The 57,671-nt window shown below is 36.4% G+C and carries 51 protein-coding genes (1 of these 51 running past the window's edge); 24 read left to right on the top strand and 27 right to left on the bottom strand.

The features are described 5' to 3' along the window. Positions 1–167, top strand: the end of a protein-coding gene (locus RWM19_RS01645) for a tyrosine-protein phosphatase (RefSeq protein ID WP_313982965.1). 604 nt of this gene lie to the left of the window's left edge; only the last 167 of its 771 coding nucleotides appear in the window; its start codon lies beyond the left edge, outside the window; its stop codon occupies positions 165–167. A 32-nt stretch (positions 168–199) separates the two neighbouring features. Here RWM19_RS01645 and phnE (RWM19_RS01640) read toward each other — a convergent pair whose 3' ends face one another. From phnE (RWM19_RS01640) to RWM19_RS01625, 4 genes are all read right to left on the bottom strand, one after another. After that, positions 200–1,015 carry a phosphonate ABC transporter, permease protein PhnE gene (gene phnE / locus RWM19_RS01640; RefSeq protein ID WP_294020870.1) on the bottom strand — a complete coding sequence of 272 codons (816 nt, stop codon included), beginning with the start codon at positions 1,013–1,015 and terminating at the stop codon, positions 200–202. Between the two features lie 12 nt (positions 1,016–1,027). After that, positions 1,028–1,873 (bottom strand): phosphonate ABC transporter, permease protein PhnE, encoded by an 846-nt coding sequence (gene phnE, locus RWM19_RS01635; protein WP_313982962.1) that lies wholly within the window; start codon positions 1,871–1,873, stop codon positions 1,028–1,030. A 2-nt stretch (positions 1,874–1,875) separates the two neighbouring features. Continuing rightward, complete coding sequence (gene phnC / locus RWM19_RS01630; RefSeq protein WP_399553436.1) at positions 1,876–2,664, bottom strand: phosphonate ABC transporter ATP-binding protein; 789 nt, start codon at positions 2,662–2,664, stop codon at positions 1,876–1,878. 102 nt (positions 2,665–2,766) lie between these two features. Further along, complete coding sequence (locus RWM19_RS01625; protein ID WP_294020865.1) at positions 2,767–3,843, bottom strand: phosphate/phosphite/phosphonate ABC transporter substrate-binding protein; 1,077 nt, start codon at positions 3,841–3,843, stop codon at positions 2,767–2,769. Positions 3,844–4,179: 336 nt separating this feature from the next. Here RWM19_RS01625 and RWM19_RS01620 point away from each other — a divergent pair, with 336 nt between their 5' ends. The 7 genes from RWM19_RS01620 to RWM19_RS01590 all read left to right on the top strand — a co-directional run bounded on the left by RWM19_RS01620 (position 4,180) and on the right by RWM19_RS01590 (position 9,204). Continuing rightward, entirely contained in the window at positions 4,180–4,716 is a 537-nt protein-coding gene (locus RWM19_RS01620; protein WP_313982959.1) for an NUDIX hydrolase, read from the top strand. Positions 4,717–4,742: 26 nt separating this feature from the next. Then, a complete protein-coding gene (locus RWM19_RS01615; protein ID WP_313982957.1) occupies positions 4,743–5,840 on the top strand; it encodes a 5-methyltetrahydropteroyltriglutamate--homocysteine S-methyltransferase in 1,098 nt (365 codons plus the stop codon). A gap of 180 nt (positions 5,841–6,020) precedes the next feature. Beyond that, positions 6,021–6,527, top strand: a complete 507-nt coding sequence (locus RWM19_RS01610) for a QueT transporter family protein (protein WP_294020861.1) — start codon at positions 6,021–6,023, stop codon at positions 6,525–6,527. A 94-nt stretch (positions 6,528–6,621) separates the two neighbouring features. After that, positions 6,622–7,194, top strand: coding sequence for an abortive phage infection protein (locus tag RWM19_RS01605; protein WP_313982954.1), 573 nt, complete (start codon positions 6,622–6,624; stop codon positions 7,192–7,194). A 2-nt stretch (positions 7,195–7,196) separates the two neighbouring features. Beyond that, positions 7,197–8,036: a nucleotidyl transferase AbiEii/AbiGii toxin family protein gene (locus RWM19_RS01600; RefSeq protein WP_313982952.1), complete on the top strand. Its 840-nt coding sequence runs from the start codon at positions 7,197–7,199 to the stop codon at positions 8,034–8,036. Positions 8,037–8,185: 149 nt separating this feature from the next. Further along, positions 8,186–8,881, top strand: coding sequence for an AzlC family ABC transporter permease (locus tag RWM19_RS01595; RefSeq protein ID WP_313982950.1), 696 nt, complete (start codon positions 8,186–8,188; stop codon positions 8,879–8,881). Further along, positions 8,878–9,204 (top strand): branched-chain amino acid transporter permease, encoded by a 327-nt coding sequence (locus tag RWM19_RS01590; RefSeq protein WP_294025348.1) that lies wholly within the window; start codon positions 8,878–8,880, stop codon positions 9,202–9,204. Before RWM19_RS01595 ends, RWM19_RS01590 begins: the two co-directional genes overlap by 4 nt. Before the next feature lie 56 nt (positions 9,205–9,260). Here RWM19_RS01590 and RWM19_RS01585 read toward each other — a convergent pair whose 3' ends face one another. Further along, on the bottom strand, positions 9,261–10,049 hold the full coding sequence (locus tag RWM19_RS01585) for a M15 family metallopeptidase (protein WP_313982948.1): 789 nt from the start codon (positions 10,047–10,049) through the stop codon (positions 9,261–9,263). 105 nt (positions 10,050–10,154) lie between these two features. After that, the gene (locus RWM19_RS01580) at positions 10,155–10,976 is read right to left on the bottom strand and encodes a hypothetical protein (protein ID WP_313982946.1); all 822 of its coding nucleotides are present in this window, start codon (positions 10,974–10,976) and stop codon (positions 10,155–10,157) included. A gap of 183 nt (positions 10,977–11,159) precedes the next feature. On the opposite strand from RWM19_RS01580, the gene RWM19_RS01575 reads away from it, so the two are divergent. Together RWM19_RS01575 and RWM19_RS01570 are read left to right on the top strand one after the other, a co-directional pair. Further along, positions 11,160–13,844, top strand: coding sequence for a PD-(D/E)XK nuclease family protein (locus RWM19_RS01575; RefSeq protein WP_313982944.1), 2,685 nt, complete (start codon positions 11,160–11,162; stop codon positions 13,842–13,844). Next, positions 13,831–17,157 (top strand): UvrD-helicase domain-containing protein, encoded by a 3,327-nt coding sequence (locus RWM19_RS01570; RefSeq protein WP_313982941.1) that lies wholly within the window; start codon positions 13,831–13,833, stop codon positions 17,155–17,157. Before RWM19_RS01575 ends, RWM19_RS01570 begins: the two co-directional genes overlap by 14 nt. Positions 17,158–17,190: 33 nt before the next feature. Here the strand turns inward: RWM19_RS01570 and RWM19_RS01565 are convergent, their stop codons facing one another. The 3 genes from RWM19_RS01565 to RWM19_RS01555 form a co-directional block, all read right to left on the bottom strand. Continuing rightward, entirely contained in the window at positions 17,191–19,170 is a 1,980-nt protein-coding gene (locus RWM19_RS01565) for a HAMP domain-containing sensor histidine kinase (RefSeq protein ID WP_313982939.1), read from the bottom strand. Continuing rightward, the gene (locus RWM19_RS01560; protein WP_313982937.1) at positions 19,154–19,867 is read right to left on the bottom strand and encodes a response regulator transcription factor; all 714 of its coding nucleotides are present in this window, start codon (positions 19,865–19,867) and stop codon (positions 19,154–19,156) included. Before RWM19_RS01560 ends, RWM19_RS01565 begins: the two co-directional genes overlap by 17 nt. Positions 19,868–19,942: 75 nt before the next feature. Beyond that, positions 19,943–20,821, bottom strand: coding sequence for a YitT family protein (locus RWM19_RS01555; RefSeq protein WP_313982935.1), 879 nt, complete (start codon positions 20,819–20,821; stop codon positions 19,943–19,945). 767 nt (positions 20,822–21,588) lie between these two features. Here RWM19_RS01555 and RWM19_RS01550 point away from each other — a divergent pair. Next, positions 21,589–23,442, top strand: coding sequence for a hypothetical protein (locus RWM19_RS01550; protein ID WP_313982933.1), 1,854 nt, complete (start codon positions 21,589–21,591; stop codon positions 23,440–23,442). A 136-nt stretch (positions 23,443–23,578) separates the two neighbouring features. Here the strand turns inward: RWM19_RS01550 and rbr are convergent, their stop codons facing one another. The 11 genes from rbr to RWM19_RS01495 all read right to left on the bottom strand — a co-directional run bounded on the left by rbr (position 23,579) and on the right by RWM19_RS01495 (position 35,192). Then, positions 23,579–24,118 (bottom strand): rubrerythrin, encoded by a 540-nt coding sequence (gene rbr / locus RWM19_RS01545; protein ID WP_294020843.1) that lies wholly within the window; start codon positions 24,116–24,118, stop codon positions 23,579–23,581. After that, complete coding sequence (locus tag RWM19_RS01540) at positions 24,093–24,512, bottom strand: Fur family transcriptional regulator (protein ID WP_294025374.1); 420 nt, start codon at positions 24,510–24,512, stop codon at positions 24,093–24,095. The genes rbr and RWM19_RS01540 overlap by 26 nt, the downstream gene beginning before the upstream one ends. A 175-nt stretch (positions 24,513–24,687) precedes the next feature. After that, positions 24,688–27,585, bottom strand: a complete 2,898-nt coding sequence (locus RWM19_RS01535) for an insulinase family protein (RefSeq protein ID WP_313982930.1) — start codon at positions 27,583–27,585, stop codon at positions 24,688–24,690. A 438-nt stretch (positions 27,586–28,023) separates the two neighbouring features. Further along, entirely contained in the window at positions 28,024–28,740 is a 717-nt protein-coding gene (locus tag RWM19_RS01530; protein WP_313982928.1) for an FHA domain-containing protein, read from the bottom strand. Between the two features lie 47 nt (positions 28,741–28,787). Beyond that, positions 28,788–29,621, bottom strand: coding sequence for a PrsW family glutamic-type intramembrane protease (locus RWM19_RS01525; RefSeq protein WP_313982926.1), 834 nt, complete (start codon positions 29,619–29,621; stop codon positions 28,788–28,790). Between the two features lie 3 nt (positions 29,622–29,624). Beyond that, on the bottom strand, positions 29,625–30,494 hold the full coding sequence (rsmI, locus tag RWM19_RS01520) for a 16S rRNA (cytidine(1402)-2'-O)-methyltransferase (protein ID WP_294025381.1): 870 nt from the start codon (positions 30,492–30,494) through the stop codon (positions 29,625–29,627). Then, positions 30,491–31,675, bottom strand: a complete 1,185-nt coding sequence (gene ricT / locus RWM19_RS01515; protein WP_313982924.1) for a regulatory iron-sulfur-containing complex subunit RicT — start codon at positions 31,673–31,675, stop codon at positions 30,491–30,493. Before ricT ends, rsmI begins: the two co-directional genes overlap by 4 nt. Further along, positions 31,659–32,666, bottom strand: a complete 1,008-nt coding sequence (locus RWM19_RS01510; protein ID WP_313982922.1) for a DNA polymerase III subunit delta — start codon at positions 32,664–32,666, stop codon at positions 31,659–31,661. Before RWM19_RS01510 ends, ricT begins: the two co-directional genes overlap by 17 nt. Further along, positions 32,653–33,288, bottom strand: coding sequence for a dTMP kinase (gene tmk, locus RWM19_RS01505; protein WP_294021809.1), 636 nt, complete (start codon positions 33,286–33,288; stop codon positions 32,653–32,655). The genes RWM19_RS01510 and tmk overlap by 14 nt, the downstream gene beginning before the upstream one ends. 88 nt (positions 33,289–33,376) lie before the next feature. After that, the gene (locus RWM19_RS01500; protein WP_313982919.1) at positions 33,377–34,519 is read right to left on the bottom strand and encodes a HAMP domain-containing sensor histidine kinase; all 1,143 of its coding nucleotides are present in this window, start codon (positions 34,517–34,519) and stop codon (positions 33,377–33,379) included. Next, positions 34,512–35,192, bottom strand: coding sequence for a response regulator transcription factor (locus RWM19_RS01495; RefSeq protein WP_294021807.1), 681 nt, complete (start codon positions 35,190–35,192; stop codon positions 34,512–34,514). The genes RWM19_RS01500 and RWM19_RS01495 overlap by 8 nt, the downstream gene beginning before the upstream one ends. Before the next feature lie 266 nt (positions 35,193–35,458). Between RWM19_RS01495 and RWM19_RS01490 the strand changes: the two genes are divergently transcribed. From RWM19_RS01490 to RWM19_RS01475, 4 genes are all read left to right on the top strand, one after another. Beyond that, entirely contained in the window at positions 35,459–35,623 is a 165-nt protein-coding gene (locus tag RWM19_RS01490) for a CD1871A family CXXC motif-containing protein (RefSeq protein WP_294021806.1), read from the top strand. A gap of 2 nt (positions 35,624–35,625) precedes the next feature. Continuing rightward, on the top strand, positions 35,626–36,543 hold the full coding sequence (locus RWM19_RS01485; RefSeq protein WP_294021805.1) for a 4Fe-4S binding protein: 918 nt from the start codon (positions 35,626–35,628) through the stop codon (positions 36,541–36,543). A 21-nt stretch (positions 36,544–36,564) separates the two neighbouring features. Next, positions 36,565–37,452 (top strand): TlpA disulfide reductase family protein, encoded by an 888-nt coding sequence (locus RWM19_RS01480; RefSeq protein WP_313982916.1) that lies wholly within the window; start codon positions 36,565–36,567, stop codon positions 37,450–37,452. 151 nt (positions 37,453–37,603) lie between these two features. Continuing rightward, the gene (locus RWM19_RS01475) at positions 37,604–38,275 is read left to right on the top strand and encodes a hypothetical protein (RefSeq protein WP_294026035.1); all 672 of its coding nucleotides are present in this window, start codon (positions 37,604–37,606) and stop codon (positions 38,273–38,275) included. Between the two features lie 213 nt (positions 38,276–38,488). On the opposite strand, the gene RWM19_RS01470 is transcribed toward RWM19_RS01475, so the two are convergent. From RWM19_RS01470 to RWM19_RS01440, 7 genes are all read right to left on the bottom strand, one after another. After that, entirely contained in the window at positions 38,489–39,106 is a 618-nt protein-coding gene (locus RWM19_RS01470) for an SAP domain-containing protein (protein WP_294026036.1), read from the bottom strand. Positions 39,107–39,222: 116 nt separating this feature from the next. Next, positions 39,223–39,792 (bottom strand): chromate transporter, encoded by a 570-nt coding sequence (locus RWM19_RS01465; RefSeq protein WP_294026033.1) that lies wholly within the window; start codon positions 39,790–39,792, stop codon positions 39,223–39,225. A 50-nt stretch (positions 39,793–39,842) separates the two neighbouring features. Beyond that, a complete protein-coding gene (locus RWM19_RS01460; RefSeq protein ID WP_294026031.1) occupies positions 39,843–40,235 on the bottom strand; it encodes a YbaN family protein in 393 nt (130 codons plus the stop codon). Beyond that, positions 40,232–40,573 (bottom strand): nitrous oxide-stimulated promoter family protein, encoded by a 342-nt coding sequence (locus RWM19_RS01455; protein WP_294026029.1) that lies wholly within the window; start codon positions 40,571–40,573, stop codon positions 40,232–40,234. The genes RWM19_RS01460 and RWM19_RS01455 overlap by 4 nt, the downstream gene beginning before the upstream one ends. After that, on the bottom strand, positions 40,560–42,248 hold the full coding sequence (locus tag RWM19_RS01450; protein WP_313982912.1) for an ABC transporter ATP-binding protein: 1,689 nt from the start codon (positions 42,246–42,248) through the stop codon (positions 40,560–40,562). The genes RWM19_RS01455 and RWM19_RS01450 overlap by 14 nt, the downstream gene beginning before the upstream one ends. Further along, entirely contained in the window at positions 42,245–43,915 is a 1,671-nt protein-coding gene (locus RWM19_RS01445; protein WP_313982910.1) for an ABC transporter ATP-binding protein/permease, read from the bottom strand. Before RWM19_RS01445 ends, RWM19_RS01450 begins: the two co-directional genes overlap by 4 nt. Before the next feature lie 176 nt (positions 43,916–44,091). Continuing rightward, positions 44,092–44,640, bottom strand: coding sequence for a chromate transporter (locus RWM19_RS01440; protein ID WP_313982908.1), 549 nt, complete (start codon positions 44,638–44,640; stop codon positions 44,092–44,094). Positions 44,641–44,775: 135 nt separating this feature from the next. Between RWM19_RS01440 and RWM19_RS01435 the strand changes: the two genes are divergently transcribed. From RWM19_RS01435 to RWM19_RS01395, 9 genes are all read left to right on the top strand, one after another. Then, entirely contained in the window at positions 44,776–45,741 is a 966-nt protein-coding gene (locus RWM19_RS01435; RefSeq protein ID WP_313982906.1) for a hypothetical protein, read from the top strand. Next, positions 45,741–47,885, top strand: coding sequence for an AAA family ATPase (locus RWM19_RS01430; protein ID WP_313982904.1), 2,145 nt, complete (start codon positions 45,741–45,743; stop codon positions 47,883–47,885). The genes RWM19_RS01435 and RWM19_RS01430 overlap by 1 nt, the downstream gene beginning before the upstream one ends. 241 nt (positions 47,886–48,126) lie before the next feature. After that, entirely contained in the window at positions 48,127–49,176 is a 1,050-nt protein-coding gene (locus RWM19_RS01425) for a phage tail tip lysozyme (protein WP_313982902.1), read from the top strand. 280 nt (positions 49,177–49,456) lie between these two features. Then, positions 49,457–50,722, top strand: a complete 1,266-nt coding sequence (locus tag RWM19_RS01420; protein ID WP_294021047.1) for a YeeE/YedE family protein — start codon at positions 49,457–49,459, stop codon at positions 50,720–50,722. Beyond that, positions 50,715–52,040, top strand: coding sequence for an APC family permease (locus RWM19_RS01415; protein ID WP_313982900.1), 1,326 nt, complete (start codon positions 50,715–50,717; stop codon positions 52,038–52,040). The genes RWM19_RS01420 and RWM19_RS01415 overlap by 8 nt, the downstream gene beginning before the upstream one ends. Positions 52,041–52,055: 15 nt before the next feature. After that, a complete protein-coding gene (locus RWM19_RS01410; RefSeq protein ID WP_294022912.1) occupies positions 52,056–53,747 on the top strand; it encodes an FAD-dependent oxidoreductase in 1,692 nt (563 codons plus the stop codon). Positions 53,748–53,844: 97 nt separating this feature from the next. Next, positions 53,845–55,761 carry a bifunctional UDP-sugar hydrolase/5'-nucleotidase gene (locus tag RWM19_RS01405; RefSeq protein ID WP_313982897.1) on the top strand — a complete coding sequence of 639 codons (1,917 nt, stop codon included), beginning with the start codon at positions 53,845–53,847 and terminating at the stop codon, positions 55,759–55,761. Between the two features lie 47 nt (positions 55,762–55,808). Beyond that, positions 55,809–57,044 carry a toxic anion resistance protein gene (locus RWM19_RS01400; protein WP_294021042.1) on the top strand — a complete coding sequence of 412 codons (1,236 nt, stop codon included), beginning with the start codon at positions 55,809–55,811 and terminating at the stop codon, positions 57,042–57,044. Positions 57,045–57,297: 253 nt separating this feature from the next. After that, a partial coding sequence (locus tag RWM19_RS01395) for a class I SAM-dependent methyltransferase (protein ID WP_313982895.1) occupies positions 57,298–57,671 on the top strand: 374 nt, incomplete at its 3' end.

Genomic DNA, 57,671 nt, shown 5'->3' with positions numbered 1-57,671 from the left:
AACGTGAAGAGTTAGACCGTATGACATTTGGTGTAACAGAAGAGATTGGAAAGATTGTATTAGACGCAATCTTTAATGAATATGGAAGTGTTGAAACATATTTCGAGAAAGAATTTAATATCAATCGAAATGAATTACAACGTTTAAGAAGCTTATATACTGAATAAAGAAAGCACCTGCATGCAGGTGCTTTTACTAACTATTTTCTTCCGTGTGCTAAACGAGCACGAACCTTTGTCGAACAATACTCAATCAAGATAACCAATAAGATGAGTGTTAATAGGAACGCACCAACATTAGACCACTTACCAGATGAAATTGCGTTATTGAGTGGAGAACCAATACCACCTGCACCAACGATACCAAGGATGGTCGCATCCTTTAGGTTGATATCGAAACGATAAATTGCGGTGGAAATAAAGGAAGCACTAAGCTGTGGTAAGATACCACAACGAATCTTTTGGAATGTTGTACAACCAGCCGCATCTAGTGATTCAAGAATACCTGTATTTAAATCTTCGATAGCTGTGATATACATTTTGGAAATCATACCAATAGAACATACCGACTGTGTTACAACACCACAGAATGGTCCAGGTCCAGTAACACGAATCCATACAAGGGCCCAAATAAGTGCAGGAATTGTACGGATTAATAAGATTAGAGCGCGGAATAACATCGCGATTGGTTTAGGAACAATATTTGTGGATGCTAGGAAACTAACAGGAATCGCAAGAATCGCACCGATGATAGTACCAAGTACCGCAATCGCAATTGTCTGTAAGAGTAAGAATGGGATACCGCTATCACTCATATCAAAGATAAGAGAGACATTCGGATGTAATAGACCATTCACAAGACCCTTTGCGACATTCAATCCAGAATCTGTAAATCCAGTGAAGTGTAGAGATTGAGAACCCCAAGTCATTAAACTTACAACAATCGCAACTGTTATAAGTCTAATCCAAATGGTTTTAGGTTCTTCGTTTAGTTTGGCAATAATATTTTCTGACATATGACCTCCTGTTTAAGATAACTTTGAACGCAGGTAATCATTGATCATATCAATGAGCCAAACGACAACAAACAATGTAATCAGAATCATACCGAGGTCGGAGTAAGCACGTAATCCAGTACGTTCACGAATTAGGATACCAAGACCACCAGCACCTACATAACCAAGAATGGAAGATGCACGTACATTGATTTCAAAGCAGTACAAACAATCCGCTAAATATGTAGGTAGAATTTGTGGCATACACGCAGCCCAGAAAGACTGTAATGTAGATGCGCCAAATGATTGCATGGCCTCATATGGACCCATATCAATGGTTTCAATACTTTCATATAACATCTTCGCAACGATACCAATCGTAAATACAGCGATTGCGACTGTACCTGCAAGTGAACCTAAACTAAAGATCAAGGCAAAGATATATGCATAAATCAAAGTAGGAATCGAACGTAATACAGATAAGATGAAACGACATACAAGAAGTGTTGGTTTATTCTTATTGATATTACTCGATGCGAGAATTGCAAGTGGTAAACCAATTAAAGAACCAATGATTGTACCAACAATCGACATTTGAATAGTTTCAATCAGTGGTGAGATTACTTTAGAGAAGTATTTGAAATTTGGGTGGAAAATCTTCGATAGAATCACAGTTAACTCTTTTATACGTGTAATGATGGTTGATAAGTTAAAACCAGTTGCACGTATAGAGATAATCACAACAATCGTAAATAGCAGAAGAATCCAAGGTGTTCTACTGCGGGGTCTTTCAACGGTATGCCCATTTGGCAGTGTAATGAGTTCGGGTTTAAAGATTCTGTCAAACAGTGGCGTTTTTAACATTTTTTGTTTCGCCATGTTTACTTGCCTTCAACTTCCTTCGCATCATCCTTTGAAGTAGGGATTACCTTACCGTTATAAACTTCATCGAGGATCTCTTTTGTGATTTTATCAGTTGGACCATCATAAACAATATGACCAGAGCGAACACCAATAACACGAGTAGCGTATTTTAAAGCTAAGTCGACATGGTGAATATTTAATAGGATAGAGATATTCATTTCTTTATTGATTCTTGCAAAGTCACTCATAACAACATCAGCCATGATAGGGTCTAATGATGCGACTGGCTCATCCGCAAGAATAATCGAAGGATTCTGGTTTAGTGTACGTGCTAATGCGACACGCTGTTGTTGTCCCCCAGATAATTCATCACAACGGTTATAGGCTTTATCTAAAATACCAACTTTATCCAAAGCTTCTAATGCATGTGTTTTCTGTTCTTTGGAATAAATTCCAAGAAGAACCTTATACCAAGGCATATCCGGAACGTTACTTGTTAGAACATTACGAATTACAGTTGAACGACTCACTAAGTTAAAGGATTGGAAGATCATACCAATCTTTCTTCTAAAGCGACGTAGTGATTTTCCTTTGAGTTCACTTACGTTTGTGTCATCCACAACAAGTTCACCTTCTGTAATATCAATCATACGGTTGATTGTACGAATCAGTGTAGATTTACCTGCACCAGATAAACCGATAATTGCGATAAATTCTCCCTGTTCAATCTTTAGATTTACATTCTGTAGACCTTTAGTGCCATTTGGGTAGGTCTTAGAAACATTTTTAAATTCAATCATGTCTATTCTCCATCACTATATGTATTCATTATTTACGCAATAATCATACATTAAAAATCAAATAAAATGGGTGATATTTTGAATATCGCCCACATAAATTTATGTATCTTATTTCTCAATTACAGATAAAGCCTGACGAGCTCCATCGTAATCTGAATCTTCAGCCTTAGCATATCCTGTGTGCTTGTAGATACCGAAGATCTTCTTGCCTGCATCTGTATTTGCGATTTCGATGAGGGAATCCTGCATAGCTTCGATGAATTCCTTATTATAAATGTCTTCCTTAGCCATTGTTACAGATACTGTATCGTTATAGATATTCTGTGTAACACCAATAACATTTAATTCATTCCAAATAGAATCCTTGCGACCCCATTCTTCTTGCCATTGTTTTGCATAGTCTTGACGACCATCAGCGTAACATACGATAACGTCAATCTGTCCAGCAGCAGCCTGCATGAATTCAGCGGCGTAGTCTAATGTTGTAACGTTAGCTAAATCACTAATGGTCTTACCATCGTAGTTGTCCATTAACCACATTGTAGGATAGATATAACCAGCAGAACTTGTAACATCTCTTACAGCCCACTTAGCCTTGTTTAAGTCTTCCCAAGTTAAAGCTTCACCAGAATTTACTTTCTTTGCAAGCTGTTGTCCATATTCGGATGGTCCTGCATAGATTAAGCCTTTGTAATATGTAACTGGAGTATCCTTGTTAACTGTCTTGTGTGCATCACCATTCCATTCAGCAGGTTTTTCAGAGTCATTTGATAAACCAGCACGTGTAGCTGTTAAGATAACATCTGATTCATTTGAATATAATGCATAAGTACCACCTGGTAACCAAGCAACATCTACTGAACCAGCGGATAAAGCTTCACCAGCAGCTTCATAAGAATCACTGACAGAAATTTCAAGATTCTTAATGTTGTATCCTCTCTTCTTCATTGCTTCGATAACTAATTTATCGAGGCCTTCTGTTGTTGCCTTAATTTCATCAACAGGTCTTGATGGAACAAATTGGAACTTTAATGTGTCGATATCCTTAGAGCCTGTTTCTGCAGGTTGCTTACGACCATTATCATTTGTTGATGCTGTAGTGTTTGAAGCTGTTGAGTTACCGCCTGTACAACCTGCTAATAAAGCAAGTGTCAAAACTGAAGCCAATGCTTTCTTGATGTTCATAGTTTTCCTCCCATATAGAACATATTAATTATAAAACAAAATGGAAAACATGAACCCAAGAATCAGATGAAATATTTACATTTTTCTATCCTGTTAGAGATGATAGAAACAATATACTGAAAATGATGTAATAAACTATCATTTCTAACAGAAAATAATTTTCATTCTGAGATTATATAATGCATGATAAATGAATAAACTAACATATGCATGCATGTGATTTAATATGAAATACAAATATCGATAACAATGAATGATTATTTGTATTTCATTAATTCTTCACGATATTTCAAATATATCTGTTGTATGATATCCGCATGGAGAAGGTATAACAATATGAATAGACTACTCACAAGAGAAGAAATATTTGAAGGAAATATCTTACATGTATATAAAGATACTGTTGAAATAGAAGATAACCTAACGGTTGAAAGAGAAGTTGTACAGCACATTGGTGGTGTTGGAATCGCTCTTGAGGATACAGATGGTAAATTCTTCTTTGTTAAACAGTGGAGATATGCACAACAAGAAGAAACGTTGGAATTTCCGGCTGGTAAAAAAGAAGAAGGCGAAGATGCCCTTACAACAGCGAAAAGAGAGATTCAAGAAGAAACAGGCTATACAGGAAAAGATTGGATATACATGGGTAAAATCTATCCAACACCTGCTTATGATACAGAAGTTATCGACTTGTATTATGCAAAGGTAGATCAGTATATTGGTCAACACTTAGATGAAGATGAAAAGATTCAAATCTATAAGTATAGTTTAAAGGAACTGATAGAACTCATTATGGAAGGGAAAATTCCTGATGCGAAGACAGTTTCAATGGCGATGTTTCTTCAAGAGATGAAAAACAGGGAAAAAATCTAAAGAAAGGGAATTAAGAGGTGAACATAATGATACAGAAACATGTACCATTTCGCTATGACTACGTAGGTAGTTTTCTACGACCTGAGGAACTCAAGGTCGCAAGAGAAAAGTTCCAAAATAACGAAATTACAAAAGAAGAGTTAAAGAAAGTAGAAGATTACTACATTCTCGATCTCATTGCGAAACAAAAGAAAGCAGGATACCATGCAATTACAGATGGTGAATTCCGTCGTGGTTGGTGGCACTTAGATTTCTTCTGGGGATTAAATGGAATCTCTTATCATAAGTCTAGCCAGGGACTACGTTTCCACGATGAAGAAACAAAGGCTGAAACAGCTGTCGTGGTAGGGAAGATTTCTGGTGAGAATCATCCTTTTGTAGAACATTTTAAGTTTGTAAAAGCACAGGAAGATGAAAATACAATTGCGAAACAAACGATTCCATCACCAGCACAGTTATTAATTCAATTACGCTTACCTGAATTTATTGGAGAGACAAGAAAGTTCTATCCAACAGATGAAGAATTAAAGGCTGATATTGTAAAAGCATATCAAACAGTCATTCAGGAACTATATCAAGCAGGTTGTCGTAACCTGCAGTTAGATGATTGTACATGGACACTCTACGCAGACCGTGCATTCTGGAAGATTTTTAACATTACAGAAGAAAGCTTACGACTTATTGCGGAAGAAGAGATTGCGATTAACAATGCGGCGATCGCAAATCATCCAGAAGATATGGTTATTACAACACATGTATGTCGTGGTAACTTCCATAGTACTTATGCAAGCGAAGGTGCCTATGATCCAATCGCACCATACCTCTTCGCAAAAGAAAATGTAGATGCTTTCTATTTAGAATATGATGATGCTCGTTCGGGTGGATTTGAACCACTGAAATATATTCCAGAAGGAAAGAAAGTAGTGCTAGGCCTTATCACAACAAAGTCTGCAGAACTTGAGGATAAGAATCGTATCATCAGACGTATTCATGATGCGGCTAGATATGTACCATTAGAGAACTTATATCTTTCTCCACAGTGTGGATTTGCGTCAACAGAAGATGAACAATGGGCAAAATTAGTTCTTGTTAAAGAGATTGCCGAAAGCGTTTGGAGTAACTAAAGAATTCATGCACGCATGTTAAGATACTATCGAAAAGATAGTATTTTTTTACGAAACATAATATTTGATAAAGAGATTTGTGTTGACGAAAAAAATGAATAGCGTAAAATAAATAACCGGACATAATCCCGTCAGTAGCGGCTACCTGACGTTAAATGAAAATAAGGAGATGATATTTTTATGAACATGAAGACCTTAACTAGGGTTGGGATGATTGCGGCAATCTATACTGTCGTATCATTAGTACTAGCACCATTTACATATGGTAATGTACAAGTAAGAATCGCAGAAGCTTTAACACTACTTCCATTAATTTACAAACCATCTATTTGGGGTGTAACACTAGGTTGTTTCCTAACAAACTTAATTGGAGCGATGTTAGGAATTAATCCAACTGGATTCTTAGATGCGATCATCGGAACAATCGCAACATTCGGTGCAGCTTACTGCACATGGGTATTAAAAGATAAGAAAGTAAATGGTATCCCAGTACTTGCTTGCTTAATGCCTGTAATCTTTAACTTCTTCTTCGTAGGTGCAGAGCTTGCATACCTATTTATGCCAAATGAAATTGTATTAGGAACATTAATCAATGGTTCATTCGTCGCAATCGGAGAACTAATCTCAGTCATCATTGGGTACTTCTTAATCAAAGCATTAGATAAAACAAAGTTATTCGTAGAATAAACAATAAAAATCCCATTGCCGTACGGGATTTTTTTCTGTTATATATTTTCTTTTGTGCTAATATAAAAACTGTAATTAGTACAAAAGAAAATATATGAATCCAAAAATTGAAAAATTAAAAATTATACATATCAAATCTCTACAAAAACAAGGTATTACAAAATACGAACTGTATAGATTTATTGAGCAGAATCAGTACGAAAAAGTTGACCATGGTATTTATGTACTTCCGAATATTTGGATAGATGAAAGAGTTATTCTAAGTATAAAATATCCACAAGCTGTTTTTTCTCATGATGAAGCACTGTATTTTCATGGACTAATTGATAGAGAACCAAATCGTCATACCATCACAATCTATTCAGGATACGGTGTATCGAAATTAAATCAATCTGGTGTAAAAGTATTTACAGTAAGTAAAGAATTACTTGAAGTTGGAAGAGAATATATAAAAACAGATACTGAAATGCAAATACCTATCTATAATCTAGAACGTACAATCTGCGATTTAATACGCTCACGAAAAAAAATTGAAATACAGGATTTTAAAACTGCTCTTAAGACGTATATTCAAAGAAATGATAAAGATTTAAATCGACTTATGGAGTATGCGAAATTATTCCATGTAGATCAGTTGGTGAGAGGGTATTTGGAGGTGATGTTGTAATTGTGTTTACTGCTGCACAGTTAAAAGGAAAAATAAAATATTTTGCGAAACAAAAGAATCTAGATGCACGAATATTATTAAGAATTTATATGATGGAGCGCTTTTTAGAGAGAATTACAAATTCTAATTATGTAGATAAAATTGTAATTAAGGGAGGTGTATTAATTACCTCAATGATAGGGATTTCTTTACGGTCGACAATGGATATAGATACTTCAATTCAAGAATTTAAGTTATCCAAACGAAATGTACAGGCCATGATTCAAGAAATAATCAATATTGATATTTCAGATGGAGTAATATTTCAAATAAGAGAATTCTCTGAAATTATGGATAATATGGAGTATCCTGGTTTACGTGTCTCGATTGATGCAATAATTGATGAAATGAAGGTACCTTTTAAAGTGGATTTATCAACTGGTGATGCAATTACACCAAGTGCAATAGAATATAAATACAGGTTAATGTTTGAGGATAGAACAATTCTGCTGAAATCCTATAATATTGAAACAATTCTTGCGGAAAAGTTACAAACTATTTTATCCAGAGGAATCTTAAACACACGGATGAGAGATTTTTATGATATACATGTATTAATGTCTATATATAAAGATGATATTGATAAAGATATTATGAAAAAATCTTTTTTCAGAACTTGTAGTAATAGAAAAACATTCTATGTGATGGAAAGCGGTAATCTTATCATAGATAAAATTGTTAGAGAAAAATATTTAAAAAATTTATGGGTTTTATATCAAAAAAAATATAAATATGCACAGCCTATTGATTATGAAACGGTGATGTATAGTATATTGGTGTTATTTAAGATAGTGGAATTATAATAATTTATAAACCTGCTGTTATAAGCTGAGGCTATATGCCTCTTTTTATATCTCAGTAAAAAATTTTGTGAATGAAATATTTATAAATATGGATTAATTAATTGGGTTATAATAGGGCGCATTCAATTTTAAATAAGGGGGTGACTTCCATGAAACTGAAAGCATTCAAAGCCGCATTTCCATACACATTACCGATTCTTACAGGCTTTCTATTTTTGGGCTTTGCATATGGAATCTATATGAATGCGAATGGATTTTCCTTTGTATATCCGATGTTAACAAGTCTTTTGGTGTATGGGGGTTCTTTGGAGTTTGTGACAGTAGAAATGTTACTGAGTCCGTTTGCGCCAATGCAAGTACTAATCATGACACTTTTAATTCAGGCAAGACATATCTTTTATGGTATTTCTATGTTGGAACGTTATAAGGGTATGGGTTGGAAGAAATACTATTTGATTTTTGGGATGTGTGATGAATCTTTTTCCATCAACTATACAGCGAATATCCCTGAGGATGTTGATAAAGGATGGTTTATGTTTTTTGTTACATTGCTAAATCAGTTCTATTGGTGTATCAGTGCGACTCTTGGTTGTCTTCTTGGATCAGTTCTAAATTTTAATACGAAGGGAGTTAGTTTTGTGATGACTGCGATGTTTGTTGTAATCTTCTTAGAACAATGGTTAAAAGAAGAACATCATATCGCTTCCTTAATTGGTATTGTAGCGTCAGTGATCTGCCTCATTATATTTGGCTTAAATTCCTTTATGATACCTACGATAGCAGTCATCGCTATCACGCTAACGCTATCAAAAAGAAGAATGGAATCATTGGAGGTGCAGAAATGACAATCGCACAGCAGATTATAACAATTGCTCTATGTATATTTGGCACAATGTTAACGAGGTTTTTGCCATTTATTATTTTTAGTGAAAAGAGAAAAACACCTGATTTTGTGAATTATGTTGGTAGATATCTTCCGCCCGCTGTATTTGGAATGTTGGTTATATACTGTCTAAAAGATGTTCAGTTCTTGCGGGGAAATTATGGAGTTCCGGAAATAATTTCTATTTTAGTTACTACTATCCTGCATGTATGGAAACGTAATATGTTAATTTCAATTGCAGGTGGAACAATTTGTTATATGGTATTGATTCAACTTATATTTTAATGAAAAAGGTAAGTGTATTTGTTGTTACACTTACCTTTCAAATTGATTTCTATAAATTAAGAACTAGTCTTTTCGTAGTCGCCACCTGTTAGGCCAAAGAATTCTTCGAATGTTGTATCATCTCCAGCATCATGAATCTGTTCTGCTATATCTTTTCCAACATAACGATAATGCCATGGCATAAAGGTATAACCAGTAATGGATTCTTTGTTTTCTGGGTAGCGTAAGATGAAGCCGTATTTATAGGCGTTCTCTTGGAGCCACTTATATTCATCTGATTTCGCAAAACTGTTATTAAAATCAGTAGTTGTATCTGCGCCAAGTATCGCAGCCGCTAGACCAGTTTGTAGTTCAGAATATCCAGCTTTCGCGGTTGTTTTATTTGTGCTAGTCTCACCAATACGATCAACACTTGCTTGGTATAACTGCCCTTGGTAGGAACCAGAACGGAAGCCATTTCCTAAGCGTAGTTTAATACCATCTTCTTTAGCGGCGTTGAATAATTCTTCAATAGCTTTCGCAGCCTCTTTGCGTAGAGTCCACTCGGTGCCATTTGTACTAACGTTTGCTGTTGTTAGGTCAGATGGAACATAGGTTTCTTCTAACTTATGCTTTTTGTTTACAAGAAGTAGGATACTGTTTGTATCGCTGAAGCGTGTATCTGTTTCTAGATCAACTTCAGGTTTAGGAGTTTCCTTCTTCTCTTCTTCTTTTTTATCTTCTGTTGTAGTAACGACTGGCTCTTTTTCTGGATTCAAGAAATCATTTTTGATTAACGTACTACCGATTAAGGTAGCGATAATCAGAAACATGAGCAGTGATACTACAGCTAGTTTCTTTGTCATATAACACCTCTTACTTTAAAATGTTACCATATATCGCGTAATTAGGCATTAATTTCACTGTTTGGGGAAAAGAAAAACCTCGATTATGAAGTCGAGGCTATGTATTTATGCAAGAGGTTCTTGTTTTGGTAATCTCCACATTTCACTGAAACTGAGAATATCAATCTCTTCAGAATTTAGCTTTGCTTGATTTCTCTGTTTCTTAATATTGTTTTCATGAATACTAGATAAGATATTCTTATTTACCATATATTGTACATAGAGAACCTTCTTTAAAAGGAACCAGTTCGTTACATAATGATAGATAGCATTTGTACGATCTTCTAATTCAGGGAGTTTTTCCATCGCTTCGAGTTTAAGAGCGTTGGCAGCTTCTTTAGATGCGGTCTTTAACTCTTCATAATTATGGAAAAGTTCATGGTCAATGCTACGTTGAATAGAACCTGCTTTTACAGTGAATAATTGATTGAGAACTTTTAAGATTGTTTCCTGGTTAGAAGATATCGCAACGATTTCATTCTTACAGTCAATAAATTCGCCAGCTGGCTCTGTCATGCAGTAGTAAAGGCCCTTCGCATAGATATATCCGTATTGCTTGCAATCACAGATGATGATAGCTCTATCTTCATCATCATGTTGAAAATACAAGATATAAGGAATTACGAGTGCTTTCCCATTGAGCTTGCAGATGTCTTTATAGCGGATGATTTGGTTGCTAATTGCTTCAATGTTGACGGCGCAGTGCAAATCTACACAAATCTTTGTGTCAGGTTCCACTTCTAATACTTTTTCGAATGATTCTTTTAAATCATCATCAATCTCATTTTCCCTAAGACTGAGATAGTCTTCTAAATAACCGTTAAATAGACAGTCATCTCCGTCTTTCCTACTGTCTACTTTCTGGCCTAGAATAGCACAGATTGCCATGATAAATACTTCCCTCCAAGTAATTGTATTTAATTTTTTATTGTTAGTTGATGATTATGTAGTGTTTGTCAATGTAATTATAGGCACGCGGATTTTGAAAAATCCAGTAACATTACACAATTTTTTTGTATAAAACAGGATATTTTACCAAATATGCAGGATTGCCTATGATAAAATCTAAATATGAAAACAATTTTATGTGCAAATTATCAAAAAGAATATATTTATGAAGATCTCGCAAAGCATAATCATGGCGTTGTTAAAGATGTACTAGCAGTTCCACTTTCTGTTGCGTTAGGAGAGAAACATACAGATAAACATGCAGCACTACTAAAGATCTCTCATACATTAAAAAAGAGAAGTGATGCGTTTCCAATTTATCAAAAGATGTTTGACTATCCTGCATTCATTCAGGAGATTTTTCAATTTGTATTAGAGTGTATTCAAGGCAATATTCAAGTTGATTCTTTACCCAAGACAAACGAACAGGAAAAGGAGTTAAAGGAAATCATACGCATTCTATTAGAAATTCCATTTGTGGAAAAAGAGAATGTAGAGAATAAAAAGGCCGCAATCCAGAAATTGCAGCAGGATGATGTTGAAGTATATCCTTTCTTTGAGGCAGATCCATACTACGTAGAAATTTTAGAACAACTCAAAGATAAAACAAAACCAACAGACACAACAACAGGTCAAAAACATTTACGCTATGCACTAAGTACACGTCGTGAAATTGAAGCGATTGCACAGGATATCGCAACCTATCGTAGACCATGTAATATAGTGCTTACTTCATGGAAGACACAGTATCCAGTTGTACAACAAGTATTCGCAAGATATGAGATACCGTTTTCAACTGTTCATCATGATGTGTCTGCTAGACTCATTCAACGTTATGTTTCATTAGTGAATCTTGCGTATCAAAAGAATAAAGAAGCTTTAATGAAAGCTTTGTATATCGATGCCTTTGGTGTAGATGACCAAAAGAAGAGTAGTTCATTATTTACGGTACTCAAATATCTAGACCAAGTGTTGGTAGATGTAGAATGTCCGACACATTTATCACAGTCCTTGAAGGAATCAGAAGTATTTAAAAAGGAAGCTACACGTTATGCATACTTTGAAGAACGTGCAGATGAGTTATTCAATCATATCAAACAGGACTTAGATAGTTTAATACAAGCATCAACATTCGAAGAAATGTTAATGAACGCGTTTGAAATCATTCGTAACCAAAAGATTTTACAGAATAAACATGAACTCAAAGAAGGAAGACAATTACGTAATGTTTTGCAGTCCATTTTAACAAGCGAAAAACAGACTGTGGAAAGTATTCCTTTCGTCATGCATATGTTACAGGGGATTCATTCAGATAGTGCTGTGTTTACAGACGCAATCTGCACTGTGACAGATTTAACACATCCAGTAAAAAAACAAGAAGTTACTTACGTCATTGGATGTAGTGGAAAGAATTATCCTGGCTTTCCAGTTCACAATGGTTTATTTGATGAAGATTACCTTGCAAAGATACCATCTTATCCAAGTATGAATCAGCGTTATGGTTATTACATGAATGCACTTAGTTGGATTGATTCCTCGGCAGAAGAAATCTATTATTCATATTCTACAAATGATTATCAAGGTAAAGAAATGCAACTAGCTTACGAAGTGCAATCAAAAGTGGACATGAAGGAAGAAAATACCCCATGGCCAATTTTGATTGTAGACAATCATATGGATATAAAACATGAATTAACACCAGAAACAGCACAACAATTATTCTTAGATGGAAAAGGATTATTAAATGGTTCTGTTAGTACGGTAGAGTCATACTACCGCAATCCATATGGATACTTTATCCAAAAAGGACTAGGAATTATGGACCAAGAATTCTCAGGACTTGATCCAATTACGATTGGAAATATTCAACATCATTTCATGTATACACTACTAACATCTTATAAAGATAGTTCAAAGCGTAAACAGTATGCACTACAAGAAGATGGAAAAAATATTCTAACATCGAATGAAATTAAAGAGTTACTAAGACCGTATTTTGACATACTTAAATTAACACATCCAAATGAACAATATCTCTACGATATCTCTTTGGAAAGATTAGCAGATTCATTATCTAAATTTATGACATTCATGCATGATTTAGAAAATGATTCAAGTTTTATTCCGGAATACTTTGAATATCGTTTACCAGAAACAATGATTGGTAATGTAAATATCCGTGGTATTATTGACCGTATTGATTTATATCAAGATTTAATTCGTATCATTGACTACAAATCATCCGTTTTATCCATTAGCGAAGATGAAGTAAAACAAGGACTACGTCTGCAGATGTTAACATATATGATGATTGTCGCAAATAACCTGCAAGGAAAGAAATACAATCCGACTGCTGTACAGTATATCTCTATGAAGGATGAAACGATTGATTTAAATCGTGTTTACAATAAATGTGGAGATATGCCAAAACATGCATTACTAAATAGTTTAGGGGAAGATTTTATTAAGAGTAGGAAATGTGCTGTATGGATTTTTAATGAACATCGTGATGATGTTGATATAGACGCAAGACATATCAAGAGTCCAAAGAATATCTATGACTTTAATAAGATCCAAGCATATATTGAAGGTATCTATGCAAATTTCCACAAGCAAGTTCTGAAAGGAAATATCGAACTATCTCCAATTGAAAATACAACATTACCATATATGGCAATGTATCACTTCGATGGAGAGTATCGAATTCCAACCGCAGTGGAAGTGGAAGGGATTCCAACAGATATTCCATTTAAATTAGATAAAGAAGAAATTGCGGCAAAGGGGGCAAAAGAAGATGAGAATCTCTGAGAAAAATCAATTATCTGCAGAACAGTCCGTTGCCTGTAATTCTTCTGGAATGGGTATTGTCGTTTCCGCATCTGCTGGTGCAGGAAAGACGAAAGTACTTGTATCACGGTTGGTAAAAAGATGTATTGAGGATAATCCACGTGTACCTTTATCACGTATCCTCGCTTTAACATTTACTGAAGCAGCCGCAAGTGAAATGAAGAAGCGTGTTGCCCAAGAATTAAATGAAATCAAACAGTTAGCAGAAAAAGAAGTAACTGTTGATAATGAACTCATTCAATATATTGATAATCAGATTATCGCGCTAGCAAGTGCGAACATCACAACTATTGACTCTTTCTGCTTGTCTATTATCAAAAAATACTACAATATCATTGGCTTAGACCCAGCTACGACAGAGAATATTCTTTCGGGTGGGCAAAATGAAAATATTCAGCGTGATGCGTTTATGAGAGCGTTAGAGTATGCTTATCAAACAAGTCCACAAGAAACAGTTGCGCTCGCTTCTTACTTCTCTAGTCGAGCTGACGACTATGATGGACTATATGATGCGGTCGTGAAAATCAATCGTCATGCGGAATCATCTGTTGACCCAGATGAATGGTACCAACATGCATTAAAGATGTATCCAAAGAAGTTTGATCCTACAAGTACAAATAACTTTACATCTTTTGATGATTTTGAGATCAATATCCGCAAGTATTTCTTTGCGTCCTTGTATGGACAACTGGCAGTATTACAACGCGATATAGAAATCTTGCAGGATTTACCAGAGGCTATTAATGGACGTGGAAAAGTAATTGATAACTCTGTAGCTTTTGATACATTCTTAAATATCATTCAAACATTACAGGCTGAACTGATGCCAGAAGACGAAAGTAATGCATATACTTTTGCGATTTATCAAAACTATAAACAACAAATTCAAATGATGGATGATACAAAGCTTGCAAGTTATAAGAAAGAGAATTATCCAGAACATGCACGAGCAATGGATCATTTGAAGAAAACACTCAAGAATATGTCAGAAGAACGTTTGAATGAAGATGATTTTGTTTCAGACGCAAGAGATGCCTCGACCATCAATACAGCACTCATCAATCTAGCGAAGAATACATATCAAAATTGTATACGCATCAAACAAGAGAATACTGCGATGTATTTCTCGGATATGGAACGCTATGCGTATGAAATTCTAAAACATGAAAATGTTGCGAAGGTTATCCGTGAAAACCTACAGGAAGTCATGATTGATGAGTTCCAGGATACAAGTAAACTACAGGATACAATCATTGAGATGATTGCTAGTCCTAACTGCATCTTCCGTGTAGGTGACACAAAACAATCGATCTATCGTTTCCGCCAGGCAAAGCCATCACTGATGCGTTCTAAACTAAATGAGTCAGAAAAGATTATTGAAGAAACAATTGATTCATCGATGCAATCAGCAAAGATTATTCTTTCTAGAAACTACCGTTCAGATGCACGTATTATTCAATTTACAAACATACTCTTTCAAAAGATTATGAATGTTAAAGAGAGTACAGAAAAGTATGGTGAAGATGATATTGTAGATTGGCTCCCTAAGAATGATAGTCCAGATGCACTCATTGAATTTGCAAGTTATACGCCGAAGAATAAAACAGCGATTGTCAGTGATGATGAGGACGAAGATGAGGATATCAAAATGATTAAGGCAAATTGGATTGCCAATAAGATTATTGATACCTATAATCAAGAACTTGAACTTGCAAAGAAGAATGATACAAAGTTACCATCCTTCCATGACTTTGCGATACTTTTACGAAGTCATGGGGATAAAGCATATCTGAAAGCAGCCTTCGAAGCAAAGGGAATTCCTTACAGCATTGATACACGTGAAGGATTCTATCGCTCAGAGTTATGTCAAACAGTCATTGCATTATGTACTGCAATGTTGGATGAAGAAGCAGATTCTGCTCTATTTGCATGCATGGTTTCTAATCTCTATAACCATAGTGATGAAGAGATTGCCAAAGCAAAGATAAGACTGGGTTCAATCAAAGCAGTTGCCAAAGAGTTTGGTATCTATGATGATTTGCAGATGTATAAAGAAATTGCGGATACTTATGGTATTCCAAGAATGTTATCAGAACTTGCGAATCATAATACGTACTTCAATCGTTTAAATATCAGTCAACAGTCAAACTTTGATTATCTATTTGAAATGACAGTATCTGCGAAGTACAATTCTGTAGCGGAATTCTTAAATGCATTAAAAGCAGTTGAAGACGAAGTATCGAATGAAGCTGTTTCAAAAGGGTCAGCAGATGATATCGTTACTGTCACAACAATTCACCATTCAAAGGGATTACAGTATAAGTATGTATTCCTATGGAGTAATGCGACAAATCAGTTTAGAGATAGTGCAGAAGCAGTCAACGTCGATGATGATCTTTATCTAGGATTAAACTTCTTATGTACAAATCCATATCGTGCAAAACGAAAGACAATTCATAAACGTGCAATCGAATATAAAGCAAATCTTGAAGATGCGGAAGAATTTATTCGTATTTTATACGTAGCAGTTACACGTGCAGTACGAAGACTATATATCGTAGACGCATTACCAAAACAAATTCCATATCGTGGAAAGAAGTTTATGTTAGGTGATTTGCTTATTCGTAATGGTATGTCTGGATTGATTCTTAGCACAATGGCAAATGAACCAATCATGAAACAGGTTGATATTGACCCATCATGGAATGTATTCCTGGAACACAAAGAAACAGAGACCGTTACTAAACTACCACACTATGGATATATAAGTGTCGAAGAGAAGGAAGTATTAACTCCAAGTTCTACTGAGTTTGGTAGTAGTTTACCAGCATTAGATTTAACAGAAACAAACGCTGGAAGAGAATATGGTACACGCATTCATGCATGTTTTGAAGAACTTCCGTCTAGATTATTTAACGCAGATGATTTAACATTCTTAAGTATATCTTCAACAGAATTAAAACATCTGCTAGCATTCGGTTATTCAGAGATTTATCACCAAGCTGTAGAAGGTGAAATTCATCATGAATATCCTTTCTATGTACAAACAGAGAAAGAAAAGATACATGGAATTATGGACTTTGTGTCAATCTTGGAAGATAAGATTATCTTGATTGATTTTAAGACGGATAACGCAGAATTATCTAAAATCAAATCATTGTATACAGAACAAATCAATACATACAGAAGAGCACTACAATTGATTTACCCAGATAAAACAATTGATGCGTATGCATGGTCTGTACATCATGACCAAGCAATCGTAATTGAATAAGAGAAAAGATGGAGAATAGTGTAATCTCCATCTTTAATCTTTATCGAATACATTAGATTCTGTCGAAGAATCCTGTGTAGGAACTTCTTCGGGTTTTGCTGGTAAGATAATATTTGTTCTAAAGAGGTCTCCATCAATAACGATATTGAAATAACCGTTTTGTAGGTGTACTAGGTTCTCTACAATATTTAAGCCAAGACCACTGCCTTCGCTATGGCGTGATTCATCACCACGTACAAAGCGTTGCGTTAATTCCTCTGCGGAAATATTGAGTGCTTCACGACTTACATTCTTAATTGAAATCATAATGTTATTGTCGATTGTACGGACACTATTGATATATACTCTGGTTTCTGGCTGTGCATATTTCACTAAGTTAGAGAATAGATTAGAAAATACACGCCATAGAAGTCTACCATCTGCCATAACAGAACGTGCACTTTCTGGGATGCTTGTCACAATCTCTAGTTTACATGCGTCAAAGCGATCAGAATATTCACCGATAGCTTGTTCAAGTAACTCATGTAAATCATTAGGCATGATATTTACCGTAATATTACCAGTACTTGCTTTAGAGGCTTCAATAAGGTCTTCTGTTAATTTTTGAAGACGTTTTGATTGTTTCTCCAATACTGCAATATATTTTTTGGCTTGCTCAGGATCTTCAACATGTTGTAAGAGGTGCACATAGTTAATGATTGAGGTAAGAGGTGTCTTAATATCATGACTGACATTTGTGATTAATTCATTTTGCAAGTGCTCTGCACGAATAGATTTTTTAGCAGCTGCTTCCGCAAAATCTTTGATCTTGTATAGGTCAAGTGCCTGTATTTTGAAGAAATGAGAAAGTCTTGAAGTATGAAATGAGAAGTCTGTTTCTCCATTTGCGAATTTATGAATTGCCTTCTTTAACAAAGCTGCTTCATATGCACGCCAGAAAAGGGCGTAGGAAGCGATAAATAAGAAGAGAGCTAATAATGCATATAACTGTAGCTGTACTAAGAAGTAGAAAGCCACCCAGAACACAAAGGAACCTAGTAAGAAGGCAGGGAAATATCCACCAATTTGTAGAAGGTCTGAGATGATTGTACCGATATAGTATATCAATGTATTCTTATACCAATTACCATATTTAATGCGTGTCGCAAGACTTAGGAAGAATAATAATGTGAAGTATAGGAATGGGATTACACCTCCAACAATTACCATGATGTATTTAATAATACTTGCTTTCGCAAAGCCATAATAGTATCCCTGTTGATAGAAGTTGATTGCGATATCGGGGAAGCCATTATTATATGTATAAAAACTTGCGTAAGTCCAAACCATCAAAACAATGAAGGCAAAGATATCAAGTGGTATCTTATCAATCCACGATAAGGTAATACCTGGTTTATCATCTACATGCCCTGCTCCATAGAATAGGAATATAACAGAACCGATAAGGATGATGATACTAAAAAACTCAATCGGGAATATGATATAGCGGAATCTATATTGAAGATTATAAACTGTATCACAGTAATAGAAGTCATCTCTTGCGTTTAAATCTTTCGCAAGGGAGTATTCAATACGGTATGTTGGTTCATTATTTTTTTCGATGTAGTCTTGGAAGTAACCATCAGAATTATTACCATAGAAATATGCGGTACCATGTAGTGTGGACTCTTCAACATCAAAATTTTTATGAATTAATTGATTTGTGGCAACTTCGTAGATTTCGACAGAAAGGTTAGAGTTTTCACGGTCGAAACTTTTGTACTGGTCGCCAACAAAATTAGTATTAATATCTAATGCATATAAGACATAGTTATTAGCTGTTACTGCTGCTCGAGCCCTTGCGTCTGCTGTATCACTATATTTAGAAATACCATCATAAGCACCTGCAGTAGATAAGTATGAAATTGCATTCATTCCAACGATGTCTGCTGTCGCCGCAAGCGCAAAAAGGATGAACGCAATGACTTTACATAGATAACTTGAACGTAATCTTTTTTTATTGCGCTCTTTCATGACTATCCTCCATCTTATAGCCTTGTCCCCAAACTACTTTGATGTATCTTGGCTCAGATGGATCAATCTCAATCTTTTCACGTAAGTGACGGATATGAACAGCGATAACAGATTCGCTACCAATTGGTTCATCATTCCATACATTTTTATAAATCTCAGCGGAAGTAAATACTTTTCCTGGCTGTTTCATTAACATCTTTAAAATACCAAACTCCATCGGTGTAAGCGTGACTTCATTACCATCAACAGATACTTTCTTTGTGGTGTCATCTAAAATGATTCCACCAATCATAAGTTCATCAGTATCTGCACTAACACCACCAAGTTGGTGATATCTTCTTAACTGTGAGTTAACACGTGCTAAAACTTCGGATGGATTGAATGGTTTTGTGATATAGTCATCTGCACCAATATCAAGACCGTTTACTTTATCCTGATCTTCACTCTTTGCGGTTAGTAAAATAATTGGGATATTTGTAAGATTGCGAATTTCCTTTGTCGCTTTAATACCATCCATGATAGGCATCATAATATCCATTAATACCAAATCAACATCTTCTGTCTTAACGATATCAACTGCATCTTTTCCATTTCGAGCTGTTAGTAATTGATACTCATCTTTGGATAAATAGATTTTTAGGGCTTCTAAAATATCGACATCGTCATCAACAATTAAAATTGTATGTGTTGTTTTCATATGTTCCTCACGATTTCTATACTACAAAATGTATCACAAAGAAAAAATAATTCCACTATTTAACGTATTTTTGCGTTATACAAGGCGTTTTTGATAACCTCCAGATACAGAAACACGTGTATGTGCGATTACGAAGGCATTTGGATCAAGTTTTCGAATCTCTCTTTGGACGGAAGAAACCTCACTTTTTGCGACAATTGTTACGAGTACTTCTGTTTGTTGATTGGTATAAGCACCTTTACCATCCCAGCAGGTAACACCTCTTGCGTATTCATGCATGATCATCTCTTTCACTTCAGGCACATGTGTAAAAATCATTAGTTCAACTTCAATGTTTTGATAATGCCAGCGATCAATCGTCACAGAGAATACAACGATATAGATAATCGAATATAGCGCGGTTGATACATCAAATAATATTGCCATTAATGTATAGAGAATAATATTGTAAATAATATTAAAGATTCCAACAGAAATCTTCTTTGACTTATGGCTTAGATATAGGCCTAATAAATCTAAACCTCCTGCACTTGCGCTATTGGTAAGTATTAGTCCACATCCAACACCACCTAATAATCCAGCAATCACAATGCATGCAAGTTTATCATCGAGGATAGGCGCAGTAGGCGCAATGATATATGTAAAGATAATTGTCTGTAAGGCAACAGATAACACTGTTCCTACAACCATGCGTTTCTTCATTGTCTTCAAAGCGAGAAGAAAGAGTGGAATATTAAACGCAAGGTTGATAATACCTGCTGTATCTACGTTTTGAATATTGGAAAAGAATAATGTACGTAACATTTGGGCTGTACCAGGCACTCCACCAGAGTAAAGTTTTAAAGGTACTAAGAAGAAGTTAACTGATAATGCGTATAAGGATGATCCAATTAAGATAAGTAGGATATTTAGGGGTGTAACTTTCTTGGGTTTTACATAGATTTCTTGTGACATATGATGTTCCTCTTTTTCACTAACATAATCATAAAGAAAAAGATGGTATTTTCAAACCGCTTTGATGAAATATCTTCTGTTATATTCATGCTAGAGATATTTAGGATATAGTATTCTGATTTAGTAAAGATAACGCAAATGAATAATTTTGACAAAATACTGAATGTGTATTAATGTGATAAAAAATAAGCAAGTATTTTAAAGACAATTCAATTGACAGAGAAATATAGAATTAGTATCACCGAATAATTATGTGAAGGGGATATTTATGCTAAAAAAATTTAAGATAAAGAAACATACTAAATATGAAATTATTTCTTATATATGTTTAATGGTTTCATATGCTATTGCTACGTTTCTTAATAAATATGAAAGATTTCGTGTATTTGTTTTGTTAGGATCTCTTGGATTAATGGCTGTAGCTATTGTTACATACATTCTTTCAATCAAGAATAATCCTAACAAAATCAAGTTATTTCACACGAGAAAAATGATGTTAATATTTCTTTTGAGCTTTTGTGCAACAATCATTCTGTTAATGATTTTAATGTATGAGTATAAGTGAGTTTATGACATAGAATGATGCTTTATCATAAATACTAAATAGGTAGTATCAGAATTAAAAACATTATTTTTAAACGAATGAGTAGTTACGACTGTAATGAAAATTCGTTTTTTATTTGGAGCAAGTTAATTGCGAATTGTAATTTAGCATGTTACCATATTTTAGCAAAGCATAACTTTGCTTTTTTTATGGAGGGATATCAATGGTTAAAAAATTAACAGTTATAGTATTGGCTTTGATTCTAGGGATGGGCAGTATCGTATCATTTACATCTAAAGTAAGTGCTATGGACGCTGGCAAGATTTGGTTAAATGATGATGACACTATCACATATGCAACGATTAATGATGCAGTAGCAGCTGGTAATACTGGTGACACAATACGTATTAGTGGTTTATTTGATACTACAAATGCAGCGTTTAGAGATGCTGTAGTCAATAACGGAATGATATTAGAAGTTGTATCAGATACTACAATTCTTAATAACGATGATGACCAGAACGGAATTACAATTGCAAGTGGTTCACATATTAAAACTGTTAATGGTTCTACTTTAAATATGCAAGGTTTCAAGAAAGCTTTAGATTTACAAACTGGAGCTGAAATGAATGATGGGAATTATGTATTCAAAGACAATCAAGATGTTACTTTAGATGGCAATGTAAAGGGTACATCAAGAGAATCTTTGGTAGTAGACATTACAGCATATAAATTTAACAAATTACATTCAGAAGATTTAAAATTAGAAAATGCAACACTCAAATTAACTACATCTAAAGTCAAAACATGGGATTCACCACCCGACGATGGTGGTGATCTCCCATATAGGGAGGTTGTAAACGGATATACTTGGAACTTTAAGAATGTGTTATTTGTTGGAACAGGATTAGCGCCTATTCAGATTCCAAATATGTTAGTTGATAATTCTGATGTTTCGATTGATTTCCTAAACAAGTATGCAAGGGGTTTGGATACTGATTTTTGTTTATCTGGATACGGAACAGTTCCTCCTTCTGAGATTAGAAATTCAACTTTCAAATTATCCAATACTTTGCATGGAATCGTAATGCTTGATGGTACTTTAAATATCGACAATTCTAAGATTGATCTAAATATTTCTGGAGATGAGGATAGATCTCGAAATGATAGTGGCGGAGGAATTCTTTTTAATAGTGGAGGAAATATTTCAATCAAGAATTCAGAATTGAATTTTACGAGAGATAACTCTTATCAAACACCAGTGCTTATTTACGGTAATTTGCCATCCTTTATAATTGGAGAAAATACGGTAATTAATACGCCAGCAAATAGTGATAAGTCTGATGAAATTGGATATGCGATGGATAATATTGTGGCAGTAGAAGCAGGTCCTACAGGATATGTCGTAACTGGTGGTTCATTCCTTGTGAAATATCATACGGATAATGATATTGATAATAGAACTACACCTACAAATGGTTTAGCAAATGGTAATGAAAAACTGACTTATTTCCAATTGGCAGATCCTTCTGTAACGTCTCTATCTCCATTAAATAAAAATGGTCAACGTTATACATATGGAGTAGCAAATCCATCAAGTGATGGTAATAAATATGTATGGGTACCAAGTGCGAAGGTTACATTTAGCTTAGGTGATAATCCTAGTGCTACATTTGCGGATGGTACAAATGCAAATAAAGAAACATTAGCGATGCGTGGTCATACGATTGGTATGGCGGTTCGTGCAAATGATGAAGCGATACCAACATTTAATACTACTCCAATCAGTAATGATGCTAGTAAGCAATTCAAGGGATGGTTCTATAGGGATGCAACAGGCAATATTCTTCCATTTGACCCTAATACAACAGATGTACTAGAAACAATGAATGTATTTGCAATGTGGGAAGAAGTACCACAAGTAACTCCAACTCCAATACAACCATCACAACCAACTACATCAGTAACACCAAATACAAGTGATAACACAAACATTGGATATCAGATTGGTGTGTTACTAGTAAGTTTAAGTGCAGTAGTGATTTTATTAAAAACACGTAATCTAGTTACAAAATAATCATCCTGTATACTTAAAATATTTAGAGTAAAACAATAGGATAACACTATATAGGTGCTAATATGAGCAATCTGGTAGTGTTATCCTTAAAATAAAAGGAAGCTTAACGCTATATGCGTTTGGCTTCCATTTTATTTTAGTAATTTTCCTTCTTAACTTCGAAGAAGCTTTCCTTGTAGCTGCAGAGTGGGCAAATCTTAGGAGCCTTCTTGGACTCAATTGTATAACCACAGATTTCGCACTGCCATACTACTGGCTCGTCCTTTTCGAATACTTGTGAGTTTAAGACATTAGCCTTTAACTTCTCGTATCTTTCTTCGTGTTCCTTTTCAACCTTAGCTACCATGTCCATCTGAGCTGCGATACGTGTGAATCCTTCTTCACGAGCTTCTGCAGCCATTCTCTTGTACATGTCTGTCCACTCGTAGTTTTCACCATCAGCACCCATTTGTAAGCATTCATGAGTTGTTGGGATAGCGCCACCGCATAATGCGATGAACCACTGCTTAGCGTGTTCCTGTTCGTTACGTGCTGTTTCTAAGAAGATGTTTGCGATTTGTTCGTAACCTTCTTCACGAGCCTTTTCAGCGAAGAAAGTGTACTTGTTGCGAGCCATTGACTCGCCAGCGAATGCATCATTTAAATTCTTTTCAGTTTTTGAACCCTTTAATTCCATTGCTTGTGTCCTCCTCATTTAGACAATCTTTGCAAATTCCTTCAAAAATAGTGACATGACTGAATACTTTTCCACCGGTGAATTTTTCTGCCTTTTCATCTGGGCAAGAGTCATAAGGCATTTCACCAAGGTCAATCATCTTACCGCACTTTGTGCAACGTAAGTGATCGTGTGGAGCAGGGTTACCGTCATAGAAGTTGTAGCCTTCACCTGTATACTTACGAATCACACCTTCTTGGACGAGAAGATTGAGATTACGATATACAGTCGCTAAACCAATGCCGGTCTCCTTTTGATCTAAAGCAGACTTAACTTCTTCCGCAGTCATATGCGTTCCAACTCCTTGGATGATATTCAATATTTCCTGTTTTTGATAAGTCTGTCTTCTTTTCATAATCACCACTTATTGAGAACCATTATCATTATAGAATGATTTGTTTTGAATTCAACACCTTTGCTCAAAGAAGTTTGTGATTTTTTCGCATGTTAGAACTAACTAACCTGAAAATATTTCATTTTTAATGAAAGTTAGACACATTTAAACAATAAAAAACGGCATTTCTGCCGTTTTAAGAGATTGGATCAAGGATAGTGTATCCTTCTTCCTTACATTGTTCGATTGTTTCTGCGTTTGCGACAATGCAGGATGTTGGCTCTTGTAATGCCTTTTCAAAGAGTTCTACGTATCTTGCAAGATCTTCTCTTGTCATAGAGAGAATTTTTTTGCGTGCAGCACATAAGTTTTCGTATGTGGTGTTACGGAAGTAGCGAATATCTGCTAGTCGAACTTTTGCAGCTGGTGCTAAGAGTGGCTCTGCTGCCGCAATTGTTCCAATGATATATCCTGCTAAGTCGGTATGTTCATCTTCAGCGAGTTGCTTGATACGTTTGTATATATCGCGGTAAACCTCAATGGAATGTAGAGGACTTGGGTCACGGTAGGAGTATGCGGCGATATTTCCATTTGGATTTGCACTAAAGCCTGTACCATACGCATTGCCTTTCACACGAACTTCAGTCCATAGATAATCATAGGTCAATAGATGAGCGATTACCTGCAAGCATGGATCGTATTCAAAGTTGAATGACTTAATGTTAGTACCTGCAGCAGAGTAGGAGATACCTGCTGGGATTTGAAGTGCTTCTTTTGGTTCTTGTAAGAGTGGGTAGTGTACAACATTTCCCTGTGCTTCAATGCGATTGATACCAGCGACAAATTCTTCTACCACATCTAAATGATTACCAGTTACACTCGCAATCAGACGATCCTTAGAGAATAATACTTCCTGGTACATCTCAAATTCATTGATGACTTCATCAATCATTTCATCGTAGTTATCTTCTAACTGCTTACTAAATAATGCATTCTCATATCCACCGATATATTCACGGAATACACCTTCTGCACTATGGTGCGCAGATACACGACGCATTGCGAAGGAATGCCCATTCATGATGATGGATTGTCTTGCGCCTTCATTGCCTTGTTTGAGGATAGGTAAGATTTCTTCCTTTGTAAACTTTGTATCTTTGATTACTTCTAAGATAAGTGGAACAACCTTATCTACATTTCTTTCAAGTACCGAACAGGATACCGCAAGAACTGGAATACATGCATCAGAACGATTATCTGGTGAGTATACGTCTGTAACAATAATTAAGGAACCAAGGTCCTTGCGTACAGCACGTTGTAACTCACTAACTGTTTTCTTGGTAGTTGGTAAGTTCATGAGTAAATCAGTAAATAAACCAACCGCTGGTAAATGCTTGATTGTAATTCCTGCAAGTGAGAAGTAGAAGAATAGGTATACAATACCTGATTCTTGTGCAGAATGAACCAGTGTCTTAACAGACTGCACTTTTTCAATTTGTAGTGGTAAATCTTCTGGTTTTTCATCAATCTCAGAAAGGTGAATCTTTGGTAGGGTAGCTAATTGTTCCTTTGTGTCAGAGGACTGCTGCCAGAGGTCTAATGCCTTGTTTTGTTCGATATACTTTAGAACATTCTCTTTGCTGGAAGCCTTGATATCTGCTAGACGTTTCTTTTCATCTGCGATACGCTGGGCTCCCATTGTTGTAGATGGCACGACAGTAAGAGAGTTTAGATGTTCTTCGTCCAATAAGAAGGATGATAATAGTTCCTCGAAATATCCTTGTTCAATCTTTTCACGTAAGATATCAAATATCTTTCCATTAGATAGTGGTTCTGCTGGATCACCACCGTATAACCAACTATCCATTGCGCGTTGTCCATACATTAAACCTGCTGGTTCATGACTTTCACGATAACGGAATTCCATCTGGTTGATTGTTGCGTGTAATTCTTCGTGGTCTAGTCCATTCTTTACAAGCTCGCTTGTAGTAGCGCGTAACGTTTCTCGGATTGCATCATACTTGTCTGCGTCTGTATTACGAATAGTTAAGACAAGCCATGGCTGTTGAATACCATCATATAAGTCTAAATCAACATCTTCACCGAGGTTGTTATCGAGGATAGCCTTCTTTAATGGTGATTCATTGTTGGCAACAAGAGTAGAAGATAGTGCAGACCATGCGATATTCTGTACATAAGAATCGTATGTAGAAATAATCTTTGCAAAAGAGATATGAGAGCGATTCTCTGTAGGTTCATTTTCACTGACTTCGTAGGATATACGATTGTGTACAGCTGGTAGAACCTTCTGCATAGGAATTGCGAAATCCATCTCTTCCTTTTGATAGTTAACAAAGTATTCTTCATGGATAAAACGAAGTACTTCATCAATATCTAGGTTACCATCTACCCAAATACGAGCGTTGGATGGATGATAGAACTTCTGATGTGTTTCGATAAACTTCTCATAAGTTAAATCTGTGATGTAACGTGGATCACCACCAGATACATATTTATAGCAGTTATCTGGGAATAACATACGATTAAGTTCATCTACGATTGTTTCATCAACAGAGGAGAAGGCGCCCTTCATTTCATTGAGTACAACACCACTATATTCCATCTCTTCATTTACATTATGAATCTGATAATGCCAGCCTTCTTGTAAGAAGATATTTGGATTCGTATAGATTGCTGGTTGGAATACCGCATCCATATATACAGAAATGAGGTTCATATAGTCTTTGTCATTGCGACTACTTACCGGATACATTGTCTTATCTGGATACGTAAAAGCATTTAAGAATGTTTGTAAACTACTCTTTAATAGTTCTACAAATGGTTCACGTACAGGATACTTCTTTGAACCATTTAGAACACTATGTTCTAAAATGTGGAAAACACCTGTATCGTTATCAGGGATTGTTTTGAAGGTAATCGCAAAGGTCTTATTTTTATCATCACGTTTTAACCAACAGAGTTCTGCGTTTGTTTGAACGTGGCGGAACATATATAAAGTTCCTTTTGCGTCTTCAATATCTTTGATTTGTTCAAGGACAAATCCATGTAGCTTGTTGTTTAGTTCTAAATTCATACTGAACCTCCGTACCTGTTAATCATACAGCATTATTGTATAGAATCATAAAAAAAGATGCTCGTAAGCATCATTGAACAATATGAGTAATTATGTAACTTAGAAACAGGAGTGTGAAGTCTGGTTATTTATCCATGGTAGGCATACAATTTAATTAGATAAAACAAAGGGGAAGAAAAAATGAAGAATGACATAAAATTGTTTATGATATATGCAGTAATTAATGGAATACAACAATATTTTTTCTTAGTTAAGATGAAGTTGCCAGACCTCTCTATTTTGATTACTATCATACTTTCTCTTTTATATATACTTATATATCGTAAATTACAAAATAAGCAGCATTAAATAAATTGAATATTCATAGAAAAGGTAGGGTATTTCGAATAGAGTTATCCTGCCTTTTTATATGAAGAAAAAAGATGCTCGTAAGCATCTTTAGTCAATAATTTGATTGATGACAATTTCTGCACGTCCTAGGTTGATGTGATCTCCCTCGTGGATACGAGCTTTACCAAGTGGTGGTAGTTTAATTCCATTTAGGTATGTTCCATTGTGTTCGGAAACATCTGCTAAATAGAATGTATCGCTTTCGATTAATATGCGTGCATGTTTACGGCTGATTGCTGGTTCATTGATGACAAGGTCACAACTAGCAGCTTCACGACCGATCAAGCATGGTAATTTACTAATTGTATGGTCCTTTGTTTGCCCTGCAACTTTGATTGTAACGAGAATCTTTGGATCAGCTTCATCTAGATTTGTTGTAGAGAAAATTTCCTCGAATAGTGTTGCGGAATCATCATTATTCTTTTCGCGGATTGGTGTATCCAAGGAATCAACCTTTACTGGTTTGATTGCTGGGGATACTGGCGTAACAGGTCTTTCTAAGTCGGTAAGAACTGTTGTCGCAGCGAGTGAGTCCTCTACATTCTGCTTTGGTTGTTGTACTGGTTCTGGTTTTGGAGCGATTGGTGTAGCTTGTACAACTTTCTTAACTTGTGGCTTTCTTGTTGTACCTACATCATTTCCGTCCGCATCTACATAATATGTGTTTTTCTTAAATGCCAAGAAGATAACGGCCGCAAGTAAGACAACGTTTGTGCCTACTAGGCCCATGATAATCAATTTGACAATTGTTGGATCACTTAACATAAATTACTCCTCTTATAAATATCGTTAACCCTATAATACAACAAACCTTACATTTTTTCACGTTCACTTACATCGTGTGTAATTTCAACGATTGGAGATGGACGTGATAATTGTGCTTCTGCGTAGATATCTTCTTCTGTTGGCGGAACGATAGGAATATCATTCTTAGACTCTAAGCGAATCGTACGATATACGACGATATCTAGGATAACAACAAAGATAAAGAAGAAGATTAATCCGATACCGGATTCTACCATCAGTGTTGCGTCAAAGATTGTATGTAGTAATACCGCAAATGCATAAGAAGCTTTTAAGTTTAGTGACTTTACATCAGGGCTATTAACAGCTTCAGCTACTTTTGCATGACCATAGTATAAGCCCATGTATACCGCAAAGCTCATGTGTCCTGGAATTGTGAGAAGTGCACGCTGTAAAGCAACACCTGTTCCATAATTAAATACATAGAAGACATTTTCTAATGCCGCAAATCCAAGTGATACGAATACAGCGTATACAATACCATCAAAGCGATAATTGAATGCCTTGTCTTTCCATGTGAATCGATAGAGGAAGAAGAATTTTGCGCCTTCTTCGATGAGTCCAACAAAGATTGCGGTTAGGATACCGTAATTGACTTGTGTAGCAGTCACTACATTTTCCAAAAGATAAAAGACAACCTGTTCGGAAAGCATCTCTAATATGATTGCGACTGGTACAGAGAGTAGACCACCAATAATACACTTTAGTAATAAGAGTGGTGGTTCTTTTTCTTTATCATCATTGCGATAGATATAAATCATGAAGAAGATTGCAGGTAAAATCGCAATCGTAAGATAGAACAGTGTTTGTTCTAAGGTTAATTGTCCGTATTGATTTAACATTCGTTAGCACACACCTTTCTGATCAGTTTTTCCATGAACTAAATCATAGATCTGATTTTTTGAGATACCTGTCTGTTTGGCAACTTCTTTGATTGCGGCACTTGTAGACATTCCACTTTCAATAGAAGTATTTACCATATTCAGGATTTGCCCCATATCGATATCTTTTTCATAGTCATCTTGATTGCCTTCAATCACAACAACCATTTCACCTTTTAACTCTGAGGCAATCGGTAGTATCTCGGAAATTGTACCACGGATGAACTCTTCATGTACTTTTGTTAATTCGCGGGCGATACAGATATGACGGTCTCCTAGCACATCTAAGCAGCTTTGTAGCATCTTTTCAATGCGATGTGGTGCTTCGTACATAATGAGTGTCATTGGATATGATTGGTACAGGCGTAGTTTCTTAACACAATCATGTGTGGATGGTGGTAAGAAACCAATGAAGATAAATGGCTGTGCAATTAATCCTGAGGCAACAAGTGCATTCAAGAAAGCACTACAGCCTGAAATTGGCACAACATTATATCCAAGAGCTGTCACTTCACTGACAACTCTTTGACCTGGATCGTTGATAAGTGGATATCCAGCATCGGATATTAAGGCAATATTATTTCCTTGTGATAGTAAGTTAATAATGCCTTTTGTACTGGATGCTTCATTAAAGTTTTGATAAGCAATCAATCGCTTTGAAATACCAAAATGTTTTAGTAACTGTCCACTATTACGTGTGTCTTCACACGCAATTACATCGACGCTATTTAAGACATCGATAGCTCGTGGAGTCATCTCGTTGAGATTTCCGATTGGAGTAGGTACTAAATAGAGCGTTGGTTTTTCATTTTCGAAGGATTTCTGGCGGTTCATGCGTTATCGCCCTCATCTTTTTTCTTGCGTCCAAATGTACGCACAGTAACATTCTTGCGTTCAGTACTATTCTTTTCCACGTTTTGGCGTGGTTGATTCTGCTTGTTGGAATGTGCTTTGTTTGGTTTCTTATTGTTGTTTGGACGGTTATTTTGTGGTTTTGATGACTCGACATGAACAGTTGGTAAGTCGGTTGAAACGTGAACGGCTTTATCTTTATTCACTGGTGCAGCTACACCTTCATGAACCATCGTACGATGTACTGGTTTATCATTCTTTTGGTTGTTCTGCTGAACAAAGCCTTTACGTGGAATAGCTTTCTCGCGTAAATTATCCAAAGAAATAAAGAGTACTTGTTCGCGGTTTTCTAACTTAGCTTCTTGCTTCATAACATTCATGCTTGTAAGACGGTAAACCATGCCATCATATTCAACTTGAGATCCCATCTTAGGAAGTCCTGCTGTTAGTTCTTTATAATCATTTTCTTCATACTTCAAGCAGCACATTAACTTACCGCACATACCAGAGAGTTTCTCTACGTTAAGGGCAAGCTGTTGAGTCTTAGCCATATTGATAGAAATAACATCGAAGTGATTCTTGTATCGGCTGCAACATGTTTCCATACCGCACATACCAATACCGCCGACCATCTTAGCCTTATCACGTTCACCAATCTGACGTAATTCAATACGGCAGTGCAGACGTGTTCCTAGAACCTTTAAAAGCTCGCGGAAATCGACACGTTGATCAGCGAGGTATACAAATAGAACCTTTGAGCGATCAAGTGTATATTGTGCACTCATCAGATTCATATCGAGATTTAAACTTTGAATTTCTTCGTTACAGATACGATACGCTTCACTTTCCGCAATGGTGTTTTCAGCGTACATCTTTTGGTCTTTTTCTGTAGCGATACGAATAATTGGTTTTGTTGGCATATGTAGATTGTATCTATCAATTGATAGAGCATCTGCATCTACCTCACCCATTTCGATTCCTTGTGCTGTTTCTACAACAACCCAATTTCCTTTTTTGATATCTGCGTTATCGCAGCCAAAAGAATACGGTTTTGTAGCATTCTTAAATCGCACAGCGACGGAATAGGCATATTTCACTGTCGGTTGTTCCTGTTCTTGGTGCATTGGACAACCGCATGAACCGTGTTCACATTCCATGTTCATGGTTGAATTCCTCCAATCTATAGAAGGTTTGATCCATTAATAGATTTAAATCAATAAACCGATTAATCTTATCTTTTTGTTTTTGTAAGATAATGATCAATTCTCCATATTCTTTCTGTTTGTTTATTTCTTGTTGTAGTAGTTCTTTGTACCAATGTGGTCCTTCAACATGCTTGCATATAACATCATGGGCAAATAATGACATGAGGTCAAAGAAGCCATTGAGTAATAAAATGTTTTCTTTCTTTGCTTTTGCACTATCTTTTTCGCTTGAACGATAGGAGATATCATAATCTACCAATAGTTCTTCGCGACTTCCTTCAAGATTAAAGTATTGTCTAAACATCATCTTGCAGGTTTCAAAGATAGAACTGTCCGCAAATTCCTTCATCTGATTGATATCTTTTACAAGGTGAGAGATAAAGTAAGCATCCACATCTTGTACGCCAACTTCTTTCGCTTTGGAAAGTAGATAGTCTTCTGATAATGGGGAGAAGGGGATTAACGTACAGCGTGAAACAATGGTTGGTAAGATACGATCGATGTTATCAGTAGTAAGAATGGCGACAACACCAGATGCTGGTTCTTCCAAAAACTTTAACATACTGTTTTGCGCAGAGATACCTGCGTTCTCTACGTTTTCTAAAATGTATACACGTGAGCCATCTCCATCTTCGAGTGCAGTTTTTGAGAATTTCTCTTGGATCGCATCTACATCATCTTTGGAGATTGCATTCTTGGAACCATCAAGTAGAACCATGTCTGCATATAAGCCCTCTTCTACACGCCGGCATGTATTGCATTCTTCACAAGCGATACCATGGTGTTGTTCGCAAAAGATACTCTTTGCGAATAAAAGAGCAGCTTCGTGTTTTAGGGTTCCGTGAGGTCCGGATAGAAGATAAGCATTCGCAACTCTATGATTCATGCATGCATTTTCTAACGCATGATAAAACAAAGGTTGTTGTTGCTGTAACTCATCCTTGCGCATCTAATAATCCTTTCACAATTTCATAGGACTTTTGAATCACTGTATCGACATCAGCGGTCGCATCTACGATAATCATACGATCAGCGTATTTCTCAATCACCTTTTGATAACCTTCATGAACACGCTCGTGGAATTCAACACTTTCTTGATCAAGTCGATCTAATACTTCTCTTCCTTTACGGATACGCTTTAAACCTGTTTCCGCATCAATCTGTAGAAAGATTGTCTTATCCGGCATGTGGTTTTCAATCGCAAATTGGTTGATTTCATAAACTTCATCCATGCCGATTTCACGACCGCAGCCTTGATATGCTAGGGAACTATCCACAAAGCGGTCACTGATGACATGAATTCCTTGGGCAAGAACAGGTAAAACCTTATCTACAAGGTGCTGTCTTCTGCTTGCGGCATAAAGTAGTGCTTCTGTTCTAGCATCCATCTCTGTGTTCTTAGGGTCTAAGATAACATGACGAATCTGTTCAGCAATATTGGAACCACCTGGTTCTCTTGTATAACGTACCTGATAACCATCTGCTTCTAGCATCTTTGTGACAGCAGTACTCACGGTAGTTTTCCCGCTTCCATCAGGTCCTTCAAATGTAATAAATAATCCAGTTTTCATAACCTTTATTATACCATTCTTCTATTGCCCTGCATATACGCCCAAGTGGAGAGATAAATGAAAAAGTCGCCAATAAAGCGACTATTGGTTACTTTCGGCGTAGTTTGAGTGCGATTTCTGTGCCGTTTTTTGAGCTTTGTACGACGTATACATCGCCACCGTGTTGGCGAGCAATCTCTTTTACAAGAGCGAGGCCAAGACCAGCACCACCCATATCACGGCTACGTGATTTATCAACTCTAAAGAAGGGTTCAAAGATGTGTTGCCAATCTTCTTGTTGGATGCCTGGCCCATTATCACGAACGTTAACCGTCGCAAATTCATTCTCTTCCTTGATGGATACAGTTACATTTCCACCGATATGGTTATACTTGATGGCGTTTTCCACAAGGTTATAGATAGCACGGTAGATAAGGGTATCATTACCAATGATTTCAGCGGTCCCTGGGTTTTGAAAGATTGTAATATTCTTTTTATCAGCGAGAGCTGTTAAGTCACAGATTACTTCTTCGGCCATATCGGCTAATGAGATATGGTCTTGTTTTTGGGCGGATTGTAGGTCTGTCATTTCAAGAAGAATATCAATAACATGTGATAGACGTGATGTCTGCATACGAATCATATGAACAGTTTCTTGATATTCCGTTGCACTAGGATTGTTGTTTTTCTCAAATACTTCTAGTTTTGTACGCATTACCGCAAGTGGTGTACGTAATTCATGTGCAGCGTTTGCGGAGAATTGTCGCTGTGTAGCGAAGGTATTACTAAGACGTTCTAACATCTCATTGAATGCATTTGTCAGTTGTTCAATTTCAATGGAACTTTGATCACTTACAACTAAGTGCTTTAAGTTTTTCGCTTGGATATCTTCAATCTGTTCACCAAGATTTTGTAGTGGTTTTAATGCATAACCAATGAAGAAGTACATCATAGAGCTACTTGCGACAGTAATGATGATTGTAATGAGTAAACTGCTTTTCCAGAAGTCTGATTGGATCCCCTTTGCCATATCAGAAATGACATCTTTAGTGGAAATTTGTAGTTGTACAACTTCTCCAGTTGTATCTGTTGCAGGACTAGTTGGTAATATCGCAACTGCGGAATCTTCAATCTTACTCATCGAGGAAATTGCGGATTTACTGATTGCATAACTAATCGCTAGACAGGATAAAATAACGATAATTGCGGTAATAACGGTGAGTTTCCACTGTAGAGAACGACGTTTATTCATCCTGTTGTCCTCCAATCACATAACCTTGGCCTATGCGATTTGTGATAGGGTCATAGCCAAGTGTAGCTCGTAATTTCTTACGCAAAGCGGAGATGTGTACACGAATAGAATTACTAAAGCTATCAACACTACTATCCCAAACATGTTGTATGAGTTCCTCTTGTGGGACTGGACGTTCTTGATGTAGTAATAAGTACTCCAATACTCCTAACTCTTTACGTGTTAATGAAAGCTTTTCACCTTTAGCCATAACCGTTCGACTCTTTGTGTCTAACGAAAGTTCTCCACAGGAGAGAATGACATTATTCTGTACGGTGCGTCTTCTTGTTAGACTACGAACGCGTGCTTCTAACTCCTCAAAGTGGAATGGCTTGCATAGGTAGTCATTGGCACCGCTATCGAGACCATCAATCTTATCCTGTAAATGTCCACGTGCAGATAGAATTAATACGGCTGTTTCTGAATCTTCTTTACGAAGATTACGGAGTACTTCCATTCCATCCATGATAGGTAAGTTTAAATCTAGGATGATTAAGTCATAACTTTCATCCATTGCCATATTCCAAGCTGTACCACCATCAAAACATGTATCTACTTCATATCCATCAAGACGTAAACCCTTTGCGATTGTTTCACAAAGGGTAATTTCATCTTCAACCACTAATATTCTCATATGCAAAATGTTCCTTTCATATTGTTACTAATTGTCAGAAGAACATCCAACACATTGTTGGAAGCTGAGTATATCTGTACCAAGTATATCACATACAAAAGAAAACAAGACAAGCCATTCCTATGCTAAAAACGAGCGTTTATGCAGGCATGATGATGAATGAAATCAGAAAAATTACATTGTTAAATTTCTTAACACAAATTTTATATCTGCTTTGTTATATTTTTCACGTCAGATAGAAAATGAGTGTAAAGGAGGACAATGCAATGGATTTAATAAATAAATATCCTACACAATTTAGAATTGCTACACAGGCATTTCTAATAGTACTAGCAATTGTATTTATTTGTGTTGGGGCTTCTCGTGGAGAAGTTGAAAGTGTATTCGGCAAAGCAATTCGTCTTTGTTTGGAGTGTGTAGGAATTGGATAGTTATGACATCAGCTAAATCAAGAGCGTTTCTAAAATTCCTGAAGAGACGTAATACAATTCAGATGTTTGCGACATTCCTAACAAACATGCATATCCCTAACTTTTTCAAAGGTGTTCTCTATAATGGAAAAATTAAGCAGGTATGTGTACCAGGTTTAAACTGTTATTCATGTCCAGCTGCTACAGGAGCATGCCCAGTAGGCTCCTTCCAAGCGGTTGTCGGTTCATCCAAGTATAACTTCTCCTATTACATCAGTGGAATTCTAATTTTCTTTGGTGTGATGATTGGAAGGTTGATCTGTGGATTCATGTGCCCATTTGGTTGGTATCAAGATTTATTACATAAGATTCCAACAAAGAAGTTTAGTACGAAGAAATTAAGATTCTTAACATATACAAAGTTTATTATTCTCGCTGTAGCAGTTATATTACTTCCAATCATTATGACAAATAAAGCAGGTATTGCATTACCTTACTTCTGCAAATACATTTGTCCACAAGGTATCTTGGAAGGTGGTATTCCACTCTCTATCGTAGATAAAAACATTCGTGCAACATTAGGTACATTATTTACCTGGAAGTTTACAATTCTCATCACGATTACAACATTATCAATATTTGTATATCGTCCATTCTGCAAATGGATTTGTCCACTTGGAGCATTCTATGCATTATTCAACAAGATTGCAATCTTCAACTACAACGTAGATAAAAATAAGTGTGTATCTTGTGGTAAGTGTGCAAGAGTTTGTAAGATGGATGTCGATATTACAAAGAATACTGGTGACTTGGAATGTATCCGTTGTGGAGAATGCATTACTGCATGTCCAACCAAAGCAATCAGTACTTACTTAGCGATTAAGAAAAAGAGTGAAGCTAAGAATCCAAAAGTAGCAAATAAGAATTTACAAAAGGCATAAAACAGAAAGAGGAAAAAGAAAATGAATTTGTTCAAGAGATTTACCCTAGTTGGTGTAGCAGCAGTTATGGCAGTTACATTAGCAGCATGCAACAACAAGAAAGAAGACAAAGCAACGACAACAACATCTACAACAACTGAAACAGCTAACGTAGAAGCATTCCCTAAGTTTAAAGGTAAGGACTTTGATGGTAAGGATGTAGATGAATCCTTATTCAGCAAGAATGAAGTAACACTTGTAAACTTCTGGTTCAATGGATGTGCAGCATGTGTAAATGAAATGCCAGCACTTGAAAAGTTTAATAAGAAGTTAAAGGAACATGGTGCAGAAATCGTTGGTGTTAACGTAGAAGCAACAGATGAAGCTACTCTCAAAGATGCAAAGGATATTCTATCTAAGCAAGGTGCTACATATAGAAATATCGTTATCAATGGTGGCGATGATGCGAAGGCTTACTTGGCTAAAATCTTCAGTTTCCCAACAACAGTAATGGTTGATAAGAACGGCAACATCGTTGGTGATCCTCTGGTTGGTAACTTAGAAGATGAAAAGAAACAAGAAGAAATCATCAAGATGATTGAAGAAGTAAAGTCTGGTAGTGCTGTTACAACAACAGTTACACAAGGACAGGCTGCAGGGGCAAATGATGAGTTAACAGATCTTTACGCAAAGGAAAGCGAAGTATTCGGCAAGCATCAAGACCTATGGAATAAGGTATTTGCAACAATGTCAAAAGATCAGATTGAACAGACACAGAATCTGCCTTATGACGAAGTATTAAAGTCACAAGTAGAAGCAAACAAGGCTTCCTTCTCCGAAGATGAATTAAAGACACTTGAAGAAGATATCAAGATGATTTCTGAGATTGAAAAACAAATCGCAGAAGCAAGCGCAAAAGCTAGCAAATAACATTAACAATATATTGTGGTTTTCCCCATCTTTTCCCTGGGCATTTGTCCCAGGGTTTTATTATGTGGGGGTAGTGCTATAATGTGATTACAGATAAACTCATAGGACTTTACGGATTTGTCAGTAAATGAAGAATCATTTGGAGGTGACTATGAAAAAGACGATTCCGATAATATTAATTACATTATTTTCGTGTGTGCTAGCAGGTTGTTCTACTCGAAGACAAGTAAGTCAAGAAGTAACTTCGAGTAATGAAGTAACACAAGTTGAAGAAGAATCTGGGTATGCATACAAATTATCAGAACTACATGAAATTAATCAGAATGATTTAGTATCTTCTGATACATCACAGTTTTATGATATGGAATGTAATCCGATTAATCCGAGTGAGTTGTCATTAAAACTTTATGAAAATTACTTTATTGATGATCAACAAATTTCTCTTAACGAAGTAATACTATCACCAATCCATATTACGCCATCTTTTAGAGTAAAGAAGGGTGAAGTGATTACAATATCTGGTACAGACTATACGACAAATCTTGAAAATGATAACGTTCAAATGCAGTCGTTATTGCAAAAGATAATTGGCTTCAACACCAAACTACAAATTTCTCTCGATCTAGAAAGAGTACAGTATGTACCAGTAAGTGATCGAATAATTACTTATTACTTTTATCCAATCTGTTATAAGGTAGAAACCTTCAGTAATAAAATGGGTGCTCCATCAGATACCTTCTATACATTAAAAGGTGGACATCAAGTGAATGGATTATTCTGTGATGGGATTTATGAAGTACGTACGGAAGAAGACATTCAATAGAGACATATTTTCATATGCACATTTTAAATGTAAAAAAGTAAGTATTTCCTGTTTGGGAGATACTTACTTTTTGTTTGATGTTCAGCCGATTATTTTTTCTTCCTTGTGTACTCCTTTCCACTTTCTTAGACAAAGAAAAACAGTAAATCTTTTCTAATTTACTGTTTTATGTTAGCTAATATCGAATTGTTAGTTTAGCAAGTTAAGAATATCCTACTTGCAATACTCTTTTATTTTACTGGCATATTCAGCCAAAAGATTCTCTGAATAAATTTTTTCGTTTTTTGAATTTCTGACTTCCTTCCAAAGAATAGAAGCTACTTTTAATTTGTTCGAGTAGTTGCAACTATTTTCGTCTGCACAGAAATCCTTCAAAAATTGATTCCATTGACAAACTGAATTATCATACTTGGCATAATTCGATTTTCCATAATAAACTTTCAGCATGTCTTGAATTGTAAAACTTAAATCATTTTCTCTTTTTACTTTTCTCCAAGCTGTTGCCATATCAGCAGTAAATTTAAATGGTGCGATACCTGTTAAAACAGAGAAATATTCTCTGAACCTTGCATTAAAAGAAAAGCCACATTCAAGTAACGGTGTATCAGCAGTAACATTTTCAACTTTCTTCTTTTCCTTTTTTATTGATGATATTTTAATTAAATTCCCTTTAAAATACTGTTCAATAATGTGATTGAGTTCTTGTTTTGTACCTCTGTATTCTAATCCAATAGATTTACATATTTGTGAAAGTTCTTCACGATACCAATAGTATTTATTAAACGCGTCAAATGATGTTATTTTATCAAACTCAGGTCTATTTTCTATCAACATTTTATCCCCTTAAACCTAATTTACTTTTCATATCTAAACAAATTACAATTTTTGGTTTCTATTATCAAAAATACCAATAACCAAATTACTAATATTAGATGCGTTATACAAAATTATAGTTTCAATAAAATTCCAATAACTGCAGCTACGAGAATAAATAGTATTGGATGTGTCTTTGGTTTGAAGTGATATACTGCTAGCATGCATGCAAATATGATGATAGGCTTCCACTTAAATAAACTGAAAAGAGATTTTGTTGTTTGGAATGCAGTGATATCAAATAATGCTAGTAAATAGATACCTATCACTGCAGATGTAATTAAACCTACTACTGCAGGTCTTAAGCCCATGAATGCATTTTGTACAATTACAGAGTCTTCAAATTTTTGAAGCGCTGTTGCGATCAGAATAATAGATAGAAATGCTGGTGCTGTAACAGAAAGTGTAGTAGCGATACCGCCGACGAAACCATATACGTGATTACCTACATAGGTTGCCATATTGACACCCATTGGTCCAGGTGTTGATTCGCTGATAGCGACCATGGTCGTTAAGTCTGTTAGACTAAACCATCCATACTTTAATGACATCTCTTGTAAGAAGGGGATTGTTGCAAGTCCACCACCGATGGAGAATAAACCGGTTTTAAAGAATTCCCAGCATAACAATAAAAAATTTGCCATGATAATTACCTCATTGGTATCTTATCACGACAAATTTTGTTGTAAAACAATTATTCTGTAGAATCATCTACTCGAGTTTTGACACCCCAGATGAAGTAAATCATATGGCCTAACCATACGACCCCAAGAATTGCACATGGAATATACAATGCCTTACGAATCATCATAATAAATCCGAATAACATAAATACAGTAACTGTACACATCACGCGAATCTTAGCGGCTTTTGTCATACCTTTACCGCTAAGGTGACTCTCTAAATTGTTTTTGTACATCTTAGTGTTGATAAACCAGTTGTGCAGTCTTTCAGAACTCTTACTGTAGCTAAATACTGCGAGTAGTAAGAATGGGAAAGATGGTAGTAGTGGAATGAATGCACCGATGACACCAACCCCAAGGCTGATACTTCCTAGTACTATCCAAAATATCTTTTTTAAATTCATTTCTGTTTCTCCAGTTTTCTTTTCTCTTTAATGCTTTCAATGAGATGTCGAATCGTTGCGAGTGGATAATATAACAACATTCTTGGACCGCAAAAGCGCATTACTTCTTTAATTCTTTCTCTCATTTCTGGTTTGTAACAGTGAACACGGCAGTTTGCACAGAAGGTTTTTGTCTCCATAAATGGGCAGTGGTTACTGCGCATTGTAGCGTAATCAAGTAACTCCTGGCATTCGGGACAAAGACCATCTTTTGTGCCATGTTTCTTTCTACAATAGACTTCAATCATCTTTGTGACGATAGAAATCTCACGTTGACGTTTTTCTTCAGTTTTGTTCATGCATGACACCTTCCGATGCACGATAGATACGGTCAGCGATTGCCATTGTTGATTCACGATGGGATACCAAGATAATGCATTTATCGTGTTTTTGTTGTTTTAGAGATTTAAGAATAATGCCTTCGTTGATACTATCTACGTTACTTGTAGGTTCATCTAATAGGATTAACTTACTGCCACGTAGGAATGCACGGGCTAGACCGATACGTTGTTTTTCACCTGCAGAAAGATTATCTCCGAGTGTTCCAACTTTGCTTTGGTAGCCGTCTGGTAGTGTCATGATAAAGTCATGGACAGATGCCATGCGGCATGCATTTTGAATTTCCTCTATCGTAGCTTCTGGTTTAGCGATACGAAGATTTTCTTCAACAGTGTCATCAAAGAGATATGTTGTTTGGCTTACCATTGTGGCATTTGATAATAAACTATCTGTATTAATTTCATTAATATCAATACCGTTGTAGAGGATATCTCCTGTTTCTTTTTGCCAGAATCGAAGTAATAGTTTTAAGAATGTTGACTTACCACAACCAGACTCACCGACAATACCAACGATCTCACCAGTTTTTGTGGATATAGAGATATCTTTTAGTACCTGTGTTTTACCATCATAAGAGAAGGACAAGTGATTTACTTCTAAGTTTTCAAACGTGAAATCCTTACCTTCTGTGATTGGTGTTACTGCTGGCTTTTCTGATAATAAGTTCAGTACACGATCACCAGATGCGAATGTCTGTGTTAAGTTGCCTGGTAGTGCAGAGATAGCGATAACTGGACCAAAAGATCCAAATACTGCTGTTACACCGATTAACATCTTACCGATTGTTAAACTGTTATTTGCGACTAAGATAATACCTACGATTAATGTAAGGATGATAAAGATAGAAACGCTCAGTTCTGTTTCTGCAGTCGCTTTTGCTGTATCGTGTTTCATCTTCTTTGTTTCAAGAAGAAGTGAATCAGAACGTTTGTTAACTTCATCTTTACGCTGATCTTGTGCGTGCATAAGCACGATATCCTTAATACCCTTGATACTATCTAAGAAGTAAGCGTTAAAGGACGAAAATTCTGAACGATAGCGTACACCAGATTCCTTTAATCTGCTGGAAGAAATCATTGGCACAACAATACCGATTGTTAGATATCCAAGTAATGCGATGAATGCGAGATACCAGTTTACTGTAAATCCAACAAACAAAGTAACGCAGGTTGATACGATAATCGCTATGCAAATTGGAGAAATCGTATGTGCATAGAATACTTCTAATGTTTCAATGTCGGCTGTAATCATTGAGATGATTGCGCCTTTTTGCTTGCTTTCAAGTTTTGCAGGACAAAGAATACGTAATGCACGGAAAATCTTGTCACGTAATACAGCAAGTAACTTAAATGCGATGTAGTGGTTGCTATATTGTTCTAGGTAACGTAAGAAACCACGTAATAATCCAAAGCCGATAGTTAGGGCAATGATTGTGCCATACGAGAGCGGGATTGCTTCCCCAAGTGATTTGGCAATGCCAACTGCACCCATGAGAGTTACACCCATCGCAACAATGAAACCTACAGAACCGTTTATTACAGCAAGAATCATTATGTATGCTAGTGAACCTAGTAAAGTAATAAGACTTGCCATAATCACAACGCCACTACGGCGGACATATTTCTCGTTTGTCATGCGATCACCTCCGTATAGCCTTCTTCTAGTTTCTTTTGTGTGGTATATAGTTTTGCATAACCTTCATGCATGTTCATGAGTTCATTGTGTGTACCATTCTCTTTTACTTCACCATCTTCAATGTAGTAGATGGTATCAGCCGCAATAATATTTGCTAAACGATGTGAAATAACAATCACGGATTTCTCTTTAGAGAGTTCCTTAATGTTATTCATGATGATTGCTTCGCTTTCAATATCAATATTACTTGTGGCTTCATCGAAGATGTAGACATCTTTGTTTGCGACTAGATTGATTGCAAGTGCTAGTCGTTGTTTCTGTCCGCCAGAAATGTTTGCGGCGTCTTCTGTAATGACTTTATCTAGGCCGCCGTTATCGATAATAAAATCATAGAGATTTACTTTCTTAAGTGCACTATAGATTTCTTCGTCTGTAACGTTGTCTTTGGCTAGCATAAAGTTTTGACGGATTGTTTCATTAAAGATATAGGTGTTATAACTTACAACTGAAATGTGAGAATAGTATGATTCTCTACTTAATGTCTCCAAAGGTTTATTCCCAACAAGAATAGAACCTTGTTGAGGGTGATATGCACCTAACAATAAATTTACAACTGTAGACTTACCTGAACCAGATTCACCTACAATTGCGCACATACCAGTTGAACCAAAGTTCATGGATGCATGTTTTAACACATCACGTTTTCCATCATAAGAGAATGTGACATCCTTCACTGTAATTTCTGTACTAGCTACTGTTTCATTACCCCATACTGGATCTGGTTGAGCAAGCAGGGATAGAATCTTATTGCCAGCACTTGCACCATTCATGGCAATATGGAAGGCAGAACCGAATGCACGTAGTGGTAAGAAGAAGTCTACTGCTACAAGAATTAAGAATAGTGCTGCATAAGCAGAAAGACTTCCGTTTACAACGGCATGTATCGTTAGCGCAATACCAAGACCAGCACCACCATAGGCAACCATATCCATGATTGTTGTACTAGCTAACTGCATGACTAATACCTTCATCGTAATCTTGCGGAATTCTTCGCTTGTTTCGTTCATCTTGATATTTTGTGCAGCGTCTGCTTGGAAGATCTTTAGTTCTTTTAGTCCTTGTACACTATCTAGGAAACTATCTCCCATGGATGTGTATTTACCCCAGTACTTCGCAAAGATTTTCTTTGCGTAACGGGATACCGCAATAATGGACATTGGAATGAGTGGTACACATGCAAGTAATACAAGTGCAACAGCCCAATTGATACGTACAGTGACGATAAACAAAATGATAGGGGCAATCATCGCATAAAAGAATTGTGGAATATATGCAGAATAGTATAGGTCTAACTGCTCCACACCTTCCATGGATAACTGTGTTAAACCAGCCATACTCATATTGTCGGTAGTACGAACACCAAGTTTGATAATCTTGTCATAGATTTTCTGACGCAAATCCTTCTTCACGTTTCTTCCTAATGTATCCTTCAAGTCTCCAATACTACGAGAAGTTACATAACGGATTGCCATCGCAATGGTTACAATCACCGCCGGTAGAATGAACCCTTGTGCATTACTACCAGAGGATGTATATTCTGCAGCATATTGAATGGCATAACAGATGGATGCGGTGATTGCAAGATTAGCAAATAAACCCACTATCATAAGACCAACTGCATAGAATATATATTTTTTATTATGCCCTAAAAGGGCTAAAAGTTTTTTATCTATCATGTTTAGAATTCCTTTCGCATAGACTATTTTACACGATAAGTTAGTTATATATAACCAAAAGGCTATAAAAAACAACAATCTTAGAGATTGTTGTGAAAGAGAATTGCTTATTTGAGGTGAATCTTATTTTTGTATGTATAGAATACATAGCCAAATACTGCGGCCAATATTACCAATAGGACGGTAGGAATGTTAGTGAAATACGCTAGCAAGAATGCCACTAGACAGATAAGTAGACTTGGAATATCTATAATACTTGTTTTGAATAGGTTTTTGACTGCACCAAACATCAACACACATACAGCAATCTGTATTCCAGCGAGTGCGTGTTTTACAACTTCTAATGAGGAGAAGTTGGATAAGAAAGTTGCGATGATACTAATGATAATAATAGATGGGGTAATGACACCGAGTGTGGAAATGAGCGCCCCAAGGAGACCATCAATCTTTCCACCGATGAATGTGGATAAGTTGACTGCGATTGCGCCTGGTGTACATTGGCTGATTGCATAGTAATTTAGAATATCTTCCGCCGTCACCCAATGATGTTTATCAACAACTTCTTTTTGAATCATCGGAATCATTGCATACCCACCACCGAAGGTAAATAGACCAATTTTAAACCAGGAAATATATAGTTTTACAAATTTATTCATACAACCTCGTATTCTCAGTTTCAACACTAGCATTTTTTCTTTGATTCGTAAATGAAATCAAGTATATAGAATGCGATTGAAGAGATATAAAAAATCGTGTAATATGCTATAATTCACTGGTGAGAGGTTATAAAAATGAAAAACAGAAAGAACTCTGATTTTGGTTGGATATTCTTCTTAATATTTTTTCTTGGAGGAGGAACATTTATCCCTATGTTAATTATTGTTGGTATCGTATTTGCGATTGTAATGGCAGCGGTAAATGCTTCAAAGAGAAACGAACAAAGATCAAACCCATATGCTAGCTATTCCTCATCTACATACTATGCGGGAAATCGCGCTTCAAATATTTCCGCATCACAGATGGCAAAGAATAACATTTTCTTACGTAAATGGTTTAGAACGCATACTGCCTTAAATGTTAGTACAGGAATTGAATTACGTGTACGTAATGGTGAATATAAGTCGCTTTCTAATTTGGATGTATACCGCAATGGTATCTTGGTAAGTGGACTCAATGTATTTGGTGCGAACTACCCAGAATCGTATGAACAGATTTTAAGAGAAGTTTCTAAGCAGGCAGATGATTATCAGAATACAGATGTCATCGATGTACAAGCTACACCAACAAATGTGAAGAAGGAAGAAGTAAAGGTTGAGGAACCATCTTCTAGCGCCCAGAGCTATATTGATCAAATTAACGCACTTAATGACGCAATTCCGGATGAAGAAATCTCAAATGGATTATTTGAAACATGTGCACTTTTAAAACAGGCACAGAAGTTAGAAACAACTTTCCCTGCATCTAAAGGAAAACTTAAGAAGTTGTATGAATATTATTTACCAATCCTTGTGCGGATTCTAAAACAATATGACGCTCTTCAGACGGCACAGACCGACCCTAACTATGCAGAAACAAAAGAGAAGTTAGGAAAGACGGTTGTATTAATCAATGATGCGATGAAGAATATGATTGCAAGTTACACAGACCAAGACTTTATTAATCTATCTGCAGATATGGCTACATTAAATGCTGTATTAAAGAAGGATGGCTTAACAAGCGATGGGATGTTTGAAGTTGGACACAAAGGAGACGAGTAATGTCGAAAGATCGTAGAACAGAGGAAAAGGAAAGACTTTGGAATGAGGTCTTAGGCAAAAAGCGTGCATATGAATCTACAGATGCATCTGAACAAATCACGTTAAGTATTGATAGTAATGAACAAAGTCAAAATGTAAATATTCTAAAACAGCCAGACCAAGCAATGCAGGAATTAAATGCGATTTTGCGTAAGCAACAAAAAGATTTAGAGGATATGCATGCGGCTCTACAGAAAAAGGATGAACCTTTAGATATCTCCGCAATGAGTATGGATGTATTAGAACGTGATTTAAAGCGTGACTATGGTTTAACTGAGGTTGAACAAAAACCTGTTGAGAAGAAGGAATTCAACTCACAGAAGTTATTCGATGATATCTACAATGTGATTATCTCCAAGGTAATGGGGCAAAAAGACGCAATCCACCAGATGGTAAATGCGTTTAGAAGACCATATTTAATGGGAGAAGAAGCAGGAAAGGCAAAGAATGTCATTCTTGTTTCTGGGCCTGTGGGTTCTGGTAGACATGAAGCAGTTACTCAGATGGCTCGTTCTTTATATGAACGTCAAGTATTCATCAGTGATGAAGTATATACGATTGATATGAGTCGTTATACATCTTCAGCACAGGAACAGATTTTCTTACAAGATTTATATGAGGCTATCTCTGGCAACGGTTCTGTTATCTGCTTTGAGAACTTTGAAAATGGTTTCCCAGCATTCTTACGTATGATTAGTTCACTTGTTACGACAGGTAGCTGTGTATTAAACAAACGCTATGTATTAAATAAGGGTGTACTCGTAGAAAATCAGACTGGTCTTGTGAAGGATAGTGTCGATACTTTAAGTGTTGGTGGTAAATATCTTGTATTTATAACAACTGGTAGTGTATCGAAGGTTCAAGATGCCTTTGGTGCAGATTTTATGTACCATGTCTTGGATACTGTTACATTAAAGAAATTAGATGATGAAAGTATTCGTTCGATTGTTCAAGTTCAAACAGAGAACTTAATCAAGAAAGCAGAAGAAAACTTAAAGATTAAATTAGTAGTTGAAGATTCTGTTCAGGAATGGGTCATTCAACACTTTAATAAGGATTTAGGTGCTGCTTCAATTAGTTCTAATTTCTATGATTTCTATGTGTCCCTAGGGCAGGCAGTGTTAGACCATTCCCTGGGAAATATGGAAGAAATCAAGATGACAGTGAAGAACGATATTCCTGTTGTTACTATTAATGAAGAAGACATTCAGATGAGTCGCTCACGAAATAGTAGTGAGGAACTCGAAGAAGTAAATCGTGAATTAAGTGAGATTATCGGTCTTGATGAAGTGAAAGCATATATTTCTTCTTTACAATCCTTGGTTGCGATGCAACAAAAGCGTCGTGAGCAGGGCATGAAGACCGCAACGCTTTCTAAACATATGATCTTTACAGGTAATCCTGGTACTGGTAAGACAACGATTGCGAGATTGATTTCTCGTTATATGAAGGCTATCGGTGCGTTAACACAAGGACAGCTTGTGGAAGTATCTAGATCGGACTTGGTAGCGCAATATGTTGGTCAAACAGCTCCATTAACGATGTCGGTAATCAAGTCTGCGATTGGTGGTGTACTCTTTATCGATGAAGCGTATTCCCTACATCGTGGAAAAGATGATGCGTTTGGATTAGAGTGTATCGATACACTTGTAAAGGCAATGGAAGATAATCGTGATAACTTAATCGTTATCTTAGCGGGATATAAGAAGGAGATGTCTGTATTCCTAGAGTCTAACTCAGGTCTAAAGTCACGTTTCCCAAATATCATCAACTTCAAGGATTACACAGGTGAAGAACTCTATCAGATTGCTTGTCTACAAGCAAAGGGTAAAGGTTATCATATTGATGAAGCTGTTAAGGATAAGCTAACTGCGTATTTCAATGAAGTACAGAGTATCAATGCAATGGAAGCTGGTAATGGTAGACTTGCACGTAATATGATTGAAGATGCAATCTTACGTCAATCCACAAGATTAGTATCGAATCCAGATAGCGATATGAGTGAGCTTATTGAGGCTGACTTTGATTTCACAATTAAGGTTCAACCGCCAAAAGCAAGTGATTCTCCTTCGTTAGAAGATTTATTAAAGATGACACAGAAATAGTATTAAAAAGTGCTGGGCGATAGTTTAGCACTTTTTATATGTTTACATGCATGCACGTTTATCAATAAAATAGTTGGATATGCAAGTAAATTTTTGAAAGAAATTTACATATAATATGCATGCATGTTTTAACAGAATAAATATTGTGTTAATTTTGTGTGAAAATTGTGTATTTTATGCGCTAAATTTGACGTTTTAAATAATTTTCGTGTATCATTTTCATATGAAACATAGATTAAAAATGACGACAAAGAAATTTCTTGCGTTTGGTTTGGCTGCTTGCATGGTAGGTGGTACTGCACTTAGTTATGTGCTCGCAAGAAGAGACTATATGAATAAACAGATGTTATTATCACAGGCTAGGTTATATGATTCACTTCGACTTAACATGAGTGGTATTACGACAGCTGAGTATGGAAGTACATTTGATGTACATACACTCGTTGCGGAACATACTGGTGATTTAAAGATTGATGGACAGATTGATGCTAGTGCAATTGGATCCTATCCAGTTAAACTGATTTTATCTGGTAAGGAGTCTAAGTTTGGTTTAACAAATTCCAAGACATTTACAGCGAGTGTAAATGTTGTGGACACAAAGCCGGCAGAGATTACTTTGGCTGCTAGTAAAGTTGATATTAAAGCTGGAAGTTCGTATGATCTTTTCTCTAATATTACCTCAGTCGTCGATCCAATAGATGGTAGTTTAACTGCTTCAACGGAAAATGGGAAAGGCAACTATACAGTTGCGGTTGATGGTGATATCTCTAAAGCAGGAACTTATACAGCGACTGTAACTGCAACAGATAAGAACGGGAATGTTTCTACTGCTTCTTATACAATTAATGTTACAAGAGCGTATGTGTCCACTGGACCAGTAGATACTTCTGGTAATTATCAGACAATCTATTCTTACCTAACTGGTACACTTGGTTTGTCTAAGGCAGCTGCTTGTGGTGTTTTGGCGAATATGTGGCAAGAATCCAAGTTTAATCCAACTGCTGGTTCATCCTATTACGGTTTATGCCAATGGGGTGGCGGTCGATATACAAACTTAGTTAACTATTGTGCAAATAATGGCCTCGACTATACAACGGTTGAAGGACAGTTAGCTTTCTTAACACATGAGTTAACAGGTGCGTATAATAGTACTCTTGTTGGATTACAGAATGTTGCGGATTCAGCAGAAGGTGCAGCTGAGGCAGCTACAATCTTCGTAACAAGATATGAAGGTGCTTCACATACAGCTGGACGTGCTGATAAGGCATATGCATATTATCTAGAAGGATAGTAGTTAAAAATCAAGTAGATTGGTATTTCCTCCATCTCGAAGAATTCTTTCGAAAAGATGGAGGTTTTTGTTTGTGAATTTTACAAAATAGATTTGAATTAGATTCATATATGTAACATGGAATTTATGATAATAAGAATTGTGATATAGTAGAAAAACATAGAGCAGAGGAACAGCCTACATTAGCTCTGCACATTTCTATGTCAATTCGTATGAAGATGATAGGGCTTCCATATGGGGGATGGTTTTATCACGGAAGAAAAAAGGAGAAATTAAAAGTATGAAACAAATGGAGAGAATTGCTGGCTTTATATTGTTGGCAATTGTAATCTTATTCGGCATGTTTGGATTAAGTTCCTCGATGCTGTATTTCAGATTAATGATGGGTGCAATTTTAGGTTACGCTTTAGCGAGAGGCTTTATGGGCTTTGCGGGAAGTGTAAACCGTGCCTATAAGGGTGGTTCTACAAAGCTCATGAGAGCCTTGATGTTTATGTTTTTCGTTTCGGCTGCAGTTAGTACAGCAGTCCTATATAATGCGGATGTTTCCCAGTTTGACCTTTGGGTAAACCCAATTAACTTAGGCTTGATCTTAGGAGGTCTTCTCTTCGGATTTGGTATGGCATTTGCGTCATGTTGTGCATCAGGTGTACTAACAGACTTAGTTGCGGCATTTCCTAGAGGTATTGTCACCTTACTATTCTTCTGTATTGGTGTATTTGTAGGCTTTCCAATCCAGAATACAGCAAGCTGGGTACAGGATTCTTTAATCAAGTTTGGTGATAAGAATGGTGTATACTTCCCAGACTTATTTGCGTTTGATGGTTTACAGGGTTACTTAGGTGCGTTAATTCTAACTGGTATTCTTTGCTTGATCGTCGTGAAGTTAAGTTATCTCTATGAAAAGAAGAGAAAGGAAGCAGGAACTTACTTTGGCATTGGTAGTGAAACGGTACAGTTAGCTGCTGAAAAGAAGTCTCTTGATGAAACAGAAGCTGTTTGTCCATGCAGTGAAGAAGGTTATGTGAAGATCTTCGCACGTCCTTGGAGTTTAAGAACGGCTGTTCTTGTCATCTCTGCAGTATTCGTATTACTCATGGGTGTTACAAAAGCTGGTTGGGGTGCAAGTACTCCTTACGGATTCTGGTTTGGTAAGTTACTCATGTTGTTTGGCGTTAAGGTAGAAACAATTGTTGAATTTACAAAGGGAGCAGCAGGTCCTTACCAAATGCCTTTCTTTGAACACCCAATCAATGTACAGAACGTAGGTATCGTATTAGGTACATTTGTATACATGCTTACATCAAATAACTTCATCTCCTTCTGCAAGTCAAGTTGGAAGATGAATCCAAAGCAGGCATTATTCTATGCAATTGGCGGCTTTGCGATGGGATTTGGTACAAGACTTTCTAACGGATGTAACGTAGGAGCTTTATATACTCCAATCGCAAACTTCTCACTATCCGGATGGATCTTCCTTGTAGTCTTAGTAATCGGTGGTGTTGTAGGAAATATCATTGCTAAAAAAGTTCGCTTAGATGGATAAAAAATTAAGATATATCGATGTTCTTGGATTAGTAATTGGAGCCATTATAGGCTGGGGTTCCTTTACGCTTCCAGGTACAAAGTTCTTAAAAGAAGCAGGTGTAATCAATACCTTTATCGGGCTTTTGATTGGTGGTGTCTTTATCATGGTGATACAAAATGGCTATCACATCATGCTCGAGAATCATAGAGAAGATGGTGGAGAGTTTAGCTATGCTTTAAATCATTTAGGCAAGGTACATGGCTTTGTAGTGGGCTGGTCCCTAAGTCTTTGTTATTTAAGCATGGTTCCACTTAATGCAGGCGCATTTGTTCTTCTGTTACGTGAGATATTTGGTGCGAAGATGGATTTCTTCTATCTATATTCCATTTCGGGATATCCAATCTATCTAACGGATGTACTTGTGATGTCTGCTGTCATTATTTTGTTTGGTTACATCAATATTCAAGGGTTAAAAATTAGCACGAAAGTGCAAAATATCATGAGCATTCTTTTGGCTGTCATTGTATCAGGGCTTCTATGCTTGATGTTTATGAGAAGTGATTTGCAGGCCTTTCATCAAAACTATGTGGAAAACTACCGCTTTTCGTTCAGTGAGATTTCAAAGATCATAGCAATAGCTCCCTTCTTATTTGTAGGGTTTGATGTAGTACCACAGGTTTCGGAAGAACTTGGCTTTAAACCTGAAAAATCTACGTTACTCGTAGGGATTTCGGTATTGATTGGTATATTCATTTATGGAGCATTAAATACTATAGCTGGATTAGGCTTTTCACCTGAAGCAGCTATGAAGACGCATTGGGCTGTTGCGGATGCGGTGATTCAACACTTAGGTAAAGCTGGATTCTATATCATGTTAATTGCTTTGGCAGCTGCTGTGATTGGTGGAATCAACGGCTTTATGATTGCATCGAGTAAACTGATTGCAAGTCTATCCCAAAGAAAGCATTTAGGTCCAAAATACAGCATCAAAAACGAGAAAGGTGTACAACCATATGCTATTCTCTTTGTCTGTGCGATTAGTTTGATTGGAGCCTTTGTTGGTAGACGTGTAATTATCTACATTGTAGATATGGCAAGTGTGCTTGCGGCAGTAGCGTATATGTATGTAAGTTTCATCAGTATATCCCTTGCAAAATCTAAGATGGAAAAAGTACTGTGCGTGTTCGGTTCACTAATTTCAGCCAGTTTCATTGTGCTGTTAATGTTTCCAGGATCTCCCGCACAACTTTCAAAGGAAGCTTTCATTAGTCTAATTTTATGGACGGTTTGTGGTATTTTGGTATATCAATTTAGAAAAAGAAAGAATGTTTCGTGAAGAAAAGGAGAAAGTATGAAGATTGTAGTTATAGGTGGTGTAGCTGGTGGTGCCAGTGTTGCCGCAAGAGCTAGAAGAATCGATGAAACAGCAGAAGTTATTATGTTTGAAAGAGGAGAGAATGTATCCTTCTCTAACTGCTGCCTACCTTTCGCTTTAAGTGGAATCGTTGATAACAGCGATAAGCTAGTTTTGATGAATCCAGAAGAGTTCTGGAATAAGTACAGAATCAAGGCTTTGGTAAAGCATGAGGTTACAGAGATTCATCCAGACAAGAAAGAAGTAGTCGTAAAGAATTTAGTTACTGGAGAAAGCTTTACAGAAAGTTATGATAAATTAGCACTTTCACCAGGTGCGAACGCAATCTTGCCGGCTTCAATTAAAGGTATCGACCGTGAGAATGTATTTGTAGTAAAGAATGTTACAGACATTAAAAAGATTGAAGCTTATGTAGCTGCGAAGAATGTAAATAAGGTAACTGTTGTTGGTGGTGGTTTTATTGGTCTAGAAGTGGCTGAAAATTTCCGCGAAGCAGGAAAAGAAGTAAATCTTGTGGAAGGTTTACCACAGGTTATGAAACCTCTTGATGAAGATATGGCACAGATTCTCCACAAGGAAATTATTGATAATGGTATTAACCTTTATTTAGGAAAGACAGTGACAGAAGTCGGTGAAGGTGAAGTAGTTCTCTCTAGTGGAGAACATCTTCCAGCTGAAGCTGTGATTATGGCAATCGGTGTAGCGCCAGAGACAAAGCTTGCGAAGGATTGTGGTATCGAGCTTGGTAAGACAGGGGCAATCTTAGTAAACTATAACTACCAGACAAACTATCCTGATATTTATGCAGTAGGAGACGCAATCGAAGTTACAAATAGACTTACAAATGATAAGACTAGACTTCCACTTGCAGGACCTGCACAAAGACAGGCAAGAGCTGCTGCTGACCATATGTTTGGTGAAACACACAGTAATAGAGGTGTTATTGGCTCAAGCTGTATCCATCTCTTTGGCTTAAATGTAGCAAACACAGGTTTAAATGAAAAAGATTGTCAACAACACGGTTATAACTATGACTTTGCGTATACAATCCCAGGAGATAAGGTTGGCTTAATGCCAGATAGTAACCCACTTTTCTTTAAGCTTATTTTTGAAAAGCCTACGGGAAGAATCTTAGGAGCGCAGGCAGTTGGTAAGGGTAGTGTAGATAAGAGAATCGATGTGATTGCGGCTATGATTAGTATGAACGCAACACTTGAAGACTTAAAGGAATTAGAGCTATGCTATTCCCCATACTACTCAACAGCGAAGGATGTTGTGAATCACACAGCTCTTGTAGGACTAAATCTTTTACATGATAAATTTAGACAGGTTCCAGTTTACAAAGTAAGAGAGCTTGTGGAAAATAATGCATGCATTATCGATGTTCGTGAACCAGATGAGTTTGAAAAGGGACATCTGATTAACGCGGTGAATATTCCAATGTCTCAGTTTAGAGAAAGACTCAGTGAAATTCCTACAGATGTTCCTGTATACTTGCACTGTCGTTCTTCACAACGTAGTTACAATGTCATCTGTGCATTACAGAAGCTTGGCTATACAAATGTTTACAATATTTCTGGTTCTTATCTAGGTATTAGTTTCTATGAATACTATAGAGATAAGGCAGAGGGCAGAAAGCCAATTGTGACAGAATATAACTTTGCATAATAAAGTGAAAATTGTTGAAAAATGTTAAAGAATGGGGTTTCCTCATTCTTTTCAATATGCAAAATGATATAATCAAAAGCGCAGAGGTGCTAGCAACATGAATAAATTTTTATTAAAAATTATAACTGTGATGACCGTACTTACAAGTACGATTTCCACAGTTGTATACGCTGATGAAGAATCGAAATCGGATGATAGTTCGACGGTACGTATTCTATTTACGCATGACTTACATGATCATATCGATTCCTATCGCGTGACGAATACAGAGACGGGTGAACCAGAAGTGATTGGTGGATATGCACAACTAGCAGGAACCATTGCGGCAAATCGTAACGATCATACGATACTGGTTGATGCAGGTGATTTTTCAATGGGTACTTTCTATAATGCCTTATTTGAAAAGAGTGCACCCGATTTATCGCTATTAGGAATGATGGGTTATGATGCGACAACACTTGGAAACCATGAGTTTGATTATGGTGTCGCTTCTCTTACAAAGATGATTGAAAGTTCTACCAATACTCCTCCAATTCTTTGTAGTAATCTTACATTTGGTGAGGATGAAGAATCACAGGCGTTAAAGAAAGCCTGGGAAGATCATGGTGGTGCAGAATATAAAATCATTGAACGTGGTGGATATAAGATTGGCTTATTTGGGGTAATGGGTGAAGACAGTGTCTATTACACAGCTGCTGGTAATAACACTTTCCCTGACCGTATCGAAGTAGCCAAGAAGATGGTTCAGAAACTGAAAGAGGAAGGTGCACAAGTAATTGTTTGTCTTTCTCATAGTGGTACAAATAAAGACCCTAGTAAGTCAGAGGATGAAATCCTTGCACAGAAGGTAGATGGTATCGACGTTATTATCAGTGGTCATACCCATACTGTTTTAACAGAACCGATTCATAAGAATAAAACATGGATTGTATCTGCGGGATGTTTTGGTAAGTATCTTGGTTTGTTAGATATCAACGCAAAGACAAAAGAGAAGATTGATTATCAATTGATTCCTATTACGGCAGAAAGTCCAGTCGATCAAACAATTAGCGCAAAGATTCAAGAATATAAAGCGGATGTAAATGAAAATTATCTCAAGCAATATGGATATACAATGGACCAATCGATTGGGTATACAAACTTCCCACTAACGGATGTGTATGAAGATTATTCCGCCTTTACAGGAAACTCTATGGCAGATCTCATTACGGATGCCTATGTATATGCAAGCAAGTTAACAACCAAAGATACTTCATTTACGATAGGATTGACCGCAAAGGGAATTATTCGCTCTGGACTTGTGAAGGGTGATATCACAGTTGGGGAAGTATACGATGCGGTAAACCTTGGCAAAGGAAATGACGGTTTACTTGGGTATCCACTGATTCGTGTATATATGAAGGGCTCTGATTTAATCAAAGTTGCAGAGCTAGATCGTAGTGTGGGTAAAGATATGATGGTGGATGGACAACTATACTTTAGTGGCATGCAGTATCATTACTCTGATTACCGCTTTATCTTAAATCATGTAGTCGATGCGGAAGTGCGCACGAATGCAGGCTTCTATATACCTGTAGAAAAGGATAAGTTATATCCTGTGGTTACGAACTTGTATATCGCAAATATGTTGCCATCGGTGGGTAAGAAGACATTTAATCAGCTAGACATTCATACATATGATGCCTCAGGTCATGAAATCAAAGATTTTTCAGATATGATTTTGTACAATGCGGATGGAACTGAGTTAAAAGAATGGCAAGCAATCACACGTTATATCTCAGATATGGATAAAGTAAATGGAGTATCTGAGATGAAAGCACAGTACCAAACTGCAAGAGATCAGAAGATCAAGGATAAGCATTTTAGCTTCATACGCTTCTTCCAAAACACTTCAGCTTTTGGCTATCGTATCTATCTAGCAATCATTATCGCAATCGTAGCACTGTTAGGAATCATCAGACTTATCACATATCTGATTCGCAGACAGCGCGAGAAAAAAATGAATATCAATTAAAAAACAACGTGGTATACTAAATCTATATACAACAGAAGGGGAATGACATGAGCGAAAATAATACAAATCAAACACAAACACAGGCACAAGCACAGACACAAACAGAGCCAGAAATCACACTTACGCTTACGCCTGATGAGCTTCAAGAAGAAAATCAAAAGCAATTAGCTGACTTAGAAGCAAAAAAAGCTGCTGAAGAAGATGAGAAACTAAAATCTATTGACCCAATTGAGGCAACAGAATTTAGTGATGCAGAACAAAAGACAATCGATACTTTCTCACAGAAGATTGATATAATGGATTCTAATACAGTTCTCCAGTATGGTTCGGCTGCACAGAAGAAAGTAACGGATTTCTCCAATACAGCATTACAGAATGTACGTACAAAGGACTTAGGTGAGATTGGAAATATCCTCACAGATCTTGTTGTAAATTTAAAGAATACATCTGACTCTGATGAGAAGAAGGGATTCTTTGCAAGCTTATTTGAAAAAGGTAAGTCAAAGGTTGAAGAGTTCAGAGCTCGCTATGACAAGGCAGAAGCTAACGTTGAAAAGATTGCAGGTGTCTTAGAAGATCATCAAATTCAATTATTGAAGGATATCGCTTTACTCGATGAACTCTATGAACGTAACCAAGTAAACATCAAGGAATTAAGCATGTATATCATTGCTGGACGTAAGAAGTTGAAGGAAGTTCGTGCAAATGAATTACCTGCATTAATCGCAAAGGCAAAGCAGACAGGCTTACCTGAAGATGCACAGAAGGCAAATGATTTAGAACAGGCTTGTGTACGTTTTGAAAAGAAACTCTATGACCTTGAACTAACAAGACAGGTTTCCATCCAGATGGCACCACAGATTCGTTTGGTACAGAATAACGATACTCTTATGACTGAAAAGATTCAGAGTACTCTTGCGAATACAATTCCACTCTGGAAGAACCAGATTGTATTGTCTTTAGGTATCACACACTCCAAGCAAGCAATGGAAGCACAGCGTGAAGTTACAAACATGACGAATGAGCTTCTCAAGAAGAATGCGGAAACATTGCACCAGGCAACAGTTGATACAGCGAAAGAGAGTGAACGTGGTATTGTTGATATTGAAACATTACAACATACAAACGAACAGTTAATTTCTACATTGGATGAAGTATTGAACATCCAAAAGGAAGGCCGTGACAAGCGTGAAGCTGCACAGCTTGAACTACGTCGTATTGAAAACCAATTAACAAATAAGTTGTTGGAAATCAATGCAGAAAAAGACGTCACAAAGAGATAGTTTCAAAAAAAGAGGTGGTTTCACTTCTTTTTTTATGGTCGATAAAGAAGCTTCCAAAGTCATAAAACTCGTTTTAGACTATTTATGGATGGGGAAATTGCAACCAGTTAGTCGTTTATTTGAAAAATAAAGAAATACTCATCCTCGACCTTTGATATGAAACATTAAGATAGAAAAACGGCACAAAGTAGAAAACCACTATGTAGATAAAGACAAGTGACAGATAATATAAAATTACAAGGAGATTTATAAAATGAACAATTATATAAAAATAAATCAAGATAGATGGAATAATGTAAAAAATGACTATACGGAACCATTGACACATGATGAATTAGAAGAAGTTAGGAATAATCCCATTTCTGTAGCATTAACCGTTGGGAAAAAAGTTCCAAAAGAATGGTTTGAAAAAACAACCGGGAAAAAGATCTTAGGTTTGGCTTGTGGTGGTGGACAACAAGGACCGGTTTTCGCTGTAAAAGGTTATGATGTCACTATAATGGATTTTTCTAAATCACAATTACAAAGAGATGATATGGTTGCGAAAAGAGAAGGCTTAAAAATCAACACAGTTCAAGGCGATATGACAAAACCATTTCCATTTGAAAATGAAACGTTTGATATTAT

The organism is uncultured Solobacterium sp., from assembly GCF_963517755.1.
Lineage (GTDB): Bacteria > Bacillota_I > Bacilli_A > Erysipelotrichales > Erysipelotrichaceae > Bulleidia.
The sequence above is the reverse complement of the archived record's forward strand: the minus strand, read 5'-3'. Positions and strand labels throughout refer to the sequence as shown.

Excerpts from the sequence above, each read along its gene's own strand:
- RWM19_RS01500 (WP_313982919.1), bottom strand. The coding sequence starts at position 34,519 with ATGAATAAACGTCGTTCTCTACAGTGGAAACTCACCGTTATTACCGCA.
- RWM19_RS01555 (WP_313982935.1), bottom strand. The coding sequence starts at position 20,821 with ATGTCACAAGAAATCTATGTAAAACCCAAGAAAGTTACACCCCTAAAT.
- RWM19_RS01590 (WP_294025348.1), top strand. The coding sequence starts at position 8,878 with ATGACAATCGCACAGCAGATTATAACAATTGCTCTATGTATATTTGGC.
- RWM19_RS01605 (WP_313982954.1), top strand. The coding sequence starts at position 6,622 with ATGAATCCAAAAATTGAAAAATTAAAAATTATACATATCAAATCTCTA.
- RWM19_RS01405 (WP_313982897.1), top strand. The coding sequence starts at position 53,845 with ATGAATAAATTTTTATTAAAAATTATAACTGTGATGACCGTACTTACA.
- RWM19_RS01410 (WP_294022912.1), top strand. The coding sequence starts at position 52,056 with ATGAAGATTGTAGTTATAGGTGGTGTAGCTGGTGGTGCCAGTGTTGCC.
- RWM19_RS01450 (WP_313982912.1), bottom strand. The coding sequence starts at position 42,248 with ATGACAAACGAGAAATATGTCCGCCGTAGTGGCGTTGTGATTATGGCA.
- RWM19_RS01560 (WP_313982937.1), bottom strand. The coding sequence starts at position 19,867 with ATGAAAACAACACATACAATTTTAATTGTTGATGACGATGTCGATATT.
- RWM19_RS01585 (WP_313982948.1), bottom strand. The coding sequence starts at position 10,049 with ATGACAAAGAAACTAGCTGTAGTATCACTGCTCATGTTTCTGATTATC.
- RWM19_RS01465 (WP_294026033.1), bottom strand. The coding sequence starts at position 39,792 with ATGGCAAATTTTTTATTGTTATGCTGGGAATTCTTTAAAACCGGTTTA.
- RWM19_RS01530 (WP_313982928.1), bottom strand. The coding sequence starts at position 28,740 with ATGTTAAGTGATCCAACAATTGTCAAATTGATTATCATGGGCCTAGTA.
- RWM19_RS01550 (WP_313982933.1), top strand. The coding sequence starts at position 21,589 with ATGGTTAAAAAATTAACAGTTATAGTATTGGCTTTGATTCTAGGGATG.
- RWM19_RS01580 (WP_313982946.1), bottom strand. The coding sequence starts at position 10,976 with ATGGCAATCTGTGCTATTCTAGGCCAGAAAGTAGACAGTAGGAAAGAC.
- RWM19_RS01620 (WP_313982959.1), top strand. The coding sequence starts at position 4,180 with ATGAATAGACTACTCACAAGAGAAGAAATATTTGAAGGAAATATCTTA.
- RWM19_RS01535 (WP_313982930.1), bottom strand. The coding sequence starts at position 27,585 with ATGAATTTAGAACTAAACAACAAGCTACATGGATTTGTCCTTGAACAA.
- RWM19_RS01455 (WP_294026029.1), bottom strand. The coding sequence starts at position 40,573 with ATGAACAAAACTGAAGAAAAACGTCAACGTGAGATTTCTATCGTCACA.
- RWM19_RS01480 (WP_313982916.1), top strand. The coding sequence starts at position 36,565 with ATGAATTTGTTCAAGAGATTTACCCTAGTTGGTGTAGCAGCAGTTATG.
- rbr (WP_294020843.1), bottom strand. The coding sequence starts at position 24,118 with ATGGAATTAAAGGGTTCAAAAACTGAAAAGAATTTAAATGATGCATTC.
- RWM19_RS01595 (WP_313982950.1), top strand. The coding sequence starts at position 8,186 with ATGAAACTGAAAGCATTCAAAGCCGCATTTCCATACACATTACCGATT.
- RWM19_RS01565 (WP_313982939.1), bottom strand. The coding sequence starts at position 19,170 with ATGAAAGAGCGCAATAAAAAAAGATTACGTTCAAGTTATCTATGTAAA.
- RWM19_RS01445 (WP_313982910.1), bottom strand. The coding sequence starts at position 43,915 with ATGATAGTGGGTTTATTTGCTAATCTTGCAATCACCGCATCCATCTGT.
- RWM19_RS01430 (WP_313982904.1), top strand. The coding sequence starts at position 45,741 with ATGTCGAAAGATCGTAGAACAGAGGAAAAGGAAAGACTTTGGAATGAG.
- rsmI (WP_294025381.1), bottom strand. The coding sequence starts at position 30,494 with ATGAACCGCCAGAAATCCTTCGAAAATGAAAAACCAACGCTCTATTTA.
- tmk (WP_294021809.1), bottom strand. The coding sequence starts at position 33,288 with ATGAAAACTGGATTATTTATTACATTTGAAGGACCTGATGGAAGCGGG.
- RWM19_RS01570 (WP_313982941.1), top strand. The coding sequence starts at position 13,831 with ATGAGAATCTCTGAGAAAAATCAATTATCTGCAGAACAGTCCGTTGCC.
- RWM19_RS01440 (WP_313982908.1), bottom strand. The coding sequence starts at position 44,640 with ATGAATAAATTTGTAAAACTATATATTTCCTGGTTTAAAATTGGTCTA.
- RWM19_RS01510 (WP_313982922.1), bottom strand. The coding sequence starts at position 32,666 with ATGCGCAAGGATGAGTTACAGCAACAACAACCTTTGTTTTATCATGCG.
- ricT (WP_313982924.1), bottom strand. The coding sequence starts at position 31,675 with ATGAACATGGAATGTGAACACGGTTCATGCGGTTGTCCAATGCACCAA.
- RWM19_RS01525 (WP_313982926.1), bottom strand. The coding sequence starts at position 29,621 with ATGTTAAATCAATACGGACAATTAACCTTAGAACAAACACTGTTCTAT.
- RWM19_RS01615 (WP_313982957.1), top strand. The coding sequence starts at position 4,743 with ATGATACAGAAACATGTACCATTTCGCTATGACTACGTAGGTAGTTTT.
- RWM19_RS01625 (WP_294020865.1), bottom strand. The coding sequence starts at position 3,843 with ATGAACATCAAGAAAGCATTGGCTTCAGTTTTGACACTTGCTTTATTA.
- RWM19_RS01400 (WP_294021042.1), top strand. The coding sequence starts at position 55,809 with ATGAGCGAAAATAATACAAATCAAACACAAACACAGGCACAAGCACAG.
- RWM19_RS01540 (WP_294025374.1), bottom strand. The coding sequence starts at position 24,512 with ATGAAAAGAAGACAGACTTATCAAAAACAGGAAATATTGAATATCATC.
- RWM19_RS01420 (WP_294021047.1), top strand. The coding sequence starts at position 49,457 with ATGAAACAAATGGAGAGAATTGCTGGCTTTATATTGTTGGCAATTGTA.
- phnE (WP_313982962.1), bottom strand. The coding sequence starts at position 1,873 with ATGGCGAAACAAAAAATGTTAAAAACGCCACTGTTTGACAGAATCTTT.
- RWM19_RS01435 (WP_313982906.1), top strand. The coding sequence starts at position 44,776 with ATGAAAAACAGAAAGAACTCTGATTTTGGTTGGATATTCTTCTTAATA.
- RWM19_RS01575 (WP_313982944.1), top strand. The coding sequence starts at position 11,160 with ATGAAAACAATTTTATGTGCAAATTATCAAAAAGAATATATTTATGAA.
- RWM19_RS01610 (WP_294020861.1), top strand. The coding sequence starts at position 6,021 with ATGAACATGAAGACCTTAACTAGGGTTGGGATGATTGCGGCAATCTAT.
- RWM19_RS01485 (WP_294021805.1), top strand. The coding sequence starts at position 35,626 with ATGACATCAGCTAAATCAAGAGCGTTTCTAAAATTCCTGAAGAGACGT.
- RWM19_RS01460 (WP_294026031.1), bottom strand. The coding sequence starts at position 40,235 with ATGAATTTAAAAAAGATATTTTGGATAGTACTAGGAAGTATCAGCCTT.
- RWM19_RS01490 (WP_294021806.1), top strand. The coding sequence starts at position 35,459 with ATGGATTTAATAAATAAATATCCTACACAATTTAGAATTGCTACACAG.
- RWM19_RS01415 (WP_313982900.1), top strand. The coding sequence starts at position 50,715 with ATGGATAAAAAATTAAGATATATCGATGTTCTTGGATTAGTAATTGGA.
- RWM19_RS01475 (WP_294026035.1), top strand. The coding sequence starts at position 37,604 with ATGAAAAAGACGATTCCGATAATATTAATTACATTATTTTCGTGTGTG.
- RWM19_RS01495 (WP_294021807.1), bottom strand. The coding sequence starts at position 35,192 with ATGAGAATATTAGTGGTTGAAGATGAAATTACCCTTTGTGAAACAATC.
- RWM19_RS01425 (WP_313982902.1), top strand. The coding sequence starts at position 48,127 with ATGACGACAAAGAAATTTCTTGCGTTTGGTTTGGCTGCTTGCATGGTA.
- phnE (WP_294020870.1), bottom strand. The coding sequence starts at position 1,015 with ATGTCAGAAAATATTATTGCCAAACTAAACGAAGAACCTAAAACCATT.